Source organism: Kitasatospora sp. NPDC093550 (genome assembly GCF_044764985.1).
Classification (GTDB): domain Bacteria; phylum Actinomycetota; class Actinomycetes; order Streptomycetales; family Streptomycetaceae; genus Kitasatospora.
This window is the reverse complement of sequence record NZ_JBIWJF010000010.1, coordinates 57526-112332: the sequence shown is the minus strand read 5'-3', so window position 1 is coordinate 112332 and position 54807 is coordinate 57526. Positions and strand designations below refer to the sequence as shown.

Below are 54807 nucleotides of genomic sequence, written 5' to 3'. Positions count from 1 at the left end.
ACCTCCTCGCCGAGAGTCCCGGCACGCTCGGCACCGGCGCGCTCTCCCTGATGGAACGCCTGCTGCGCACCCTGCTCGACGCCGGCCTGCCCGGCGACCACCCCGGCATCGCCGCCGACACCCTGCTCAGCCACGTCACCGGCTTCGTGCTCCAGGAGCAGAACCAGCCCGCGGCACCCCCGTCCGTCACCCCCGAGCTCCACGCCGACCTGCGCGAACGCTTCCCCCTGCTGATGGGCCCCGCGATGCCGCGCCTGGGCCAGGACGAGAAGTTCGCGCGCAGCGTCCGGCTGCTGTGCGCGGGCTTCGCCACGCTGCTCACGGACGGTCAGGCGGCGAGTGGCTGAGTGCCGGAGGCCGAGTGCCCGGAGGCCGAGCGCCCGGAGGCCGAGTGGCGGGCGGTTCGGCAGTGGGCGGGGGGCGGCGGCGCGCGGGGACGTGACCCGGATGCCCCGGTCGGCGGGCGGCGCACCGGGGGCGGGCCTACGGTGCGGTGCCAGGGGGTCCTCCGAGCGGAAGGCTGTTACTGGCATGGCGGGTAGGTTCGAGCTGTACGTGGACGAGAGCGGGATGCACCGGTTCCGGCTCAAGGCGAGCAACGGGTCGGTCGTGGTGACCGGGGACCCGGAGGAGAGCAAGGACGACTGCCTGAAGAGCATCGAGTCGATCCGCAAGCTCGCGCCGTACGCGGAGCTCAAGGAGGCCGCCGGGTCGATGTGAGGCCGCAGCGGCGGCAGGCCGCGGTGAACGCGGGTCGGTGGTGCAAATCGCCGACCCGCGTTCGCTTGTACGACAGATCCCTTTGGCCGGGTGCACGCCGGGCACGGACATAACACTGGCATGCGTGTCGTCATCGTCACCGAGTCCTTCCCGCCCGAGGTCAACGGGGTCGCCCACAGCGTGCTGCGGACGGCCGAGCATCTGGTCCGCCGGGGTCACCGGCCCCTCGTCGTCACCCCCGCGCCGGCGCGGGGCGCGCAGTGCCCGCCGGGGACCTTCGGGAGTGCCGCGGCGGAGATCCCCGTGGTGCTCATCCCGTCGATGCCGCTGCCGGGGTACCCGCAGGTGCGGATCGCGCTGCCGAGCCGGCAGCTGGCGGCCGCGGTCGCCGGGCACCGGCCGGACGTCGTGCACCTGGCCAGCCCGTTCGTGCTCGGCGCGCGCGGGATGCAGGTGGCGGCCCGGCTCGGGGTGCCGGCCGTGGCCGTCTACCAGACGGACCTCGCCGGCTACGCGCACGCCTACCGGGCCGGGCGCGGACTCGGGGAGGCCGCCGCGTGGCGGCGGATCCGGGCCGTCCACCGGGCGGCCGCCCGTACCCTGGCACCGTCCACCCCGGCCGCGCAGGACCTGACCGCGCACGGGGTGCCCCGGGTGCAGCTGTGGCCGCGCGGGGTCGACTCCGTGCGGTTCCACCCCGGGCACCGGGACGAGGCGCTGCACCGGGCGCTCGCGCCGGGCGGGGAGGTGCTGGTCGGGTACGTCGGGCGGCTGGCGCCGGAGAAGCGGGTCGACCTGTTGGCGGCGGCCTCGGTGCTGCCCGGGGTGCGGGTGGTGGTCGTCGGGGACGGCCCGTCGGCGCCCGGGCTGAAGGCCGCGATGCCCGGCGCGGTGTTCCTGGGCCGCCGGACGGGTGAGGAACTGGCCCGCTGTTTCGCGACGCTGGACGTTTTCGTGCACACCGGCCCGCTGGAGACCTTCTGTCAGACCGTCCAGGAGGCGATGGCGAGCGGGGTGCCGGTGATCGGCCCGGCGGCGGGCGGCCCGCTGGACCTGGTCGCGCACCACCGCACCGGCCTACTGGTGCCGCCCCGGGACGGCGCGGCGGTGGCCCGGGCGGTGGCCGAGCTGGCCGCCGATCCGGTCCGGCGGGCCGCGTACGGGCAGGCCGGACGGGCGGAGGTGACCGCGCGCACCTGGGAGGCGGTCGGGGACCTTCTGCTTCGGCACTACGCCGAGGTACTGGCGGAGCACCGGGGGGTGCCGGTGGCGTCCCCGGCACCGGTGGTGGGGCCGGTGGCGTCCCCGGTGCCGGTGGTCGGGCCGGTGGTGGAGGGCTCGGCGGCGGGCGCTCCGGCGGACGCGGAGACGATCGCGGAGGAACTGCCCGCATGACCGCCGCGCGGCACGGCGAGGCGCTGACCGTCGTACGGCTCGCCAACTTCGTCACCCCGGTCTCCGGCGGGCTGCGCACCGCGCTGCGACACCTGGGCGCCGGCTACCGGGCGGCCGGGCACCGGCCGGTGCTGATCGTGCCCGGGGAGCGGCGCTCCGAGGAGGAGACCGAGCAGGGCCTGGTGATCACCCTGCCCGGGACGGTGCTGCCGGCCAGCGGCGGCTACCGGCTGCTCACCGACCGCCGGGCGGTGGCCGCCGAACTCACCCGGCTCTCCCCCGACCGGCTGGAGGTGTCCGACCGCACCACGCTGCGCTGGACCGGCGGCTGGGCCCGGCGGCACGGGGTGCGGTCGGTGATGGTCTCGCACGAGAGCGCCACCGGGGTGCTGCGCACCTGGGGCGTCCCCGGGAGAGTGGCGAGCGCGGCCGCCGACCGGCTGAACGCGGCGACCGCCCGTTCGTACGACTCTGTGCTGTGCACCACCGACTGGGCGGCCGCGGAGTTCCGCCGGATCGGCACACCGAACCTGGTCCGGGCACCCCTCGGGGTGGACCTGGACACCATGCACCTCCTGCCGCCGGCCGAACGGGCGGTGGAGCGGGCGCGGTACGCCGCGCCGCAGGAGGTGCTGCTGGTGCTCTGCTCGCGGCTCGCGGCGGAGAAGCGGCCCGAGCGGGCCATCGAGGCGCTCGCCGCCCTGCGGGCGCGGCGGGTGCCCGCCGTCCTGGCGGTCGCCGGGACCGGCCCGCTGCGGGAGCGGCTGGCGGACCGGGCCGCCCGGCTGGGGCTCCCGGTGCGCTTCCTCGGACACCTGAGCGGGCGCGCGGCGCTGGCCCGGCTGCTCGGCTGTGCGGACGTGGTGCTCGCGCCCGGACCGGTGGAGACCTTCGGACTGGCCGCGATGGAGGCCCTGGCCTGCGGGACCCCGGTCGCGGTCAGCCGCTCCTCCGCGCTGCCCGGCCTGGTCGGACACGCCGGGGCGGCGGCGCCGGACACCGGACCAGGGTTCGCCACCGCGGTCCGCCGGTTGCTGGACCGGCCGGAGGACGTGCGGCGGGCTGCCGCCCGCTCGCAGGCGGAACGGTACGGCTGGCCGGCGGCGGTCACGGCGTTCCTGGCGGCGCACGGAGTGCGGAACGGCGGAGTGGTGGGAGGAGGTCGCGACGGTCGAGCGGCGGGAGGAGGCCCGGACGGCGGAGCGGCCGGAGGGGGCCGGGACGGCGGAGCGGTGGAAGGGGGCCGGGACGGCGGAGCGGTCGGAGGGGGCCGGGACGGCGGAGCGCTGGAAGGGGGCCGGGATGAGCGTGCTCGGCACGGGGCCTGAGCGGGCGGCGGAAGAGCGGTCGCCGGCGGGCGGGTTGGCGCGGTTCGTGGCGCTCGGGGACTCGCTGACCGAGGGCATCGGGGACGCGGTCGGCGAAGGGTGGCGCGGGTGGGCGGCCGTTCTCGCGGACTCGCTGGTGCCGGCGGGCCGGAAGGCCGAGTTCACCAACCTCGCGTACAGCGGGGCGTTGACAAGTGACCTGACGACGCGTCAACTGCCCGAAGCGCTGGCGCTGCGACCTCAGCTGGCCGCCGTGCTGGTCGGCGGCAACGACACCCTGCGGGCGGGCTTCGACATCCGGCGCACCACCCTGGAGTTGGACGCCACCATGGGGGAACTGTCCGGCCACGGCGCGGTGTTGCTGACCGCGTGCCTGCCCGACCCCGGCACCCTGCTCGGGCTCCCGGCGCCGCTCGCCCGCCCGCTGGCCCGGCGGATGCGGGCCGTCAACACCGTGGTGCACGCGCTCGGCGCGCGCCACCGGGCGGTGCACCTGCACCTCGCCGAGCTGCCGTGGCTGGAGGAGCGCCGGTTGCTGAGCGTGGACCGGCTGCACCCCAGCGCCGCGGGCCACCACCTGATCGCCCGCCGCTTCCACGAACTGCTCGGCCGGGCCGGGCACCCGCTCGGACCGACGCCCGCCGCCGCCCCGGCCGAACCCCCGCCGGGCCGGGCCGCCGACCTCTGGTGGATGGCCACCCGGGGCACCCGCTGGGTCCTCGCCCGCAGCACCGATCTGCTGCCGGGGCTGCTGGCGCTGGCGGCGGTGGAGACGGCCGCCCGCCTGCGCGGCGCGAGCACGCGGTACGACGAGCGGATGGCCCGCGCGACGGCGCAGGCGCTGGCGTCGCTGGGGTAGTGGGGCAGGGATGCCGTTCACGGCCGGTCTGGACGGCGTCACCTGGTCATGGTGGTCGAGGTCGTGGCCGGCCGGGAACCATGGGGGTGACCCGGGCTGTCGTGACCGGGGGACAACGTGGCGGAGGGAGCCGGGGTGGAGAGCGTGGACGCGGGCGGTCGGGGGATTCTGGCGGCGGCCGGGGTGCTGTTCCCGGACCGGGACGGGCGCCTGCTGGTGGTGCGGCTGCCGTACGACCGGAAGCACCCGGTCGCGATTCCCGGTGGCGGGTGGGAGCCGACGGACCGCTCGCCGCGGGACACCGCGCTGCGCGAGATCGCCGAGGAGCTCGGGCTCACGCCCCGACTGGGTCCGCTGGCCTGCGTCGACTGGGCGCTGCGCGAGGGCCGTCCGCCGATCGTGGCGTACCTGTACTGGGCCGAACCGCTGACCGAGCACCAGGCGGCGGCGATCCGGCCGGACGCGGCGGAGGTCGGCGGGTGGACGTGGCTGACCACCGAGCAGGCGGGCCGGGCCCTGCCGCCGCGACTGTCGCGCCGGGTGACGGCCTGCCTGCGGGCACCGCGCGACGCCGGACCGCTGGAGCTGGAGGACAGCCGGCCGACCGGACACACGCTGCGGGAGCTGCCCGCCGACGGGTCGGCGCCCGAGTACCTCGGACTGGCCGCCGCCCCGGACCTGCACCCGGAGGCCCGGCAGCGGCCGGAGCCGCCCCTGGACGAGGCGACCTTCTACGCCACCCGGCCCCGGATCCGGGCGAAGGCCCGGGCGCTGTTCACCGACTCCGCCGGGCGGGTTCTGCTGGTGCGGCTGCGGCCGTGGGACGGGCCGAAGGGGCAGGACCCGTACTGGACGCTGCCGGGCGGCAGCGTCGAGGCGGCGCGGGAGACGCCCCGGACGGCGGCCCGGCGGGAGATCCGCGAGGAGCTGGGGTGGGAGGTCGAACCCGGGAAGCTGCTGGCGCTGGACTGGCAGCCGGGCGCGGCGGCCGATCCCGCGGCCGACGCGGCGACCGGCCGGGACACCGCCGTCCTGGTGTACGTGTACGACGGCGGCACGGTCACGGACGCGATGCTCGGCTCGATCACGCTGCAGGAGCAGGAGCTGGTGGAGTGGCGGCTCTGCGACTCCACCGAGGCGCGGACCCTGCTGACCGCGCCGTCCTGGGACCGTACGGCCGCCGCGCTCGCCGCCCGGACGGGGTCGGGCGGGCCGGTCGAGCTGGTGGGCGGGTCGGCGGTCGGGTAGCCGGGGGCGCGCCGACTCGCGCCCACGTGGTGGGCTGCGGTGGGTGGCGGGCCGTGGTGTGCGGCGGGTGGCGGGCGGACGAGCGCATGGACCGGGGCCCGGTTGGGACAGACTGGGGGTATGGAGAACGCGATCACGGAGGTGCTGGCCGGCCGACGGGTTGAGGCGGTCAGCGGGGGCGGACGGCTCGACCTGCGGCTGGCCGGCGGGGTGACCGTCCGGGTGGCCCACGAATTCCGCTTCGCGGCGCCGTCGTTCACCGCGCCGGAGGAGGTCGGGCACTTCTTCCCGGCGCTGACCGTCCAGCCGAGCCCCACCCTGCTGGCGCTGGTCGGGCGGAGCGTGGAGACCGCCGACATCACCCTGGCCGGCGGCCTGGAGCTGGCCTTCGCCGGGGGCGGTGCGCTGTCCGTCCCGCCGCACGCGCAGCTGGCGCCGTGGAGCGTCCTGGCCGCCGGGGCTGTGGCCTGCGCGGGACTGCCGGGCGGCGAGGTCCGGTGGACGGAGCCGGGGGCTGCGTGGCGGAGGGAGCCCGGCGGGGCCTGAGCCGCCGCCGGGGACTCCTCCGCTGCTCCGCAGCCCGGCCGGGCGTCAGACCTCCAGGTCGGCCTCGATCCTGGTGAGCTGGTGGCGGGCCATGGCCAGGTTCGCGCGGGCCTTGTCCAGCGCGAGGTAGAGGAACAGGCCCTTGCCGGTGCGACCGGTGAGCGGGCGGATCAGGTGGTACTGGCTGGACAGGGTGATCAGGATGTCCTCGATCCCGTCCCCCAGGCCGAGCATGTCCATGGTGCGCATCTTGGCGCGGACCACATCGGTGTTCCCGGCCGCGGCCACGTTGAGGTCCAGGCCGCCGGGTCCGTCGAGGGTGGCGAGCGCCATGCCGCTGTTGTAGTCCACCAGGGCGGCGCCGAGGGCGCCCTCGATGCTGGTCATGGCCTGCTTGAGGGCGCCGGCTGCGTCGGTCATGTCGGTAACTCCCGTTCGTTGGTGTGGTGGTGAGGTGGTGAAGTGGATCAGTGAGTGGTGAGTGGTGAGTGGTGGATAGCGGGTGGCGAGTGGCAGGTGGTCGGGGCGGGTGGTCGGGGCGGGTGGTCGGGGCGGGTGGTCGGGGCGGGTGGTCGGGCCGGGGTCAGCCCGCGTCGCGCGGGTCCTTGGGCAGGAGGGCGTCGTTGAGCAGCCCGGCGATGCGCTGGGCGCTGCGACGGGCCTCCAGGTGGAGGCGGCCGACGTTGACGTCCGGGTGCGCCAGCAGCGTCAGCACGCAGCTGCCGCCGGCCGCGTACGTGGCGACGTAGCCGTGCTCACCGCGCACCAGGGACTCCCGGAACTCCCCCTGGCCGGTGGTGTCGGCGAGCCGCTGGGCCAGCGAGAGCGACGCCGCCGTCATCGCGGCCAGGCCGGAGGGTTCCGTCCCGTGGGTGTCGTGCGCGACCAGCAGGCCGTCCACGCTGGCCACCAGGCCGCCCGCGAGGTGCGGGACGCGGTGCTTGCAGGCGCGTAGTTCGGCGAGCAGCTCGGTCTCCAAGGCGATCAGTTGTCTCCTTCCGACACGCTGCTTGAGCGCCCGCCTCATGGCCGGAACGGCGGGGTCGCGGGCGGGGAGGGGGTCAAAGTCGGGCCTCCAGAAGGTCTCGGACCCGGGTCAGCAGCGCGATGTCCGGGTCGGGGACGGTCAGCGGGTGGGTCGCTGCCGGGGTGGGCGGGCGTTGGGCGTGTTCGGGGCGTTCTGAACGTTCTGGGCGGGCCGTGGTTCCGGCGTAGGTCGGGGCGAGGGCCACGGCCGGCACACCCCGCAGGCTGGCACCGGGTATCCGGCGGTGCAGGCCACCGGACGGTCTCCCGGGGCCGGCGGCCCGCGCGGCCGGCGACGGCGCGGCCGCCGGGTGGGCGGGGAACGGTGGTGCGGTGGGCGGTGCTGCGGTGGGCGGTGGTGTGGCGGGCGGTGGTGTGGCGGGTCCCGGCGCGTCGAGCAGTCCGGCGGCCGCGAGGCGGCGGACGTCCGCGGTGACGCCGAAGCCGGAGCGGCCCAGCAGACGGGCCAGGTCCGCCGGGGTTCTTCGGCCGTCGGCGTGGTCGAGCAGCTCGCGGCGCCGACGGCCGGTCGGGCGGTGGGAGGGCCGACGGCTGTGCTCGACCGGGCGGACCGGCGCGGTGTCGAGCTGCGCCCAGGGCCAGATCCGGTCGAGGAGCAGGCGGCGCCGCTCGACCTCGCGGCACAGCCGGCCCGGGTCCACCGTCGCCACCGGTCCGAGCCAGTGCCGGGCGTTGGACTCGAACCGCCACAAGCCGCCGCCCGGATCGGCGAGGACGAAGAAGGCGGCGTCGAACAACGTTCCCAAGTGGCCGAGTTCGAGCTCTCCCCGGGTCAGCAGACCCCGTGCGACCAGCGCCTCGCCGACCCCCTCCTGCGGGCCGTACACATGGACCAGCTCCGCCCAGCCCTCGGGGGTGACCCGGCCGCAGCCGGTGAGCAGGTCGGCGAGGCCCGGCGCGCGCGGGGACTCGGCGGCGGCCACCTGGCCGTCGACGAGGTGGAGGGTGCCGAGCGGGCCGTGCAGCGCGCCGGTGAGCCGGCGCTCGGCGAGCAGGGCGAGGGCTTCGGCCGGCGTCCTCGGCGCGGCGTACTCCGCCGGGGGCCGGACGGTGCCGGTGGCGGCGGTCACGCGGGCCACCGCCGGGAGACGGCCGTACGGCGGTCCGGGCAGCCGTACGCGGGGCTGCACTTGCGCCCGTACGTGCGGCTGAACGCGCTGCTGTGCGTACGGTGCGGGCCGGGGTGGGCCGGCGGCCGAAATGCGACGGGCGGCTGGAGCGGATCGGGTGTCACGGACGTCTCGTTCACCCCAGCACCAGTTCCTCGGCCAGCGCCTGCAGGCGGAAGCGGGCGACGGCGAGGTTGCCCTCCGAGCGGTCCAGCCAGAGGTGCAGGACGAGTCGGCTGTCAAAAACGGTGTCGATGAAGCGGATCAGGTGGTAACTGCGGCCGGCGGTGACGATGATGTCCTCCAGCGGGGAACGCCGGTCCTCCGCCAGCGTGAAGGTCTGGCTCTCAACAGCTGCTCGTACCAGGTCCGTTGCCTCGGCGGCGGAGGTCTCGTGCTCGCCCGTCGGGCTTTGGCCGAGGCTGCCCAGGGCGAGCCCGCTGCTCCAGTCGACCAGGCTCGCGGAGCGGGCTCCGGCGATCGCCATCGCTCCGGAGAGGCATTCGTCGATACCCGGCACACCGGCTCCTTCGCGGGGGTCTGGGGCGGCCGGGCGCTGCGCGGCACCGGCCGGGTCGCCACGAGCAGTGGCAGGTTCGACACGGAAGGCTACTGCCGGATTCCGTATGACGAACATTCCAATGGCATATTCACACCAGAAGCAGCTAGTTCCAGCCAAGGTATGACGATGCGTCAAACCTGCCGGACCGGCAAAACTGCTGGCCCGTCGACCGTTCGGGACCGACGTTCATCAGCCACCTGGAACGGGACCTTGGCCGATACCGGGCCGCGCCGAGGGGTTTTGGGCCCCGAAGTGCGATAAGGGGTCCGGCGACGAGGAGCGCACACCCGGAGCCCACCCCATGAGAGGAGCTCATGAGGCGGGGCCATGAGGCGAACTCATGGAAGGGGGTCATGAGAGGAGCTCATGCGCTGCGGGCATGAGGGGAGCTCATGCGCTGCGGACATGACGAAGGGGCCCGTTCCGGTGGACGGAACGGGCCCCTTCGGGTGGAGCGCCAGGCCCGGGTTGCACGGACTCTCCCTACTGAAAGTAGGGCGTGCTCTGGTAGCACCGCTGACGCATGTTCGAGAGATCCTCGTTTCGGAAGATCATTTCCTCTCGACAAGAAGAACAGTAGCAGGTCATCAGGCCTGCTCAGAAATCGTGCCGAGCGGCTTCAGGCCTGGCCGACCGCCTCGGCGAGCAGGCGGTAGGAGTCGAGCAGGGCGGTGCGGTCGTAGGTGCTGGTGGTGACCAGGAACTCGTCCGCGCCGCTGCGCTCCACCAGTGCGACAAGCTCGGCGGCGGCCTGCTCCGGGGTGCCCGCGATGTGGCCCTTGAGCGACTGCTCGTACGCGGCGCGCTCCCGCTCCGTCATCGACCGGCCCCGGATCTCGGCGGCGGGAGCCAGGGGCGGGAACTCGCCGTGGGTGCGGGAGTACGCGCCCGCCCAGGCTTCGGAGACGAGCAGCTCGTCGGCCCGCTCGGCGGTCTCGGCGACCGCGACCGTCCCCGCGACCACCACGTACGGCTCGGCGGCCTGCGCCGAGGGACGGAAGCGGCTGCGGTAGCGGTCGATCGCCGTGAGCATCCGGTCCTCCCCTCGGGCGGCGGCGATCACCAGCGGCAGCCCGGCGTCGGCGGCCAGGTCGGCGCCCGCACCGGTGGCCAGGACGAAGGCGGGCACGTGCAGCCCCTCGGCCGGACGGGCGTGGACACCCCGGTGCGCCTGCTGCGAGCCGTCGAAGTAGCCGAGCAGTTCGGCCAGCTGGGCGCCGAAGTCGTCCGCCGCGTCCTTCTCCCGCCCCAGCGCCCGCCGGACGCCGTCGGTGAACCCCACCGAGCGGCCCAGGCCCATGTCGATGCGCCCGGGGAACAGCGCTGCGAGCACCCCGAACTGCTCGGCCACCACCATGGGCCGGTGGTTGGGCAGCATCACCCCTCCGGTGCCCACCCGGATCCGGGTGGTGGCCGCCGCCACCGCCGCGGCGAGGACGGTGGGCGCCGAACCGGCCACTCCCGGCACCCCGTGGTGCTCGGAGACCCAGAACCGGTGGTACCCGAGCCGCTCGACCTCCTGGGCGAAGGCCACCGTGTCACGCAGCGCCCGGGCCGGCTCCTCGCCCTGTCTGGTGCGGGAGCGGTCGAGGACGGAGAGCCTGACGGCGGGCGTAGCGCTGGTCACGTGGGTGGAGAACGCCCACCTCCCGCGCAGGCATTCCCCCGCGACCCCGGGGCCGGAGCCCGCCGGATGGAGGCCCGCCGCCCTGCTCAGGCACCCGCCCGGGCTTTCGGCCCGGGTATTCGACCCGGGCGCCCGACCGCGCGGCGGCGGCGACCCCAGGGCTTGTACACGGACAGGATGACGTTGAACAGGTAGAGCGACAGGGCGACCGCCGGGACGATCACCGTGGTGTACCGGACGAAGCCGAGGTCCGCCGCGGAGATCGGGCCGGTCGGGTGCGCCTCCGCGGCGCGCACGGCCTCGTGCAGCCGTGCGGTGAGGACGAAGACCGAGGCCGCCATCGCCGCCAGCGTGAGCCAGAACTTGGCACTCACCCAGGTGTACCGGAACAGCCCCCAGCTGGTGCCGAGCCCGAGCGCCACCCCGCTCAGGAACGTGAGCAGGCTCAGCGGCAGGACCAGCGCGTCGCCGAGCATGCCCATCGCCCGGTAGGCGGCGCGCAGCCGGTCGGCGTCCCCGGTCGTCAGCGCCGTCACCGCCAGGGTGAGCAGGCAGAGCATCAGCGCCAGCCAGCTCACCGAGGCGACGAGGTGCAGGACGACCAGGGCTTTGCGCGCCCTCGGTGGCAGTCGGCGGTCCGCCGATCGCCGACTGCCACCGAGGGCCGTTCCGGGCGGCACCGCGGCACCGAGGGCTCCTCCGCCTCCTCCGGTTTCGCCGGTTTCGCCGGTTCCGCCGGTTCCGCCCGCTTCGGTGGACGAGCGCACGGACACCTCCTTCGAGTCGGGACCACCAGGACGGCCCCAGGCTCTCCCGTCCGCGCCTCGTCCGGCATCTGACGGCGGAAGTAACTTCGGCTACTCCCAGGCGAGTACGCTCCCCGCCGAGAACGCGCCGACACGCCTTCGCCAGGAGTACCGCCGGCGCCCTGGGCTCAGCCGAGTTCCGGAACGCCCCGACTCCGGAACGCCCCGGCTCCGGGACTCCCCGGCCCCGAGGAAGCGGGCGGACCGCGCCGCTCAGTCGGTGACCGCGAAGCCCCGTGCCGCGCCCAGCCGGTGGAGCGAGGACTGTCCGGGAATGCCGTCCGCGGCGCCCGCCTCGTAGCCGCAGCGCCGCTGCCAGGACGCGTACGCCGCGAGCGTGCGGCTGCCGAACGAGCCGTCCACCCACCGCTGTTCGAGCAGTCCCTCGTCCGCCAGCGCCTGTTCGACGATGGCCACCTCGGCTCCGTGCGTCCGGTGCCCCTGCTCGGCGCCCGGGTCGGAGCGGGCGGCCGCCACCAGGTGGGAGACCGACACCGTCCGCTGTCCGGGGAGGTAGCCGAGCAGCCTGTTCAGCGAGCCCTCGCCGGGGACGCCGTCCGCCGCCTGCCCGGAGTAGCCGAGGCTCGCCTGGTAGTCCGCGTAGTTCTCGGTGTCCGCGTCCGTCCAGGTCGGGCCGGGGCCGGAGTGGTAGTGGGACCCGAAGCCGCGCGCGACCAGCGCCCGTCCGACGGCCGTCACCTGGTAGCCCTGGGCGCCGTAGCCGTACGGCAGGCCGTTGATGGAGACCTGGTAGCGGGCGGGCGCCTGGTCGGCGGGGGGCGCCGGGTGCTGCCGGGAGGGCGGGGAGTCCGGGGATCCGGAGCCGGGCGCGAGGTCGGGCCAGGATCCGGGGTCGGTGTGGTCGTTGTACGGCACGTGGGCGTGCGCGTACCACCCGCCGCTGGTCTCCCACACGTGCTCGTCGCGGTGGTCGCGGAAGTCGGTCGGCCGGCCCATCGGCCAGACGTCGGGGACGCCCCAGGAGGCGATCCAGCCGTGGATCCGGTCCCAGCCGGCGCAGGGGGTGTCGACCAGCCGCGGGTAGACCCGGCCGCGGTAGCGGCAGTACGGGAAGAACACCGCCTCGATCTGGATCACCACCCGCCCGGCCCGGTTGGTGCGGGTCGGGCTCCGGTCCGGGCTGAGCAGGCTCTTCGAACGGGAGTCGGCCGGGAACAGCTGCGTCGTCCGGCCGCTGAACGGATCCCAGACCAGGTGCGGCGCGTTGCCGGCGCCGCTGCCGGTGAAGTAGCTCACCAGGTCCTCGTAGGTGCACCAGTCCTGCGGGGCGGCGGCGGTCGCGTTGCGGTCCCAGGTGATGTGCGCGATGGCCTTCGGCGGGTACTGCTGGTCGGTCGGCGCGTGATCGCCGAGGTCGTGGATGTCGGCACCGGGCAGCCACGGTTCGGGCATTGCGGTCTCCTCCGAACGGCGTGAGGGCATCCCTCTCGGTATCGGCACGTCGGTGGCCCGGATTGACCCCGACGGCGCAATGCGCCGCACTGAACCGCCCGCGCTCGCCCTGACGTTCGACACCGGGAGGGGAATTCGCCCTCCCGTACGAACGACTGTGTCCGGTTGCCCCGCTGCCCGGTCACCCGGCCGCCCGCCCGACCGACCGGACGCCGATCCGGACGCCGATCCGGACGCGGAGCCGATCGCGGAGCCGATCGCGGAGCCGATCGCGGAGCCGATCGCGCGGAAGGGGCGCATTCCACCCCGCCGGGGCCACGCTGTCAATCGTTGACATCAGAAATGGTCTAGTCCACGGTGGTCCAGCGGGTCGCACGACGCCCCCACCAGGCCTCTTCGGCGCTCAAATCATCACTCTGGCACCGCATCTGACGATACGACGGAGACACCCACGCATGCGCAGAATCTGCCTCGCCCTGCCCACCATGCGGCCCTGCGCCGCCACCATCGCGGACCTCGCGGAGGAGGCGGCCCACGCCGTCGCGGCCTTCGACGTCGAGGTGCACCTGCTCGTCCTCGACACCACCGACGCCGCCGGATTCGCCGAGAACGCGGACGCCGTCGGCGCCTTGGCCCCGACCCCCGGCGTGGTCGTCCACCACCTCGGCGAGGCGCGGCAGCGGGAGTTCCTGCGCCGGGTGGCCGAACGCTCCGGCGCCGCCGACCCTGAGCTGCTGCTCGACCTCATGCTCCCGCGGGCCGTCGCGTACGGCGCGTGCACCAACCGGCTGTTCCTGGCCGCGGCCGCGCTCGGCTGCACGTCGGTGCACCAGCGGAACGACGACGCCGACTTCCAGGTCCTCGACGGCCGCAAGGTCTTCCCGATCCACCACGAGCTGCTCTCGCTCGGCCGGCCCGCGGGCGAGGCGGCCGCCCTGGTCACCCGCTCCGAGCTCGACCCGGCCGACGCCGACAAGCCGGTGGTGCTGGTCGGCGGCTCCTTCATCGGCGAACTGTCGGTGGACGTCGGCGAGATCCGTGAGCTGGACCCGGCCGTCTACCGCGACGTGGTGCGCCTGTGGGCCCCTCCGGTGTGGTCGGAGGAGGAGAAGGACGCGGTGGTGGAGGCCTCCTTCCGGGGCGCCGGCACCGAGCCGTTCACCGCCGACGACTCCGTCCTGGGCGTGCCCGACATCTGGCACGTCGACATGTGCAACGTCGCCCTCGACCACCGGGTCTACGAGAGGCTGCCGCTGCTGCCCTCCACCGAGACCATCGGCAGCGACTACTTCCTGTCACACGTCGTGCTCGACTCCGGCCTGCCCGGGGTCGTCCACAACCGGCACATCGTCAACTACTACACGCCCGAGCGCCGCACCGGCGCCGGTTTCCTCGCCTATCAGCTGCGGTTCGTCAAGTTCCTGCTCTCGATGCTGTACCTGTACCCGGTCTACGGCGGCATGATCGACCTCGGCCGCGGGCTGCTGGACGACCGGCACGCGCCGCGGGTCGAGCCGGTCCTCGACCTGGTGCGGCGCAGTGCCGTCTGGGACCGGGCCGGGAACGAGCACTGCCTGGACGTCCTGGACCGCTCCTACCGCAAGCTGGGCGGCAAGTACGCCGAGCTCGCGGACGTGGTGGCCGGCCGGCGGCAGCGGCTCCTGGACGAGGCGCAGCAGGACACCGAGCGGTGGGCGGTGCTGATCGAGTCCTGGGCGGCCCTGGTGGCCGCCGCCCGCGCGGAGGGGCTGGGCACCCGTGCGGAGGGACGTCGCGCCGGTACGAAGGGGCTCGGCGCCGGTGCGGAGGTCCCGACGGGTGGGCGGTGAGCTCGGGATCCGCCTGCTGGCCGACGGCGACTGGGACGCCGTGGTCGAGCTGGAGCACGCCGCCTACGCCGCCGACGGCCTGTCCGAGGGCCGGGAGGCGCTGCAGTCCCGTGCCCGCAGCTCGCCCGGCACCTGCTACGTGCTGGAGGACCGCGGCATCGTGCGCGGCTACCTGCTGAGCCTGCCGTACCCGCCGCTGACGTGCCCGGACCTCGGGCGGCCGGAGACGCGGGCCTACCGGTCCGACAACCTGCACGTGCACGACCTGGTGATCGCCGAGGAGTTGCGCGGGCGGGAGGTCGCGCTCGGCTTCCTGCGGCACTTCCGGGAGCGGGCGCGCGAGCAGGGGTACCGGCGGATCTCGATGGTCGCGGTGCGCGGGGCGGACATCCTGCTGCGGCTGCTCGGCTACCGGGCTCACCGGGAGGTGGCGGTGCCGGAGTGCTACGGGCGCCGGGCGGTCTACATGTCGATGCCGGTGGACTGAGGGGGCGCGTCGACGACTCGAACCGACCGGCACCGCCGCGGAATTCGGCGGCGGACCCGACCGGACGGCGGGCACAATGCCCGGATGCCGTCGTCGCTGCTGTACGCCGTCGCCGTCAACCCGGCGCTCCCACCCGCCCTCCTCGACCGCCTGATCCACGCCGCCGACACCGACCAGGAGCTGGCCGAGGCGCTCGCGGACCGGCCGGACCTCGGGCCGGAGCAGGTCCGCCGGCTCGCCGAACGCGACGGGCACACCGCCGTGTGGCTCGCTCACCGCGGCCTGCTGGGCGCGGCCGACGTCGACCCGGTGGCCCGGCCCCTCGTCGCGCTCGCCCTGCTGGACGAGGGCCGGGGCGATCCCGCCTGGGCCCGGCGGCTGGCCCGGGATCCGGACCCGTACGTGCGGGAGCGGCTCGCCGCCTGCCCCGGGCTCCCGGCGGAGACCGCCGAGCTCCTCGCCGCCGACGGGTCCGCCGAGGTGGTGGCCGAACTCGGGCTCCACACGGACCGTCCGGAGCTGCTGACCCGGCTCGCCGCCCATCCGCGGGCGGAGGTACGGCGCTGGGTCGCGGCGAACGAGGCCGCGCCGCCCGGTCTGCTGACGGCGCTGCTGACCGACGGGGACGTCCGGGTCCGCCGCCAGGCCGCCGGCAACCCCGGGACCCCGGGCGCGGCTGCCGCCCGGCACGTCGTCGACCACCCGACGGTCCGCCGGCAGCTGTCCGAACACCCCGGACTGCCCGCGGCGACCTACCACCGGCTGGCCGACGACCGCACGTCCTGGGTCCGCGGCAACCTCGCCGAGAACCCCGGGATCGACCTGCCGCTGATGCACCGGCTCGCCTCGGACGAGGAGGAGGGCGTCCGGCGCCGGCTCGCGCACCATCCGGCGGTGCCGCTCGACCTGCTCGAGCGGCTCGCCACCGTCGTCCGGATCGGGCCGGTCCTGCTCCCCCGGATCGCCGCCGCGGAACCGGCCGAACTGGCCCGGCTCGCGGGCTCCTCGGAGCCCCGGGTACGGATGCTCGTGGCCCAGCACCGCGGCCTGCCCGCGACCGTACGGGACCGGCTCGCCGCCGACCCGGACGCCGCGGTCGCCAAGTCCGCCGCCCCGCACCCCGGCCTCGCGTCCGAGCAACTCACCGCCCTGCTCGACCGGTTCGGCGGCAAGATCGCCACCGCCGTCGCCGCCAACCCGGGCGCCCCGACCGCCCTGCTCGACCGCATCGCCACCACCGGGCCCGTGCCCGCCAAGGCGCTGCGCGCCATCGCGGCGCACCCCCACGCCGGCCCCGGGACCCTCGCCCGGTGCCTCGCCTCCCCGGACCGACGCACCGCGAGAGCCGCCGCGAGCAACCCGGCCCTGCCGGTGGAGGCCATCGAAGCCCTCGTCCGAACGGCCTGCCCGGGGAGGGAGGAACGGCCGCCCTTGGAGGACCGATAGACCGCTGCGACCGGAAGCGAAGCGACAGCGACGCGCCCGCGGCCGGTCCTCCCGGCACTCGGCCCGGAGCCACGCACCGAGCACGCCTCGGTGCGGATCGGCGCGGATCGCCGCCGCCGGCCGGGGCGCAGGCCGAACGGCCCGCCGGGCAGGCCGGGTTGCGGCCGATCGGGCCCGGCGGCATGGGGCGGACGGACCGGCGCCCCCGCCGCCCCACCCGTACCACCCGCACCGGCCGGGTCCCGCCGGACGGACCCTACGTCCGGGTGCGGTTGCAGTTGCGTCTCCGTTCCGTTTCGGCGGGCGTACGAAGTGTCGACCGGTCCGGGATCGTGGATGACGACGACTGGTCCGGCAAGGGGAGTTGCCATGGGGGACGGCCGCGGGATGGTTCCCGACGTCGTGGAGGCGCTACTGACCGGCGGGCCGCACCGGGCGGTGGCGGAGGTGGTGCGGGCGCGACTGCGGATGGTGCCGGAGGGGGCGCGGGCGCTGGACAACGCCGAGGCGGCACCCGAGGACCCGCGAGCGGTGGCGCAGCTGACCGCCGCGGTCGCCCACCTGCTGGCCTCCGACGAGGCGTTCGCGCAGTACCTGGCCACCACCGCGTTCGGGCGGCCCGCCGACCCGCCGACCGTCCACCTGCGGACCGAGCCCAGCACCGTCCAGCTGCGGACCGGTCCGGCCACCCCCCCGCCCGCGAAGGGCCCGACGACCGTCCAGCTGCGGACCGGCAAGCCCGCGAAGAACCCCGGCACCGTGCAGCTGCGGCTCGGCCCGGTGGACGCCCGGGCCCAGGCCCTGGCGGCCCGGCGGGGCACCCTCGGCATCGTGGTGGCCCTGGTGCTGGTCCTGATCGCCGCGTTGGTCTCGATCGGCATCCACCTGGGCTCGCGCCCGCTGCTGCAGCCGGGCGGGCCCGGCCTGGCGCACGCGCAGCCGCTGCGCGACCCGGCGCTGGCGCGGGGTGTCCTGCCTGACGCCCGGGCGATGCCGGCCGGCTGGCAGGTGCAGAGCGGCCCGGAGTCGGGGACGGGCACGGGCGGCTCGGTGCCGTGCCTGCTCCCGGACGGCTGCGACCGGCAACTCAGCTACGCCACGACGACGTTCAGCGCCGCAGGGATCCAGACCGTGCGCTTCACGGCGGTCGTCTTCGACTCCCCCGATTCGGCCCGCCAGGCCTTCGACACCACGCTCGACCGCACCGCCGGCGAGGACTCGGGGGCGGTGGCCCTCTCCCCGGTCGGCGAGCAGCGCGCGGTCCGCACCCGCGGCTCCTCGTCGACGGTGGCGCTGGTCCGGGTCGGCGGCGTGGTGCTCCTCGTGCACGGCGACGGGCTCGGCGCCGCCGCCACCGCGCCGGCGCTCACGGCGTTCGCCCGGCTGTTCGCCGAACGCGCCCGGCAGGCCCAGGACGGCCGCTCCCCCAGCGCCACCGCGTCCGGCACGACGGGCTGACGACCGCGCCGACAGGCCGACAGGCCGACAGGCCGACAGGCCGATGGTCAGGCCTTGTCGAGGTAGGCGAGGACCGCCAGCACCCGGCGGTTGCCGTTCTCGTCGTCGGTGAGCCCGAGCTTGCCGAACATCGAGGTGGTGTACTTGCTGATCGCGCTGTCGCTGAGGAAGAGCCGCTGGGCGATGGCCTGGTTGGACAGTCCCTCCGCCATCAGGCCGAGCACCTCCAGCTCCCGCCCGGTGAGCCGGTCGAGGCGGCGGTCGGAGGGGGCGGAGGACACCAGCGCGGCGATGACGGCCGGGTCCATGGCCGTACCGCCCTTGGCCACCCGCTCCAGGGCGTCGACGAACTGCTCGCCGTCGAACACGCTCTCCTTGAGGAAGTAGCCGATGCCGTCGGCGCCGTCGGCCAGCAGCTCGCGGGCGTACAGCTGTTCCACGTGCTGGGAGAGGATCAGCACCGGCAGCCCGGGCACCTCCCGGCGGGCGGCGAGGGCCGCCCGCAGGCCCTCGTCCGACTGGGTCGGCGGCATCCGGACGTCGACGACGGCGGCGTCCGGACGGTGGGCCAGCAGGGCGTCGAGGGTCTCCGGGCCGGTGGCCGCCGTCGCGACCACCTCGTGTCCGTAGGCCTCCAGCAGGTGGACCATGCCGTCCCGGAGCAGGTACAGGTCCTCGGCTACAACGATTCGCATGGCACCATCATCGTCGCCCGGGTCGGCCCCCCGTCGGGGCTGGTGATCTCCAGGGTGCCGTCGAACACCGCGAGGCGGCGGCGCAGGCCCGCGAGCCCGCCGGCCGCAGCGCCCTGACCGCCCGTCACCACCCCGCCGCGGCCGTCGTCCTCGACCTCCACCACGAGGCCCGTCCCGCCGTGGTCGATGACGATCCGCACGCTCGTCGCCCGGGCGTGCTTGGCCGCGTTGGTGAGCAGTTCGGCGACCCCGAAGTAGACGGCGGACTCGACCGGCGGCTCCAGCCGAAGCGGCCGGTCGGCGGTGACGGTCACGTCGAGCGGGCTGTTCAGGGCGAGCGCGCGCACCGCGTCCACCAGGCCGCGCTCGGTGAGCACCGGCGGGTTGATCCCCCGGACCAGGTCGCGCAGTTCGGCCAGCGAGCCGGCGGCGCCGGCCCGTGCCGCCCTCATCAGCGCCCTGGCACGCTCCGGGTCCTTCTCCATCAGCTTCTCGGCGGTCGCGAGCGAGAGGCCGATCGCGACCAGGCCGGCCTGCGCCCCGTCGTGCAGGTCGCGCTCGATCCGGCGGATCTCGGCGGCCTGGGCGATCGTCACGTCCGCCCGCTGGGCGGTCAGTTCGTCCACCCGCTCGGCCAGCCGCATCGCGGCCGAGGGGCCGAGGAAGCGCACCGCGACCGGCTCCACCGGCTGCCAGGCGTACGGGGCGGAGGCGACGGCCACGACCGCGGCGAGCACCCCGAGCAGCCGGGCGACGGGCCCGGAGCCGGCCAGGCCGAGGAGGGCGACCGCCGCGGCCACGCCGGCCGGTGGGACGGCCGCGACCAGGCCCGCCGTGAACGGTGCGAGCGCGGCGAACCGCAGGTCCCGCCAGGTCGCCGGGTCGCCCCACCAGGTCCGCCACCGCTGGTCCATCAGCGCGTCGCGGCGGCTGCGCTCGTAGGAGTGGCCGTTCCACCAGTAGCCGGTGGACATCCGGGTGACCGGCCCGGGCTCCCGGTAACCGGCCGGGGACGACCGTGCCGGTCCACCGCTCGACCAGCAGGCGCACGGCCCGGCAGACCGGGCGGGCGAGGGCCGGCGTGCCGGAGATCACCAGCAGCACCGGCAGCAGCCAGGACCAGGGGGTCGCCGGCCCCCACCAGAACCCCAGCGCGACCGCGGCGGCCCACACCGCCGGGACCGGCAGGGTGACGGCCACCACCGCGCAGGCCCGGAGGAACCCCGTGCCGACCCGTGCCCCCCAGGACGCCGACCGTCTCACCAGCCCTGCCATACCCGCCCTTCCCGCCGTCCCCGTCATCCCGGCTCCCCGACCTGCGAGCGATCTCCGTTCGAGGCCTCCACTCTGCACCAGCCGGCGCCCGCGGACGCCCTGGTCAGCGGAGGAGTGTGGCCAGGCCCACCCCTCCGTGCGCCCAGGCCCCGCGCAGGGCGCGCGCCCGGGCCCCACCCCGGGGGCCGAGCCGTCGCCCGAATGCATGTATCGCTCTCTTGACTGGCGTCACCGACCCGCCATACTGGCCTCACTCCCGCTCGCACGATGAGGTGCCCGCCCATGGAGCTCTCCCCCTCAGCGCACGTGGACACATTCTGTCGAGACCACCTCCCACCCTTCGATCAGTGGCCCGAACTCCTCTTCGACCTACCGGAGTTGGCCTACCCCGACCGCCTGAACTGCGCCGCCGCCCTGCTCGACGACACCATCGACCGCCTCGGACCGGACCGCCGCTGCCTGCTCACCCCCACCGAGCAGTGGTCCTACGGCGAACTGCGCGACCACGCCGACCGGATCGCCCGCCTGCTGACCGAGGACCTCGACCTCGCCACCGGCAACCGGGTGCTGCTGCGCGGCCCCAACACCCCCTGGCTGGCCGCCTGTTGGCTCGGCGTGCTGAAAGCCGGCGGGGTGGTCGTCACCACCATGCCGCTGCTGCGCGCCACCGAACTCAGCGAGCTCCACGGCATCGCGAAGCCCGTCCTCGCCCTCTGCGACCACCGCTACCTGGACGAACTGCGGCAGGCGCGGACCCCCGGCCTGCGGATCCTGGCCTACGGCGGCGACGGCCCCGAGGACCTCACGGTCCGCTGCGCCGCCAAGCCGGCCGGCTTCACCGCCGTCCCGACCGCCGCCGACGACGTCGCACTGATCGCCTTCACCTCCGGCACCACCGGCCGCCCCAAGGCCACCCTGCACTTCCACCGCGACGTCCTCGCCAACGCCGACACCTTCTCCCGGCACCTGCTCCGGCCCACCCCCGACGACCTCTTCGCCGGCACCCCACCGCTCGGTTTCACCTTCGGCCTCGGCGGCCTGCTGGTCTTCCCGCTGCGGGCCGGCGCGGCCGGTCTGCTGCTGGAGCAGGCCACCCCCGAGCAGCTGGCCGAGCAGGTCCGGGAGCGCGGGGTGAGCGTGCTGTTCACCGCACCGACCGCCTACCGGGCGATCCTGGCCGCCGGGCTCGCGGACCGGCTGGCCGGGGTGCGCCGCTGCGTCTCGGCGGGCGAGCCGCTGCCCGCCGCCGTCTGGCGGGCCTTCCACGCGGCCACCGGGCAGCGGCTGATCGACGGCATCGGCGCCACCGAGCTGCTGCACGTGTTCATCTCGGCCGCCGACGAGGACATCCGCCCCGGCTCCACCGGCCGACCGGTGCCCGGCTACCGCGCCGCCGTACTGGACGAGCACGGCCGACCGGTACCGGACGGCGAACCCGGGCTGCTCGCCGTCAAGGGCCCGACCGGCTGCCGCTACCTGGACGACGCCCGCCAGTCCAGCTACGTCCGGGACGGCTGGAACCTCACCGGCGACACCTTCGTCCGCGACCGGGACGGCTACTTCTGGTACCAGGCGCGCAACGACGACATGATCGTCTCGGCCGGCTACAACATCGCCGGACCCGAGGTGGAGCACGCCCTGGCCGCCCACCCCGGGGTGGCCGACTGCGCGGTGGTCGGCGCGCCGGACGAACGGCGCGGCGCCGTGGTCAAGGCGTACGTGGTGCTGCGCCCGGGCGTCCCGGCCGGACCGGAGACGGTCCGCGGGCTCCAGGAGCACGTCAAGCGCACCATCGCGCCGTACAAGTACCCGCGGCTGGTCGAGTTCGTCACCGAGCTGCCGCGCACCGCGACCGGCAAGCTGCACCGCGCCGAGCTGCGGCGACGGGCCTCGCCGCCCCCGGCCGACGCGGCGCCCGCACCGACCCCGGCCAGTGTGGCGATCGAGCGCCGGGTCGAGTGGTCGGACACCGACGCGGCCGGGCACTACCACTTCTCCGCCGTCCAGCGCTGGGCCGAGGCGGCGGAGGCGGCACTGCTGCGCCGGCTCGGGCTGGCGGAGCTGTTCGGGCGGATCCCCCGGGTGCACTTCGAGGCCGACTACCGCGAGCGGCTCTGGTTCGGGGACGTGGTCCGCACCGAGCTGCGGGTGGTCCGGGTCGGCGGTTCCTCGCTGCACTACGCCTTCGAGGTGCACGGCCCGCAGGGCCTGGCCGCGAGCGGGCGGATGTCGGTGGTGCACGCCGCCCCGCACACCAAGGGCGCCGAGCCCTGGCCCGCCCCGGTCCGGCAGGCACTGTCCGAGGCCGGGCCGCAGCAGCCGGAGGTGGTCGCATGAGCAGCACACCGGGCGAAGAGCGGGCCGACCGGACGGCCGGGGCCCACCGGACGTCCGAGGCCGACCGGACGGCCGGGGCGAACCGGACGGCCGAAGCCCCCCGGACGGCCCGCGCAGACCGGATCGCCGTGATCGGCGCCGGCCCCGGCGGCCTCTACTTCGCCGCCCTCGCCCGGCAGTTGGCCCCCGACCGGGAGATCACCGTCTTCGAACGGGACGGCCGGGAGGACGAGTTCGGCTTCGGCGTGGTCTTCTCCGACGAGACGCTGGACGGCATCGCCCAGGCCGACCCGAGCGTCTTCGCCGCGATCGGCGCCGAGTTCGCCCGCTGGAGCGACATCGACATCCGCTACGCCGGCCAGGTCCGCACCAGCGGCGGCCACGGCTTCGCCGCCCTGGACCGCAACCGGCTGCGCGCCATCCTGCAGCGGCGCTGCGCCGAACTGGCGGTCGACGTGCGCTACCGCACGCCCGCCCCGCCCGTCGCGCGACTCGCCGCCGAGTACGACCTGGTGGTGGCTGCCGACGGCATCCGCTCCGGCACCCGGGAGGCCCTGTCGGACGCCTTCCGCCCCGAGTTGGACGAGCGGCACTGCCGCTACATCTGGCTCGCCACCGACAAGGTCTTCGAAGCCTTCACCTTCATCGTCGAGCAGTACGACTTCGGCGTGCTGCAGGTGCACGCGTACCCGTACAGCGCCACCCGCTCCACCTTCATCGTCGAGATCGCCGAGGACGCCTGGCGCCGAGCGGGCTTCGAGGCCCTCGCCGCACGGGAGTTCGCGCGCGGCGAGAGCGACACCGCGAGCGTGCGGCGCTGCGGGGAGCTGCTCGCCGAGCACCTGGACGGGCACCGGCTGATCCCCAACGCCTCCCGCTGGATCCGCTTCACCACGGTGCGGAACGCCAGTTGGCGCCACCGCAACGTGGTGCTGCTCGGTGACGCCGCGCACTCCGCGCACTTCTCGATCGGCTCCGGCACCAAGCTGGCCCTGGAGGACGCCCTCGCGCTGGCCGCCGCACTGAACGAACAGCCCACCCTGGACGAGGCCTTGGCCGCCTACGAGGCCGAGCGGCGCCCGGTCGTGGAGTCCACCCAGCGGGCCGCGCAGGCCAGCCTGGAGTGGTTCGAGACCGTCGGAAGGCGCACCGGGCAGGGCGTCGACCAGTTCGCCTTCAACCTGCTCACCCGCAGCCGCCGGGTCACCTACCGGAACCTCCGGGCCCGCGACGCCGCCTTCGTGGACGCCGTGGACACCGCCTTCGGCGGCTCCCCCGGGGTGCCGCCGATGTTCCGGCCGCTGAAGCTGGGCGCGCTGGAGCTGCGCAACCGCGTGGTGGTGCCGCCGCTGGCGACCTTCACCTCCCCGGACGCGCTGCCCAGCGCCTTCGACCGGGCCCAGCTGACCGGGCACGCGCTCGGCGGCGCCGGGCTGGTGCTCGCCGGGATGACCGCCGTCAGCTCCGAGGGCCGGGCCACCGACCGCTGCCCGGGCCTGTGGACCGACCGCCAGGAGGGCGCCTGGCGCGAACTCGTCCGGGCCGTACGGGCGGTGAGCGACACCCCGCTCGGCATCCAGCTGACCCACGCCGGACGCCGGGGCGCCAGCGCCGTCCCCGGGCCGGACGGCATCGGGCGGCCCCTCGCGGAGGGCTGGCCGCTGCTGGCCGCCTCACCGATCCCGTGGGACGCCGACAGTCCGGTGCCGCACGAGGCGAACGAGATCCACCTGGCCGCCGTCATCGCCGACTTCGCGGCCGCCGCCGAGCGCGCGGCACGGGCCGGGTTCGACGTGCTGGAGCTGCAGTTCGGCCACGGGCACCTGCTCTCCTCCTTCCTCTCCCCGCTCACCAACCGCCGCACCGACCGCTACGGCGGCCCGCTCGCCCACCGGCTGCGGCTGCCGCTGGAGGTGCTGACGGCGGTCCGCGCCGCCTGGCCGGCCGGGCAGCCGCTGCTGGTGCGGATCTCGGCGAGCGACTGGGCACCCGGCGGGACCACCGAGGCCGAGACCGTGGCGATCTGCCGCGCGCTGGGCGAGGCCGGGGCGGACGCGGTGGACGTCTCCACCGGCGAGGTCGTGGCGCACCAGCGACCGCCGTACGGGCGCGGCTACCAGACGCCCTTCGCCGAGCTGGTCCGCGCGGCCACCGGACTGCCGACCATCGCGGTCGGCGCGATCTCCGGGCCCGACGACGCCGACTCCGTCCTGCTGGCCGGGCGGGCCGACCTGGTCGCGGTCGGCCGGGCCCACCTGTACGACCCGCTCTGGACGCTGCACGCCGCCGCCGAACAGGGCTACACCGGGCCGGGCGCCCGCTGGCCCGGGCCCTGGCGGGCGGGCAGCCGCAAGCCGCCCGGCCCGGGCGCCGAGCGGGTCGCCCCGCGCCTCCACCTGCTGCGCGAGCCGCCCGCCCCCGTCCACCGCCGCTGGCGGCCCGCCCCCGCACCGAACGCCCCGGCCCCGCCCTCCCCGGCACCGCACGACCCGGCCCCGCCCGCCTCCGCACCGCACGACCCGGCCCCGCCCCATCCGAGCCCGCCCGACCCGACCCCGCCCGAGAAGTGAGGAGGACCCCGTGCCCCACCTGCCCCGCTTCACCGCCGCCGCCGTCCAGGCCGCCCCCGTCTACCTCGACCCGGCCGCCACGGTCGACAAGGCCGTCGCCCTGATCCAGGAGGCGGCCGGCCACGGCGCCGAACTGGTCGTCTTCCCCGAGGTCTTCGTCGCCGGGTACCCGTACTGGAACTGGACGATGAACCCGGTGCAGGGCTCGCCCTGGTACGAGCGGTTGTACCGCGCCTCGGTGGACGTCCCCGGCCCGCACGTCGACACCCTGCGCGCCGCCGCCCGGCAGGCCGGCGTGGTGCTGGTGATCGGCGTCAACGAGCGCGGCCGGCACAGCCTCGGGGTGCTCCACAACACCCTGCTGATCATCGACTCGGACGGCGAACTGCTTAGCGTTCACCGCAAATTGGTGCCGACCTGGGCCGAGAAGCTGACCTGGACCCAGGGCGACGGCAGCACCCTCAAGGTGCACCCCACCTCGGTCGGTCCGCTCGGCGCGCTCGCCTGCGGCGAGAACACCAACACCCTGGCCCGCTTCACCCTGCTGGCCCAGGGCGAACTCGTGCACGCCGCCGCCTACATCGCCCTGCCGGTGGCCCCCGAGGACTACGACATGGCGGAGGCGATCGCGGTGCGCGCCGCCGCGCACTGCTTCGAGGGCAAGCTGTTCACGGTGGTCTCCTGCTCCACCATCTCGCCCGAGATCGTCGACCTGATCGCCGGCGAGGACCAGCAGCTTCGCAAGCAACTCGCCCGCCCGCGCAGCGCGCTGTCCGGGATCTTCGGCCCGGACGGCCGCGCCGTCACCGAGCCGCTGGTAGACGAGGAGGGCATCGTCTACGCCGAGATCGACCTCGGCCGCTGCATCCAGCCCAAGCAGATGCACGACATCGTCGGCCACTACAACCGGTTCGACGTCTTCCGGCTGCACGTGAACGACCGCCCGCTGCGGCCCCTGGTGTTCCCCGAGGAGGAGTCTTGACCAGGCAGGACGAGCACCACGACGACGACCGGATCGGCCGCGCCCGCGTCACCGACAGTCCCGAACTCATCGCCTACTACGAGGAGTTGGCCAAGCACGAGGCCGGCGCGCTGTGGACGGTGGCGAACGAGATCGAGCCCTGGTACCCGCAGCCCACGTCCGTGCCGATGCTCTGGCGCTACGCGGACCTGCGCCCGTTGGTGCACAAGGCGCTACCCCTGGTGAAGGCCGACGACGCCGGTCGCCGGGTGGTGATGCTGGTGAACCCCGGACGTCGCGAACTGAGCGCCGCCGTCGGCCTGTTGTACACCGGTCTGCAGATCATGGGCCCCGGCGAGGCGATGACCGCGCACCGCCACCAGGCCTCGGCCCTGCGCTTCGTCCACGAGGGCACCGGCGCCTGGACGATCGTGGACGGGCAGAAGCTCAAGGTCGGCCCGCGCGACTTCGCGATCACCCCGAACAACACCTGGCACGAGCACGGCAACGAGTCCGACGACGCCCCGGTGATCTGGCAGGACGGCCTGGACATCCCGTTGGTGAACACCCTCGACGCCAACTTCTACGAGGTCCACCCGGAGCTCTACCAGCGCCCCGGCCCGGTGGTGAACTCCTCGCTGCTCAGCCACGGCGGCAACCTGCTGCCGTACGGCGTCGAGAAGTGGACCCGGCCGTACTCGCCGCTGCTCGGCTGGCCCTGGGAGCCCAGCTACCACGCGCTGTGCCAACTCGCCCGTGCCGCCGAGGGATCGCCGTACGACGGCGTCATCATGGAGTACACCAACCCGGTCACCGGCGGCTCGGTGATGCCGACCATGGCCGCCCACCTCCAGCTGCTGCGCCCGGGACAGGCCACCCGCGCCCACCGGCACACCGGCTCGGTGGTCTACACGGCGGCCAAGGGGCACGGCGTCTCGGTGATCGCCGGCCGGCGCTTCGAGTGGCAGCAGGGGGACGTCTTCGTCGTCCCGTCCTGGGCCTGGCACGAGCACGCGAACCTCGACCAGGGCGAGGACGCCTGCCTGTTCTCCTTCAACGACTTCCCGGTGACGCACTCGCTCGGCCTCTACCGCGAGGAGGCCTACCCGGACCACGACGGGCACCAGCCCACCACCACCGCCGCCTGACCAGGAGACCCACCACCATGCACCTGCTGACCTACCGCGCGGACGGCGACGACACCCCGCGACTCGGCGCTCTGCTCGCCGGGGACCGGGTCGTCGACCTCACCGCCCTCGCCGGCGCCGCCGGGGCGCAACTGCCGGAGAGCCTCCTCGGGTTGATCCGCGAGGGGGAGCCGGCCCTCGCCACCGCACGCCGCCTGCTCGCCGTCGCGCCCGCCGACGGTCCCGCCACCCGGCCGCTCGCCGAGGTGTCCCTGTGCGCGCCGCTGCGCCCCGGGAAGATCGTCGGCGTCGGCCTCAACTACGTGGAGCACGTGGCCGAGTCGCACCGCACCCTCGACACCGAGCGCGAACTGCCGGACCGCCCGGTGCTGTTCAGCAAGCCGTCCACCGCCGTCACCGGGCCCGGCCAGCCGATCCGGCACAACGCCGACCTCACCAAGCAGCTCGACTGGGAGTGCGAACTCGCCGTGGTGATCGGCGAACCGGCCTTCCAGGTCGCCGAACGGGACGCCCTGCGGCACGTGTTCGGCTACAGCATCGTCAACGACATCAGCGCCCGCGACCAACGCCGCTCCGGCCAGTGGTTCTTCTCCAAGGGCCAGGACAGCTACGCACCGTTCGGCCCGGTCGTGGTGACCGCCGACGAGATCCCCGACCCCCAGCGGCTCGACCTCTCGCTGAGGGTCAACGGTGAGCTGCGGCAGGACTCCAACACCCGTCACATGCTCTTCGGCATCGCCCGGCTGATCGCCGACATCTCCTCCGGCATCACCCTGGAACCCGGTGACGTGATCGCCACCGGCTCCCCGTCGGGCGTCGGCGCCGGGATGGTGCCGCCGCAGTTCCTGCAGCCCGGCGACCTGGTCGAGGCCACCATCGAGCGGATCGGCACGCTCGCCAACCCCGTGATCGACGCCCGCTGACCCGCCGACGCCACGGTCGGCATTCGCCCGAACACCCGCCGAGACACCCGCCGAGACACCCGCCGAGACACCCTCCGAGACGCCCGCCGAAGGGAGCGCCCGCTGATGCCGACCTACCGGATCGGCCAGATCGTCCCGAGCTCCAACGTCACCATGGAGACCGAGGTCCCCGCGCTGCTGCGGGCCCGCGAGACGGTCGCCCCCGAACGGTTCACCTTCCACTCCAGCCGGATGCGGATGACCAGGGTCACCCCGGAGCAACTGCGCGCCATGGACGGCGAGTCCGACCGCTGCGCCGCCGAGCTCTCGGACGCCCGGATGGACGTGATCGGCTACGCCTGCCTGGTCGCCGTGATGGCCGCCGGCCCCGGCTACCACCGCGAGGCCGAGCAGCGGCTGCACCGGCGCACCGTCGAGAACGGCGCCCCCGCGCCCGTGGTCACCAGCGCCGGCGCCCTGGTCGCCGGCCTGCGGACGCTCGGCGCCACGAAGGTCGCGATGGTCACTCCGTACCTGCGGCCGCTGGCCCGGACGGTGGTCGAGTACCTCGCCGAGGAGGGCATCGAGGTGCTCGACCACGCCGCCCTGGAGATCGCCGACAACCTCGACGTGGCCGCCCACGACCCGGCCCGGCTGCCCGCGATCGCCCGCGGCCTCTCGCACGCCGACGCCGACGCCGTGGTGCTCTCCGCGTGCGTGCAGATGCCCTCGCTTTCCGCGGTCGAGGAGGCCGAGCAGCAGCTGGGCAAGCCGGTGGTCTCGGCCGCGATCTGCACCGCCCACCAACTGCTGCGCGCGCTGGACCTGCCCGCCTTCGCGCCCGGCGCCGGGCACCTTCTCTCGGGTGCCTACGCAGAGGTCTGAACCTCCCGGAGCACCGCTATGATCACCACCGGTCACCGGGTCGCCACCCGGCGGCCGGGTGACCGGCGGAGGCCGGAAACCACCAACCGCCGGGGAGGAGCGCCCACGCATGTCGGACAGCACGCCCCGGCCGAGTTCCCTGATCCACACCGTCTACGGCGAGTTCGTCCGCCGCCTCGGCGGCTGGATATCCATCGCCGACCTGATCGCGCTGATGGCCGAACTGGACGTCGACGGCCCGGCGGTCCGCTCGGCGATGTCCCGGTTGAAGAAGGCCGGCACCCTGCTCCAGGAGCGCCGCGCGGGCACCGGCTACCGGCTCGCCCCCGCGATGGAGCCGGTGTTCGAGGAGGGCGACCGCCGGATCTTCCACAGCCTGGAGCCCGCCGGACTGGCCGACGGCTGGGTGGTGGCGGTCTTCTCGGTGCCCGAGTCCGAGCGCGCCCACCGCCACCAGCTGCGCTCCCGGCTGAGCTGGCTCGGCTTCGGCAACGCCGCCCCCGGCGTCTGGCTGGCCCCCGCCAGGCTGCTGCCGGACGCCCGTCGCCTGCTGGAGCGCCTCGGGTTGAGCGCCTACGTCCACCTCTTCCTCTCCGCGGAGTACGCCGGCTTCGCCGATCTGCGGACAGCGGTGGCGAGTTGGTGGGACCTCCCGGCGATCGAGGCGCAGTACGCGGCCTTCACCGACGCCTGGCGCCCGGTGGCCGAGGAACTGCGGGGGCCGTCCGGACGAGAGCCCGGCGGGCAACACGAGCCGGGCCGGCAAGGCGAGCCGGAGCAGCGCGAGCCACGCGGGCAAGGCGAGCCGGAGCAGCGCGAGCCACGCGGGCAAGGCGAGCCGGGCGAGCGTCGCGCGTCGGCCGAGCAGCGGCAACCCCGGCGGGTCGACCCGGCCGAGGCCTTCCGCGCCTACGTCCCGATGCTCACCCAGTGGCGCCGCCTGCCCTACCTGGACCCGGGACTGCCCGCCCAGCTGCTGCCGGCCGACTGGAACGCCGTCCCGGCCCGCGCGGTCTTCACCGAGTTGCACGAACTGCTCGCCGAGCCCAGCCTGCGGTACGTCGAGAAGGTCACCGGTCTGTCCCACCCCCAGGAGCCGTCATGACCCCCCAGCCCCCCGCCGACCTGCTGATCCGGGCCGCCGCCGTGCACACCCTGGTACCCGGGGAGCCGCCGCAGCGGGCGATCGCCGTCACCGACGGCCGGGTCACCGCCCTCTCCGCCGCCCCCGACGGGCTGGACGCCCTGATCGGGCCGGCCACCGAGGTCGTGGACGCCCTGGGCTCGACCGTGCTGCCCGCCTTCGACGACACCCACACCCACCTGATCCTGGCCGCGCAGAGCGTCCACGGGGTGCCGGTCCACCGGGCCCGCGACCTCGCCGGGTTCCTCGCGCTGATCCGCGAGCGCGCCGACCGCACCCCCGCCGGGGAGTGGATCCACACCACGGTCAACTGGCAGGAGGTGCTGCTGGCCGAGCAGCGGATGCCCACCACCGAGGAGCTGGACGCGGCCACCGCCGACCACCCGGTGCTGGTGCGCCGTGGCGCGTACAACATGGTGCTCAACTCGGCCGCGCTGCGGCTGGCCGGGATCACCGAGGCCACCGAGGCACCGCCCGGCGGCGTGATCGAGCGCGACGAGCGCGGGCGGCTCACCGGCCGCCTGATCAACCGGGCGATCGAGCCGGTCGAGCGGGTACTGCCGCAGCCCACCCTCGCCGAACGGATCGACGGGCTGCGCGCCGCCTCCGCCGACTACGCCGCCACCGGGATCGGCACCGTCCGGGACTGCCTGGTGCCGGTCGAGGACCTCGACGTGCTGGACGCGGCCCGGGCCGAGGACGCGCTCGCCGTCCGGGTCCGGGCGCTGGTCTCCGGTTTCGCCGCCCGGACGCCCGAGCAGGTGGACACCTTGCTGGACCGGATGGACCGGTGGCGCGCGGACGGCCGCGACGACGGGCGGCTGAGCCTGTGGGGCGTCAAGTTCGGGATCGACGGCGGCTTCGAGGCGGGCGCGCTGGAGGAGCCGTACCAGGGGCAGCCGTGCTACCACGGGCGACTGCTCTGGGAGCCGGCCGAGTTGCTCGCGGCGGTGGACCGGGTGGTCGCGCGCGGCTGGCGGGTCGGTGTGCACGCCTGGGGCGACCGCGGCCTGCGGGTCCTGCTGGACGTCTTCGAGCGGGTGCTCAAGCGCCACCCCGGTCTGCCGCCCGGCACGCTGGTGGTCGAGCACGGCGGCCTGGCCCGCGCCGACCAGCGGGCGCGGGCGATCGCGCTGGGCATCCCGGTGACCGTCCAGCACCCGTTGCTGCACGACGGCGCGCTCACCCAGCAGCGGGCCTGGGGCGAGGAGCGCACGGCCGCGCTCTTCCCGCTGCGCGCGTGGCTGGACGAGGGCGCGCTGCTCACCGGCGGCTCGGACTTCCCGGTCGGCCCCTACGGCGCGATGGTCTCGGTGTGGGGCATGACGACGCGGGGCACCACGGCCGGGGTGGTCGGCCCCGAGCACGCGATCGACCGGTCCGAGGCGGTCGCGCTGCACACCGTGAACGCCGCGCGGCTGACCGGCGAGAGCGCGGTCCGCGGCAGCCTGCGGCCGGGGGCGTTCGCGGACCTCACGGTGTGGCCGGTCGATCCGCTGCACTGCCCGGTGGACGCGCTGCGCGGTCTGCTGCCCGTCCGCACGGTGCTCGCCGGCCGGACGACCCACTCGGCCTGAGCAGCACCGGCCGGAACCGCACCCGGCCTGATCCGCACCTGACGGACCGGACGCGAGGGACCGGACGCGACAGGCCTGGTGCGCCACAACGGATATGACGACCTCTCAGGCCGCGACCAGCTCCCGCAGATCGATGCCGCGGTGCAGTGCGCGCAGGTCCTCGTGCAGCGTGGACGGCGGGACGACGAGCACGCCGCAGCGCGCGTGGTCGAGGCAGTGCCGGGTCACCGAGCGGCGCGTCAGCCCGCGCAGCCGGGCCCGCAGGCCGCCCTGTTCGCCGGTGCTGACCACCAGCAGGTCACCCGGGCGGTCGGCCAGCTCGGTCAGCACCGCCCCGGCCTCGCCACGCACGACCAGCGACCGCACCGGCACCCCGATCGGGACGCCGCCGAAGGCCTGCTCCAGCGCGCGCTCCATCCGCGCGTCGGCGAGGTCCTGCCAGGCGCGGAGCAGCGGCGGACAGGGTCGCGCCCGGTAGTTGCGCTCGCCGCCGACCGGCGTCCAGGCGAGCACCGGGACCAGGACGGCCTGTCGGACCCGGGCCTCCTCCGCCGCCCTGTGCAGGGCGGTCAGGCTGTGCAGCGAGCCGCTGACTCCGACGATGACGCGAGCGCCGTCCGACATGATCCTTCGCTTTCCGATGTCAAGCCTCTACAGTGACTGCGATTATGCTGCCACGATTCGAAGCACACCTGCAAATCGAAGGCATTCACTGAATATCGCCTTGCATCGCTCAGCAATTCCGAGGCCCGCCCCCCGGTCGGACCTCCTGGAGCAACCCCCAGGTGAAGTCCGCCGTCCACGGGCGCACCCGCCCGGAGTCGTCCGGCGCCTCGAAGTCCAACTGGAACCGGGTCGGCGCACTCCCCTCGCGCGGCACCGCGGGCGGGAACGCCGCGCCGACGTCCCCCACCACGCAGCCCCACGGCACCAGGTCGGCGCGCGTGCGCAGCGCGGGCACCGGCACTCCGGCCGCCCGTACCAGCCACTCGTTCAGTACCGGCGAGCCGATCTCCGCCGGCCCCAGCAGGACCTCGAAGCGCAACTCGGGCCAGAGCGGCAGCTCCCACTGCCGCGCGGTGCAGGCGAGGTCCCCGATCCGCCGCGGGACGCTCGCCCCGGCCGGCCCGAGCACCGCGGTGAACCGGGCGGCCCCGCGCGGGAACCGGGGTGCCCGGACCATCGCCTGCCACCGCTTGTTCGCCTCCCGCATCGACGCCCGCGTGGCCCCGAGCCGCCGCACCGCGTCCTCGACCAGCCCGGGCTGGTAGTCCGCCATCCGACGCAGCAGCACCAGCTGGAACTCGGTCACCCCGAAGCCGTTGATCGCCATACCGGCAGGCTAGGGCCCGCCCGGCGGACCGGCCGCGCCGCCGGGCGGGCCCCGCCGCTCATCCGTGCCTACGCCGCGCCGCCGGCCCGGCCGCGCCGCGTCACTTCAGGTGCCGGGCGAAGAACCGGGCCGCGTCCTCCCCCGCGAACCACGGGACGCCGGTGTGCCCGCCCATGTTGGCGTGCAGGGACTTCTCCGCGGAGCCGAAGGCGTCGAACAGCTCCAGCGCCGCCCGCCGGTCGTTCCCTTCGTCGTCCCACTGCAGCAGGACGTGCAGCGGGATGGTGACCCGGCGGGCCTCCTCGACGACGGCGCGGGGCACGAAGCTCCCGGCGAACAGTCCGGCGGCCACGATGCGCGGCTCGACCGCCGCGAGGCGGACGCCGATGGAGATCAGTCCCCCTGAGTACCCGACCGGGCCGCCGATGCCGGGCAGCGACAGGAGGGCGTCCAGGGCGGCCCGCAACTCCGGGACCGCGCGGTCGACGAGCGGGAGGACGAGGGCGTCGACGATCTCGTCGTCGACCGGCTCACCGGCTTCCACGGCCCGGCGCAGGTCGGCGCGGGCCTCCTCGATGGCGGGCCAGCGCGGCCGGTCGCCGCTTCCGGGGAGCTCGACGGCGGCCGCGGCGAAGCCGTCCGCCACGGCCCGCCGGGCCCGGTCCGCCAGCCGGGGGTACATCCTGCGCAGTCCGAGCGGGGGGTGGCCGAGCAGGATCAGCGGCACCGGTCCGGATGCGGATGCGGGTGCGGGCGTCCACAGGATGCCCGGGATCCCGCCGAGGGCGAATTCGCGTTCGAGGACGCCATCGCCGGCGGCGCCGTCGTCGAGGCGCCGCTCGGAAGTGACATGCATGGTCGTGCCTTTCGGGAGTGCTCGTGAACGGCGCTCCCGGACGACCTACCGCCCGACCGTGACCCCGGAGGGGAGCACCCATGTCGAAACTGCGTTCACGGGTACCACCTCCTCGTTCTCTCGCACGGCCCCGGGAAAGGTAGCAGCGACCGCCTCGCTCCGCCACCGGGTTTCCGACGAGTCGATGGTTCGAGCAGATGTTCGAACGAAGGCGTACGCTGGCCCCATGAACGGCACCCTCCACCTCCAGCCCTCGCTGTTCGACGACGCGGAACACGACGGGATCCGCCTCGGCCCGCTCGACGGCCTGCGGCGGCAGGTGCTCGGCCACGGGGCCTGGCTGGACGTCCTCCCCGGGTGGCTGCACGGCGCGGACGAACTGTTCGAACAGCTGGCCGCCGAAGTGCCCTGGCGGGCCGAGCGCCGCGAGATGTACGAGCGGATGGTGGACGTCCCCCGTCTGCTCTCCTTCTACGGGCCGGACGCCGAACCGCCGCACCCCGTGCTCGGGCAGGCCCGCACCGTCCTGAGCCGGCACTACGCGGAGGAACTCGGCGAGCCCTTCCGCACCCTCGGCCTCTGCTACTACCGGGACGGCCGGGACAGCGTGGCCTGGCACGGCGACCGGATCGGGCGGGGCGCCCGCGAGGACACCATGGTGGCGATCCTCTCCGTCGGCGAGCCCCGCACCCTGGCGCTGCGGCCGCGGTCCGGCGGCGGGGCGGTCGTCCGGCGGCCGCTCGGGCACGGGGACCTGGTGGTGATGGGCGGTTCCTGCCAACGCACCTGGGAGCACGCGATCCCCAAGACCGCCCGCCCGGTGGGGCCGCGGATCAGCATCCAGTTCCGGCCCCAGGGCGTGGGCTGACCCCCCTCCCCACCCGCCGGACCCGCCCCCGGTTGCCGCGCACCCGCCCGGCGCGGAGGCTGGCGGGTGGGGCCGGCGGCACCAGGAGGGCTGCGGCATGCCGAAGCCGGGCAGGTACCACGAGGGCGTCCCGTGCTGGGTCGTGCTCACGACCCCGGACGTCCCACGCGCACAGCGCTTCTACGGCACGCTGTTCGACTGGGAGTTCGTCCCGACCGGCCCCGCCGAGGCGGTCGCCACCCGGTACGGCGCCCAGGTCGCGGGGGTCGAGCAGCGGACGGACGCCACCCGGCCGGCCGCCTGGACCACCCACCTCGCCTGCGCCGATCCGCGCCGCACCGGCGCGCTGGTCCGCGCCGCCGACGGCAGGATCGCCCGCGAGCCGTACGAGGTGCCCGACCAGGGCCGGGCCTCGCTCGCCGTCGACCCGCTCGGCGCGAGCTTCGGCCTCTGGCAGCCCGGCACCATCGACGGCGCCGGGCTGGTGAACGAACCCGGCGCCCTGAGCTGGAACGAGCACCTCTCCCCGGACCCGGACACCGCCCGCGCCTTCTACCGTCGGGTCTTCGGCTACACCTACGACCGGCCGCGGGCGGGCCACACCCTGGCCCGGGCCGACGGCCTCCCCGCCTGCAGCATCGGCCCGTCCGGCACGGGCCCGTCGGACACGCACCCCTCACCCGCGGGCCCGCCCGACACCGGCGGCGCGCGCTGGCTGGCCCACTTCGGCACCGCCGACACCGACCTCGCGGCCGAACGGCTGCGCGCCCTCGGCGGTGCCGTCCTCACCGGGCCCGAGCCGACGCCGTACGGCCGCGCGGCGCTCGTCCGGGACGACGCCGGAGCGGAGTTCGTGCTGGTCGCCGTCCCGGCCCAGGAGCTCCCGTCCCGCGAGCGTCCGTCCGGAGAGTCCCCGCCCCGAGAGTCCCCGCCCCGAGAGTTCCCGTCCGACGAGTCCGCGGAGGCGGCCTGAGATGACTCGTACCCACCCTGACCCCGAGCACCGATTCGCCGATCTGGCCGAGGAGTTGGGCAGCCTCCCGGGGGTCACCGAGCCGGCCCCCGGCCGCCGGTTCGGCGCCGCCGCGCTCAAGGCGGACGGCCACATCTTCGCGATGCTGTCCGGCGGCCGCCTGGTCCTCAAGCTGCCGCGGACCCGGGTGGACGAGCTGGTCGCGGCCGGTGCGGGCACCCACTTCGACGCGGGCAAGGGCCGCCCGATGCGCGAGTGGCTCGCCCTGGACCCGGCGTCCCCACTGCCCTGGTCCCCCCTCGCCCGCGAGGCGCACGCGTTCGTCCACCGGAACGGCTGACCGGGCCAGGGCCGGACCGGACTGCGCCGGACCGCGCCGAGCCGCTCGCTCAGTCCTTCACCGCCCCCGCCAGGCCGGAGGTGCTGCGGCTCACCGGGCCGCTGCTGGACGAGCACCTGCTAACTGGGCTCCGACCGCCGGCCCTCCCGAGCCGGCCGCCGCAGCGAAAAGCGAACGGGGCCCGGCACCCGTGAAAGGCACCGGACCCCGTCCGACATCGGAGCGCCAGGCCCGGGTCGCACGGACTCTCCCCACTGAAAGTGGGACGTGCTCTGGTAGCACCACTGACGCCTGACGAGAGATCGTCTCCCTCGCGACGAGAAGTACAGTACCAGCTCGATGATCAGTCACCGAATCGGAGGGAAACCCCGCATGACGAACACGCCGGACGAGGTCGTCCCGTACGCCGACGGACGGTTGCTGGACGTCCACCGGCCGCCCCGTGGCACCGGCGGGGGCGCCGCGGGGCCGGCTCCCGTCGTCCTGCTGTGGCACGGCAGCGGGCCGAACGAGCGGGACGTCCTGCGGCCGTTGGCGCGGGAGGCCGCCGGGCTCGGGCTACTGGTGCTCGTGCCGGACTGGAACGTCGGGCAACCGGACCGCGGCGCAGCCGAGTTGCTCGCTTCCCTGACCCAAGTGCGGCGCCTCGCCGCCGAGTTCGGCGGGGACCCGAACCGCTTCGTGCTGGCCGGCTGGTCGCTGGGCGGACGGGAGGCGGTGGCCGTCGCCACCCACCCGAGCACCCCCGCCGAGCTCCGGCCCACCGCCGCCGTCGGGATCGCCTCGCACTACGCCGACCCGGCCGCCACCACCGGCGAAGCCCCGCTCGACCACCTGTCCACGGGCTCGTCCCCCGTCCCGCTCTGGCTGGTGCACGGTACCAGGGACGAGATCGTGGACGTCGAGCACACCCGCACGTTGAGCGCGGCCGTGCCGACCGCCACGCTGCTGGAACTCCCCACCGACCACGCGGGCGTGGTGATGACCGTCTACAGCCCCGAAGCCCGGCGCTGCCTCCCCGCCACGGACGCCGGCACCCTCCGGGCCGGCCGCCGCACCGCCGCCGTCCTCGCCGAGGCGGCCGGCCCGGCCTGAAGGTCCCTGGGCCGCCGGTCAGTTCCCCGCGACCAGCGCCCGCAGTCCGTACCCACGCTCCAGCGCCTCCAACTCCCGCTGCAGCGGCGGGCGCGGGACCGCCACCACCGGGCAGGCCGCGTGCCGGACGCAGTACGCCGTCACCGAGGGGTGCACCAGTCGGCCGAGCGGGCCGCGGTCGCGCCCGGCACCGAGGACGAGCAGGTCGCCGGGGCGGTCGGCGCACCGGACCAGGCTGTGGCCGGTTTCGCCGCGGACGGCTTGGCAGCGCAGTCGGACGCCCGCGTACCGGCCGGCGAAGGCCTCGTCGAGGGCCTGCCGCAGCCGGGCCACGGCGGCGTCGCGGCCGGCGGTGAGCACCGGCGGGCAGGGGGTGCGGCGGTAGCCCAGTTCCTCGCCCGGCGGGGTCCAGCAGAGCACCGCGAGCACCTCGACGTCCGTGCGCCGGGCTTCGGCGACGGCGTGGTGGAGTGCGGCGAGGCTGCCGAGCGAGCCGCTGACGCCGACCACGATCCGGCCCCGGTCCGGGCCGTTCCCCCTGTCGACCTTCTCGACGAGGCCGTTCTCCACGAGGCCGTTCTCCACGAGGGCCTTCTCCGCGCCGCCGTCCGTCATGCCCGCCCACGCCTCTCCCGCTGTGCCGCCGCGACCGGCGCGCTCCGTCACACCCAGCAAAGCGCCCGGGCGGCGCGCGCCCGCCGACCGTTGACGGGGCTCTGACGCGGCGCCCGGTGTTCCGTACGCGTCCCTGATGCCGGGGAGGCCGACGCTCTCAGGCCCTCGGAGCCTCCGGGAGGTCCGGAGCCCCCGGAGCCTGCGCCTCCCAGAGGTCCGCGAACATCCGGTCGAGGTGTTCCTCGCCGATCGGCGGGACCGGCAGCGGGTGGGCGGCCTGGGCGCGGAAGCCGTCCAGGAGGAGGGCGAGGTAGCGGCGCCAGAGGTCGGGGCGCAGCTCGGTGGCCGCCGGGAGGGCCCGGCAGAGCGGGCCGAGCAGGAACAGCAGGTCCATGGTGACGACGTCGCGTCGCATGGTGCCCTGCTCCTGGGCGCGGACGATCAGGGCGCCGACGGTGGTGGCGTGCTGCCGACTGATCTCGATCATGCCGGGGATGGCCGGGATGGCCTGGGTGACGAGGTCGTTGATGCCCCGGTCGGCGGCGACGAGTTCGAAGATCCGGCCGAAGTACCGTTCGAGTCCGGTCCAGGCGTCCTCGGCGGCGAGCGCTTCCTCGCCCGCCGTGGCGAGGCCGGCTCCGGCGTCCGCGAACACCTCGCCGATCAGCGCCTCGCGGCTCGGGAAGTGCCGGTAGAGGGTGGCGTTGCCGACGCCGGCCTCCTTGGCGATCTGGTCCAGCGGCACGTCGAGGCCGTGCCGGGAGTACATGTCGCGGGCGGCGGCGAGCAGCAGGTCGCGGTTGCGCTGCGCGTCTCGCCGGAGTCGTCCCGGGGGGTTCGCGCTGCTCGGTGCCATGCGTCCGACCCTAGCAAGCACCCTGCCACCCGGTGCCGCGCCGGGACCCACCGCCGGTCGCGGTCCGCCCGGCCTCCGGCCGAACGTGGTCGTGGACGCGGACGTGCCCGACGACGGCCCCGGCGGGGGAAGTGCGCCGGGGCCGTCGTGGTGCCGGGAGGGTCAGCCGAGGGGGTGGGCGGGGCGGGTCAGCAGGACTGGTCGATCAGGTAGAACGTGGCGTAGTGGTCGCCGGTGTAGTAGTCCTCCTGGTCGCCCTGGCCGGTGATGATCCGGCGGGTGCCACGGGTCCGGGAGCCCGGGGTGATGACGGTGTACTCGTGGTAGTACCCGTACGACTCGCCGGGCAGGACACCCTCTCTGTTCTGGAAGACCACGCCGTCCTGGGAGTAGGGGAACGGTCCGTCGGAGGCGATCAGGTCGAGGGTGTCGGAGGCCTGCGACGGCAGGTTGGAGAGGCAGACCGTGCCGCTCACGGCGGCGTGCGCCTCGGTGGCGACGGTGAGCGGGGCGAGGGTCATCACGGCAACGGCGGCGACGGCGGCAGCGCGGGACTTCCACGCGCGTAGAGTGCGAGTCATGGACCCAGTGTGGCGAGACACCGTCAACTCCGGAACCCCTCGCTCCAAATATTAACCAGCGGGTAACTCCCCTTTATCTGGGGATACTTGGCCCGTACTCCGCCTCCCACCCCGACTCCCCCGCACCCCTCCCCGAGGCCGTCCACGAACCGCCTGGGCCACACCGGGATCGACCGCCGTCGAACCAACGCCCGAGCCCTCCGGCCCCACCCGACGAGCGCCCGGCCTCCCTCCCCGAGCCACGGGAGGTCCGCATAGAGTGACGGATCATGGCGGGTCGGAACGAGCTCTGACGGGGTGGACATGGCAGCGGAACCGAGCGCCGAGCGGACGACTCCGAGCCCGCGGACGACCGCGAGCACACCGACGCCACCGAGCCCGCGGACCGCGCCGACGGCACTGACCGCCCACCAGCTGATCGGCCTGCTGGTCGACCCGGGCAGCTTCCGCGGCTGGGACGAGCCGCCGGCCACCGCGCCCGCCGACCCCGCGTACCGCGCCTCGCTCGACCGCGCCCGCGAGCGCACCGGCCTGGACGAGGCCGTCCTCACCGGCCTCGGCCGGATCGACGGGCGGCCGGTCGCCCTGGTCGCCTCCGAGTTCGGCTTCCTCGGCGGCTCGATCGGCGTCGCCACCGCCGAGCGGATCACCCGGGCCGTCGAGCGCGCCACCGCCGAGCGGCTGCCGCTGCTCGCGCTGCCGGTCTCCGGCGGCACCCGCATGCAGGAGGGCTCCGCGGCCTTCCTCTGCATGCTGCGCATCACCGCCGCCGTCCAGGCCCACCGCGCGGCCGGCCTCCCCTACCTCACCTACCTGCGCAACCCCACCATGGGCGGGGTCTTCGCCTCCTGGGGCACGCTCGGCCAACTGGTCCTCGCCGAACCGGGGGCCCGGCTGGGCTTCCTCGGCCCGCGTGTGTACGAGGAGCTGCGCGGCGTCGAGCTGCCGCCGGACGTCCAGCGGGCCGAGACGCTGGCCGCACACGGGCTGGTGGACGCCGTCGTCCCGCCGCAGGAACTGCGCGAGCTGCTCCGCCGTACGCTCGCCGTCCTCGGCACGACACCGCCGCCCCCTGCCCCGGGCGCCCCCGCGACGTCCCCGGCCACCCCTTCTTCCTCCCCGGAGCACGCGGACGCCACCGACTCCACCGACGCCACCGACGCCCACCGCGCCCCCGGCCCCGAACACCCCGACGCCGAACGCCCCGACGCCTGGGACTCCGTCCGCCGCACCCGCCGCCCCGACCGCCCGGGCACCCGGGAGTTCCTGCGGCACACGGCCGAGGAGCTGGTGCTGCTGGACGCCCCGGGCGGCCGGAACGGCGCCCTGGTGCGCGCACTGGCCGTCCTCGGCGGCCGGCCCGTCCTCGTGGTCGGCCAGCAGCGGCAGGCCACGGAGCACGAGCGCCCCTTCACCGCCCCCGATCTGCGGGCCGTCCGACGCACCGCCCGCCTGGCCGAGGAGCTCGGGCTGCCGCTGGTCACCGTGGTGGACACGGCCGGGGCCGAGCTGTCCGCCCGGGCCGAGCAGGAGGGCATCGCGGTGGAGATCGCGCACTGCCTGACCACGCTGCTCGCGCTGCGCACCCCCGTCCTCGCGGTGCTGCTCGGCCAGGGCTCGGGCGGCGGCGCGCTCGCGCTGCTCCCGGCCGACCGGGTGCTCGCCGCCCGTCACGCCTGGCTGGCGCCGCTGCCGCCGGAGGGCGCCTCGGCGATCGTCCACCGGGACGGCGAGCACGCCGCCGAGCTGGCCCGGGCGCAGGGCATCGGGGCGCGGGACCTGGCGGCGGTCGGGCTGGTGGACGAGGTGGTCCCCGAGCTGCCGGACGCCGCAGAGGAGCCGGAGGCCTTCTGCGGCCGGCTCGGACGGGCGGTCGGTACGGCGCTCGGCGCCCTCGCGGCGGCGCCCCACGCGGAACTGCTCGCCGCCCGGGCGGTTCGCCACCGACGACTCGGCGATCTCCGCTAGGGACATGCCGGGCCCCGGTCCGGACGCGACCGCCCGCACATCCGCGCCGGCCCTCGGCGCACACCCGTCCAGCGGTGTGGCGCCGGTCTCAGCGCGGCGCTGATCGTCTGTACCCAAAGTGCTGCCGCCGAGCCCCCGGGTGACGGCCCCGCCGGTTCAAACGGTGAGTGCACTCACACGGAATCGACGGCCACGACGGACCGTAGTAGACCCCGCCACCCCCTTCGCGCCGGCTCGACCTCCCCGGAGTTCGCGCAGGTCAGACCAGGTGGACGGGCTCCCGCGACGGCTCCCCTTCGAATCCACGGCCACCGCCGGCGTACGACCGCCGGTCGTAACGAGGGGGTCTTGGCGACCCCCGATCCGGTCTGGCAACAATGGCTCTCGTCGCCAGCCGCACCGGCTCCTGTCCCGCCGGTGAACGGCTTACTGCCGAGTCACGCCCCGTGACCGTGACGGCCCCTGTCCGGCCGTCCGTGGTCCTGGGCGGGGCGTGACCCGGCCCAACCTGATTGAGGTCCTGTTCTTCATGCCCGCTTTCAAGCTCCGTATGCGTACTTCGGCCGCGATTCTCGCCGGCGCCGCCGGTCTGACCGCCCTGGGCGCCGGCGTGCTGCCCGCCACCGCCAACGCCGCCACCGCCTCCCCGCAGGCGATCGCCGCCCAGATCGTCCCGGCGAACCAGCTGGCCTCGTTCAGCCAGATCATCTCCCACGAGTCCAGCTGGAACGTGACCGCGACCAACGCCAGCTCGGGCGCGTACGGCCTGGCCCAGGCGCTGCCGGGCTCCAAGATGGCCTCGGCCGGTGCCGACTGGAAGACCAACCCGAAGACCCAGATCAAGTGGGCGCTGGACTACATGAACTCCCGCTACGGCAGCCCGAACGCCGCGTGGGCCTTCTGGCAGACCCACCACTGGTACTAAGCCGACCCCGTCGGCTCACGGTCTCCCTCCCGCCCCCTGACCACTCCCCTCACCCCGGGGGTCGGACAGGGACCACCGGGGTGCCCGAGAGGGCCCGGACCCGCGCGATCCGCGTGGCCCGGGCCCTCTCGTGGTTCCTCCGTCCCGGCGGCCTTCGGCCCACCCCGGACGGAGCCGTCCCCGGGTTGCCCCGGGAACCCGGGGTGCCCCCGGCTCTCTCACGGCTCGCTCACGGCTCGCCGGTCAGCCCCAGCAGCTCGCGCATCCGCGCGTACTTCGCGGTCAGCCGCTCGGCGGTGGCCCGGTCCAGCGAGGCCAGCCGGGCCGGGTCGGAGTTGTGGGCCAGGTCGGCCCGCTTGACCAGCAGCGCCCCGGGCGTGGCCAGGATCCGTGCGGCGTACTCCTCCACCGGCTCCTCCGGGCGCCGGGTGAGCGCCTCCACGATCGCCTTGGTCTCCTCGGGCAGCGCGGCCGCCGCCAACCACTCCCGGCTCAACCGGTCGTCCTCGACGGCGTCGTGCAGCCAGCCCGCCGCGATCTGCGCCTCACTGCCGCCACGGGCGGCCGTCCCGTGTGCGACCGCCGCGATGTGCTCGCCGTACGGGTGGCCGTTCTTGTCCACCTGCCCCCGGTGGGCACCGCGCGCGATGACCTCCACCTCGGACAGGGTCAGGTACTGCTGGTCCATCGGCTCACCCCTTGCTCACCGTCGCTCACCCCTGGCTTCCCCCAACGGCTCATCCTAGGCCCGTGATCGGCGCGTCGACGGCCACTGGTTTACTGCCCCGGGGGTTCACGGCTTCGAGGGGTCCACCGGCCCGGGAGTCGGCCCGCCCCCGGCGGGCGATCCCCGTCGCATCCGGCAGACCCGTCCGAGCGATCCGAGGAACCATGCCATCCCTGCATCCGCTGCTGTCCGGCTTCGCTCCGATCTGGGCGCTCACCGGCGTCGGTTACGTCGTCGGCCGCACCGGACTCCTCGGGCCGCACGCCGAGGCGGTGCTCAACCGGTTCGTGTTCCACGTGGCGATGCCGGCGGCACTCTTCCTGATGATCGCCCGCACCCCGCTGGAGCGCTTCGCCAACCCGTCGATGCTCGCCTTCGCCGCCGGCACCGTCGTCGCGACCGGCCTCGGGCTGCTCGCCGGGCGCCTGCTCTTCCGCCGCAAGCCCGGCGAACTCGCCATCGGCGCCATGGCCTCGGGGTACGTCAACTCCGCCAACCTGGGCATCCCGGTGACCGTGCAGGTCGTCGGCGACGCCTCCTTCGTGGCCCCCGTGGTGCTGTTCCAGATCCTCCTGGTCACCCCGGCCGTGCTCGCGGTGCTGGACGGCGGCGCGGCCGGCCGCCGGGCCCTGCTCACCCTCCCGGCGCGCAACCCGATCCTGCTCGCCACCGCGCTCGGCGCCGTCGTCTCCGCGGCCGGGCTGCACCTGCCCGCCGAGCTGAACCGCTCCTGCGAGCTGCTCGGCGGCGCCGGCGTCCCGACCGCCCTGATCACCCTCGGCATCTCGCTGCACAACCGCCCACCGGCGGAAGGCCGTTCGCTCCGCACCGAGGTCGCGCTCACCGTCGCCGTCAAGACCCTGGTCCAGCCGCTGGTCGCCCTCGCCGTGGCCGGCCCGCTGCTCCACCTGTCCGCGCACCAGCTCCTCACCGTCGTCCTGTTCTCCGCGCTGCCCACGGCGCAGAACGTGTACACCTACGCCCGCGAGTACGGGCAGGGCACCCAACTCGCCCGCGACGCGGTGCTCTGGTCGACGCTGGTGTCGATGGCGACGCTCTCGGTGATCAGCTGGACCCTCGGCCCGGCGTAGCCCCGCTCCCGTACGGGCGCGCGGCTACGCCCGCGCGTCCTGCCTGGCCGTGGCCACCACCCTGGTCATGGCCTCCAGGAAGCGCCGGGCCGTGGCCAGTTCGGCGGGGTCGAACCGCCCCATCGCCGCGAGCAGATCGCCGATCAGCCCGCCGAAGAACCCCTGCCCCAGCTCCATCGCCCGGTCCTCCACCAGCAGCCGCACCCTGCGCCGGTCCTGCGGGTCGCGTTCGCGGCGGATCAGCCCGAGCCGCTCCAGCCGGTCCACCAGGCCGGTGGTACCGGCCGAGTTCAGGTGCAGGGCCTCGCCCAGCCGCCCCGGGGTGACCACCTCCCCGGCACGGGCCGCGTCCAGCAGGTGGATCAATGCCCGCAGATCGGTCGGATGCAGACCGTTGCGGGACGCGAACTCGGCCCCGAACAGGTCCAGTTCGACCGTCAGGCCGCGCAGCAGGTGGACCAGCCGCATCGGCTCCTCGACCTCGGACATCCTGTCGTCCTTCCCCGGGCAGACCCGTGTTCACTATTCTCTCGCTCGACGAGATACCCGTTGAGCGATATACCTATGGAACAAGATACTCGCCAGCCGTGACACTCGCCGAGCGAGTGTTTCCGCACGCCATCACACCACACCCGCGGAGGCCCGTCATGTCCGCCGTCACGTCCGCCCGCACCGCCCCCTTCCTCGCCGCCTACGACGCCCTGCTGGCCCGCTGGCCCGTCCCGGTCGACACCCTGACCGTCCGCACCGTGCACGGCACCACCCGGATCAACGCCTGCGGCCCGCACGACGGACGCCCCCTCGTCCTCCTGCACGGCGGCGGCGCCACCTCCACCATGTGGTTCGCCAACGCCGCCGCCTGGGCCGGGGCCGGACACCGCGTCCTCGCCGTCGACCTCATCGGCGACCCTGGGCGCAGCGTCCACGACGGCACCGCCCTCACCGGCCTCCCCGGACTGCTCGGCTGGCTGGACGCCGTCCTCGACGAACTCGGCGTCGCCGAGGCCGACTTCTGCGGCCACTCGTACGGCGGCTGGATCGCCCTGGAGTACGCCCTGCACGCCCCGGCCCGGGCCGGCCGGCTCGCCCTGCTCGACCCGACCCAGTGCTTCGCCGGCTTCCGCCCCGGCTACCTGCTGCGCGCGCTCCCCCTCTTCCTCCCCGGCCGGACCCCGGCCCGCGCCCGCGCCTTCCTCGACTGGGAGACCGGCGGCGGCCCCCACCTCGACCCCGACTGGCGCGAGCTCTACGCCCTCGGCTACGCCGACTTCCCCGCCTCCCGCGTGGTCACCGGCCCCCGGCCCACCCCCGCGCGCCTCCGTACCCTCACCACCCCGGTCCTCACCCTCTTCGCCGCCCGGAGCCGCACCCACGACCCCGCCCGGGTCGCCGCGGCCGCCCGGCGCACCCTCCCGTCGGCCGAGGTCGCCGTCCTCCCGGACGCCACCCACCACAACCTGCCGATGGCCGCCGCCCCCGAGGTCAACCGGCGACTCGTCGACTTCCTGTCCCCCACCCGCGCCTGAACGCCCCGGCCCGGCACGGCCCGACGACGGGTGTCGCCCACCGCGCCCTACAGCAGCAGCGTGTTGAAGGAGGCCAGGTCACGCAGGCAGTCGGTGAGGGCGTTCCAGCTCCACCCGAAGTAGGCCGGCAGCCGGAGCCGGACGCTCAGCTGCTCGTAGAGCCGCTGCTCGTCCCCCATCTCCCCACCGTCCAGCCACGCCACATCCCGTGGGTCCATCACCTGACGCAGGGCGAGGGCGCCGGGAATGCGGCGTTCCTGCTACCGCCCCCGGGCGGACTCCCCCGCGCTGCGCGAACTCGCGGGGCTCTCCCGGAGTGACGGCAACGCGGAGCTGTTCCCGATGGTGCTGGGCGAGCTGGACGTCGGCCTACCCGACGAGAGCACCACCGAGCGCTGTGTGCTCCACCGCCTGGCGGCCCGATTGGCCGCCGGCGCCGTGACGCCGTCGGAGGTGGCGGCCGAGGTCGGGCGGAGCACCCACCCGGGCCGTACGGCGGCCGAGCGGGCCTTCGTGGCGGCCGTGGACCGCGAGTACTGCGTCGAGCACCTCGCGGCCCAGGAGCCCGAAGTCTTCCGGGCCTGGCAGGAGGCGCTCCGCCCGGCGACGGAACGGCTCTGCCGTACGCCGTTCCCGACCTGGTAGGCGAGCCCCGGGTGACCCCGGCACCTCGGGTGCGGCGGTCAGTAGATCAGGTACCCCGGGCGGTGCCCCTCGTCGTCGATCTCCCCGGTGGCCTGGGCCCGCAGCTTGCGGGACAGCTCCTCCAGGGCGCGGGAGGCCGCGACCTCCTCGCCGATCCTGGCGAGCGGACGGTCGTCGGCGCTCTTCACGGCCTCGCCGTGCGCGCTCAGGCCCGGCGCCCGTGCGCCGGTCAGCCTGGCGTCGCACGCCGTGTGCACGCCGTCCTCGTCGAATGTCAGCTCCACGTCCCACTGGTTGTGCATGCCACACCTCCTGGCGCGCGCCCCCGTCGCCGCCTGTTCGGACCGGCACGGACGGTGGCCCGTGCGGCCGCTCACACCAGCGTGCGCCTGCCCCGCCGGTAGCGGCAAGCGCGGCGGACGGCGCCGGGGCACGGCCATGCGGGTGCCCGCGGCCGCACCTCCGTGGCCTGCGGAAGTCCCCGGGTCGGAGCCGTCGTGCGGCACCCCGCGTCGCGCCCGCGCCCGGCGTCCGATCGGCCCGGCCGCCGCCCCGGCGGTACGCTGACGGAAGCGGCCGCGACCGCCGGCCCACCCCGGCCCTTCGGCGCGGCGCGGGCAGCGACAACCTGGTGGTCCCTCCGTGGTGGTCTTCCTCCTCGCCCTGAGCGCGGCCTGCTGTCTGGGACTCGGCTTCGTCCTCCAGCAGCACGCGGCGCAGCGGGCCCCGCGTGCCGACCTCCTGCACTGGCGGCTGCTGCTGGACCTGATGCGGATGCCCCAGTGGCTGCTCGGCACCGGGTTCATGGTCAGTGGGCTGATCCTCTCGGCGTTCGCACTCAACCAGGGCGAAGTGTCCCTGGTCGAGCCGCTGCTGGCCACCAATCTGCTGTTCGCCATGGCCCTCGCCCGGGTGCTGACCCGTCAGACCCTGGGCCGCTCCGGCTGGGCGGGGGTGCTGCTGCTCGGCCTCGGGGTGACCGCCTTCATCGTGGCCGGCCAGCCGACGGGCGGCGGGGCGCCCGCCGGGGAGCTGCGGCACTGGCTGGTGGTCGGCACGGTGGTCGGGCTGGTCCTGCTGCTGGTGTCGATGGCCCGGCGGCTGCCGCTGTTCGAGGAGGCCACCCTGCTGGCGCTGGCCGCCGGGCTGCTCTACGGCCTCCAGGACGCGCTCACCCGGACCACCACCCAGCGCCTCGACCACGAGGGGTTGTCCGCCGTGCTGCGCAGCTGGCAGCCGTACGCGGTGGTGGTGGCAGGCGTGGTCGGACTGCTGCTGGTACAGAGCGCCTTCGAGGCCGCGCCGCTCCGGATGTCACTGCCCGCGCTGACCGCCGCCCAGCCGCTGGCCGGGATCGCCTGCGCGGTCGGCTTCCTCGGCGACCGGCTGCGGGTCACCCCGGCCGCGCTGGCCTGGCAGTCCGCCGGGTTCCTGGCCATCGTGATCGGGGTGATCGTGATCGGCCGCCACCCGGCGATGCCGGGGACCGTCCGCGACACCCTGGAGAGCATCGGGGCGGCGCCGGAGGACGGGTCCGAGGAAGGCGACGGGGACGGCAGCGGGCACGGGAGCAGGGACGGGAGCGGCGAACAGCCCGGTGACCGGTCCGACCGGAGGTCCGGTGGCCGAGCCGAGGACGAGGCCGGCGGTGCCAGGCCCGACGACCGACCCGGGAAGACCCGGAACACCGGGAAGACCGGGAAGCCCGACTAGGGACCGCGATGTGCTGGAGCGCGCAGGCGGACGCCGTGGTCGGCGGGGTGGTGGTGGCGGTCGGGGTGGCGTGCCTGGTCCGCGCCCACCGGGCGGGCCTGCCGGAGCGCTTACCGCTCGCCGCACTCCCCTTGGTGCTGGGCCTGCACCAGCTGATCGAGGCCTTGGTCTGGCTCGGCACGGACGGTGACCTGTCGGCCGGCTTCGCCGGGGCGGCCCGCACCGCCTGGGCGGTGATCGCGCTCCCGCTGCTGCCCGTGCTGGTCCCGGCGGCGGTGTGGTGCGCGACCACCGGGCCGCGTCGGCGCGCTCTCGCCGGGTTCACCCTGTTCGGCGTCGCCGTCGCCGTCCCGCTCGCCGCAGCCGTCGCCTCCCGTCCGGTGACCGCCGCCCCGCACGGCCACACCCTCGGCTATGCCGTCGGCATTCCGCACCCGGCGCTGCTCCTCGCCGGCTACCTCCTCGCCACCGTCGGCTCCCTCCTCGCGAGCGGCGACCGCCTGCTGCGTCGCCTCGGGTTCGTCACCGGCGTCGGCGCCCTCGGTTGTGCCCTGCTCTGGCGCCTCGCCTTCGTGTCCACGTGGTGCGCCCTGGCCGCGCTGGCGAGTCTGCTGCTCCTGCACTGGGCGGGCGGCGCCCCCGTCGGCGAGACCGGGGAACGGGCCGCCCGACCGGCCCGCTGAACGGCTCGGGGAATCCTACGAGGGCACCGGTGCCCACTCCGGCTCGGCATCCGCCGCCTCCCGCCCGACTGCGGTGCCGCCCGTCTCCCCGCCGCCGCCCGTCTCGACGGTGCCGCCCGTCCCACCCTGGCTGCCCGCACCGGCCGCGTGACCGCGAAGGCGGTCCATGTCGCGCCACTCCGGCCGGAGGCCGGCCAGCGTCGTGGTGACGAAGTAGAGCGCACCGGCCGCGATCAGGCTGGGTATCAGGCCGACCACGGCCACCGCCGCACCCGCGAGGAGGCCGCCGAGCGGGATGCCGGCCCAGGCGAGGGAATCGCCGAGGGCGTGGACCCGGCCGAGCAGATGGCGGGGCACCCGCTCGAAGAGCACCGCGCCCAGGATCGGGTTGAGGAAGCCGGAGCCGAAGCCGCCGATCGCGAAGACGGTGAGCACGACCCACATCGGCGCGCCGAGGGCGAGTACCAGGAAGCGGGGCGCGCCGCACAGCACGAAGCCGACGAAGAAGACCGTCCGGCGGGGCAGTCGGGAGGCCACGGCCGCCGCGATCAGGCTGCCCACGACGGCCGTGGCCCCCATGACCCCGGCGCTCAGGCCGATCGCGGCCGGGCCGTTGCCGGACTCGTGCGCCCAGACCGGGACCAGGACGGTCGTGAAGCCGGCGTCGAGCAGATTGGTGATGCCGACCATCACGATCACGGCGAGCAGCAGCGGCTCGGACTTCAGGAAGGCGAAGCCCTCCCGGAACATCCGCCAGTACCCGGCGCCCGGTGCCCCCTCGGCTTCCCCCTCGGCCGGCTTCCCGCCCGCCGGCCCGGCCACCGGGACCGCCGGGCGCCCCATCCCGCGCGGCAGCGCGAGGGCGATGATCAGCGAGCCCAGGGCGAAGGAGACCGCGTTGACCGCCAGACCGGCCAGCGGTCCCATCAGGGCGACCAGCCCGCCGCCGATCGCGGGGCCGAGCGTGGAGGCCAACCGCTCGGTGACGCCCGACAGCCCGGTGGCGCGCTCCATCGGCACCCGGGCGCGGTCGGCCGCCTCCGGGACCATCACCGACTTGGCCAGGTCCCCCGGCCCGCGCATCGCGCCGATCACCGCGACCATCACCAGCAGCGCCCAGAACGGCAGCAGCCCCTGGGCGTGCAGCAGCGGCACCAGCCCGGCCGCGGCGGCACTGACCGCGTCCGTCGTCCAGGACACCACGCGCGGCCCGAGCCGGTCGACCACCGGCCCGGTCAGGGCCTTGACCAGGACGTACGGCGTCATCTCGGCGAAGGCGACCAGGCCCGTCATCGTGGCGCTGCCGGTGGTGGCCAGGACGAACCAGGGCAGGGCGATGGCCGAGACCCGCGTCCCGGTCACGGAGACGGCCGTGGCGGTCAGCACCCCGGCCAGCGGCCGGAGGCTGCGCACGGGCGGTGGTACGGCGGCGGCGGTGCTCATCTGGTCTCCCCCTCGGTGGTGGTGCTCGGATCCGGCAGGACGTGGAGGATCACCGAGACCTGCTCGGAGCCCTCCGGGGCCGGCCCTTCGGCGTCGATCCGGCGGTAGCGCCCGACGACCTCCCACAGTTCGCCGGCCAGCCGCTCGGTCTCTGCGGGCGTGAGCTGCAGGATCAGGTCGCTGAAGTCCGTCACCCGGCGCCACTCCCGCGGCATGGTCTCGAAGGCGTCCAGCGCGCGCTGGCCGGTCAGGGTGTGCGCGGCCAGGACCGACCGCAGGAAGCCGACGGCCGCGTCGGGCTCCTCGTCCGCCATCTCGTCCCCCGTCCAGACCGTGAGCCGCTGGGCCGAACGCCACCAGCGCTCACGGGCGTTGCCGCGCTCACGGTCCTCCTCGACGAAGCCCGCGGCGGCCAGCTGGCGCAGGTGATAGCTGGTGGCTCCGGAGTTGAGCCCCAGCTGCGCGGCGAGCTTCGTCGCCGTGGACGGGCCGTGCTTGCGCAGCAGCCCGACCAGCTGCATCCGCACCGGGTGCGCCATCGCGCGCATGCCCTTGGCGGTGATGACGACGTGCGGGTCGTCGCTGTGCTTCCAGCCGCTGTCTTCGGTCATGGCAGGATCCTAGAACCGCAAAGAGACCTTTGCAAAGGGTTTTTTGCGAAGGGATCCCTGCGGTCCGCCGGAGTCCCGGCCGTGCGCCGCCCCGCCGGTCGGCGGGTGCCCGTCCGCCGCTCGGCGGGGGCCGCGGTCGAGTTCGCGACCGGGAGCGGGATTGTCACCCGGGCGGGCGAGGCGCAGGCTGTCAGAAGGGTCCGCGACGCGGCCCGCCCCGGTCGGCCGCGGAACGGATGACGGCCGCCGGTGAGGTACGAGGGGCAGGGCGATGACACGCGGGAGGCTCTGGGGCTACGTGGCGTCGGGGGCCCGGGCGCTGGCCGCGTTCGGCGGCACCGGCGGCACGGGCCGCGGCACCGGGTCCGGACGCGCGCGCGGACCGGTCACCGGCCGGGTCGAGGAGGGCCCAGGCGCGTTCCAGTCCGGCGTCATGGCCGCGCCCAGGGCGCTCACCCGGACGGAGCTGGAGCGGCTGCGGTGGACCGGCCGGGAGGCGGGCTGCGAGCCGACGGCCCGGCACGTCCAGGTGGCCGACGTGGTCCGCCGGGTGGTGCGCGGCGGCGGCCGGGCCGCGGCCGTCACGGTCCGGACGGCTCCAGGACTGCCGGTGGTGGCCGGGGACGCGCGCCGGCTGGAGGCGGCCCTCGCCGGGCTGGTCGACCACGCGATCCGGCGCAATCCGCCGGGCGGCCGGGTCCTGGTCCGCACCGAGGTGACGAACGGCCCGTCCGCGTGGCGCACCCCCGGCCGGGCGGCCTCCGCGCGGCAGGGCCGACCCGGCCGTGCGCACGGGCGGGGCCGCGGCCGGGTCGAGATCCGGATCTCCGACCGGGGCGCCTACGAGCTCCCCGAGGCGCGCGACCGGCTGCTCGCGGGCGTACGGCCCGACGGCCCGGTGGGGCCGGCCCTGCACAGCCTGGTGCTGGCGGCCGGCGGCCGGCTCGCGGTCGAGGCCACACCCGGCGGCGGACTGACCGTGGTCCTGCTGCTGACCATCGCCCAGGACTGACCGCGGCAGCGGGGCGACCGCGGCAGCGGGCCGACCGGCGGCCAAGGACCGGCGGCGAAGGACCGGCCGAACGCACCCGCCCGCCCGCACGCCCGGGGGCCGCCCACACCGCCCACACGCCGCACACCGCCCCCACCCACCCGGCGAACCCGCCCCGCCGAACCTAGACTTGCCCCATGCCCCGGCTCAACGACCAGGTCAGGGAGCTGCTCCAGGAGTACGCCGACCTGATCAACATCACCGGCGGGGACGCCTTCCGGGCCCGCGCCTACGAGAAGGCGGCCCGCGCGGTCGGCGGCCATCCCGAGGACATCGCCGGTCTGGACGTCAAGGGTCTCCAGCAGATCCCCGGCGTCGGCAAGTCCACCGCCGAGAAGATCGCCGAGTACCTCGCCACCGGCGGCATCACCGCCCTGGAAGCCCTGCGCGCCGAGATCCCGTCCGGCGTACGGGAGATGATGGCCGTCCCCAGCGTCGGCCCGAAGCGCGCCCTCGCCCTCTTCCGCGACCTCGGCATCTCCTCGGTGGACGAGCTGGCCGCGGCCGTCCGGGCCGACAAGCTGGCCGATCTGGCCGGCTTCGGGGAGCGCAGCGGGGAGAAGATCCTGCACGGCATCGAGCTGATGCGGCAGTCCGGCGGCCGGAGCCTGCTGGACACCGCCACCGAGCTGGCCGAGCAGCTGGTCGCCGCGCTCTCCGCCGTCCCCGGCTGCACCCGCTGCGCGTACGCCGGCTCGCTGCGCCGGATGCGCGAGACGGTGGGCGACATCGACGTGCTCGCGACGGCCGAGGACTCCGCCCCGCTGATGGCCGCGCTCACCGAACTCCCGTACGTGGCCGAGGTGATCGGGAGCGGGACGACCAAGACCTCGGTGCGCACCACCCAGGGCGTCCAGGTGGACCTGCGGGTCGTCCCGGAGGAGGACTGGGGGGCCGCGCTGGTCTACTTCACCGGCTCGAAGGCGCACAACATCAAGCTGCGCACGATGGCCGTGCGGGCCGGGCTGAAGCTCTCCGAGTACGGCCTGTTCGAGGTGGACGGCGGCGCCAAGGTGGTGTCGGAGACCGAGGACGAGGTGTACGCGGCGCTCGGCCTGCCGTGGATCGCACCACCGCTGCGCGAGGACCGGGGCGAGATCGAGGCCGCGCTGAACGGTGAACTCCCGGACCTCGTCCAGGAATCGGACCTGCGCGGCGACCTGCACACGCACACCGACCTGACCGACGGGCTGGCCACCCTGGAGGAGATGACCGACACCGCGGCCGCCCGCGGCTACTCCTACTTCGCCGTCACCGACCACGCGCCGAACCTGGTGATGCAGCGGATGACCGACGAGAAGATCCTCGCCCAGCGCGAGCGGCTGCGACAACTAGCCGACCGGCACAAGAAGATGCGGCTGCTCCACGGCACCGAACTCAACATCGACCCGGAGGGCGGCGTGGACTGGCCGCCCGAGTTCCTGGCCGGCTTCGACGTCTGCGTGGCCTCCGTGCACTCGCACTTCGCCCTCGACCGCGCCGCCCAGACCCGCCGGCTGATCCGCGCCTGCGAGAACCCGTACGTGCACGTCATCGGCCACCTCACCACTCGGCGGATCGGCAGCCGCGGCCCGATCGACGTGGACCTGGACGCGGTGTTCCGGGCCGCCGCGCGCACCGGCACCGCGATCGAGATCAACAGCTCCCCGCAACGGCTCGACCTGCGCGACGAGGACGTCCTGCGGGCCAAGCGGCACGGCGTCCGGTTCAGCGTCGACAGCGACGCGCACGCCACCCCGCACCTCGCCTACCCGCGCTTCGGCATCGGCACGGCGCAGCGCGGCTGGCTCACCGCCGAGGACGTGGTCAACACCTGGACGTGGCAACGGCTGAAGCGCTTCCTCCGCAAGGACGCGCTGCGGTAGCGCCCGTCCGGCGCCGACGGACCGCACCCGCGCAACCGGGGCCGCCCGTCGGCGCGTCACCGGAAGCCGTCGGAACCCGTCGGAACCCGCCGGATGCCGCCGGGGGCGTCGAAGGCCGTCGGAAGCCGACGGAGGGTCACCCCTCGTCGTAGGAAGCCCCCGGCGCGGCCAACACCCGGGCGGCACTGCGGTGTCCGAGCCCGGCCGCCCGCCGGAGGTCCCCGGCATCCGAGCCCCCTCCGCCCAGGAAGGCGGCCAGGAACCCCGCCGCGAAGGCGTCACCGGCGCCGGTGAGGTCACGCACCTCGGCGACCGGCGGCACCGGCACCGTGAACGGCGCCTCGCCGGGCACGTCGACGGTGGTCGCCTCCGCGCCGGACTTGGTGACCACCGTGGTGGCCGCCAGCCGGCCGCGCTCCGGCCCGGGCAGGCCGTCCACCAGCAGCCCGAGGAAGGCGGACTCGGAGCGGTTGGCGAACAGGAAGGTGGGCGCCGACCCGGCCAGCAGGGCGAGGAACCGCTCCCGTCCGAACCGCTCCAGCATGCCGGTGGAGGAGGCGTCCACCGAGGTGGTGCCGCCCGCCCGCCGGACCCGGTCGAGGGCGTCCGCGGCGGTGGCACCGACCGGCTCGCCGTCGAAGGAGTAGGCCGGTACGTGCAGGTGGGTCAGCCCGGCCAGCCACGCGTCCGGCACGCGCTCCAGCAGGGTCGCGGCGCCCCGGTCGGGCAGCATGGTCCGCTCGCCGTCCTGGTCGATCAGCACCACGATGCTGCCGGTCCGGCCGCGCCGGGTGACCCGTACGTCCACGCCGTGGCCGGCCAGTTCGGCGACCAGACCGTCCCCGGTCGCGTCCGCCCCGACGCAGCCGAGGAAGCGGGCCGGGTACTGTCCGGCGGCGAAGCAGGCGACGTTGGCCGCGCTGCCGCCGCGCCGCCGGAAGACCCGGGCGTCGGAGTCGGTGCCGTGCCGCAGCGGGCCGTCGACCCAGACCACGACGTCCTCGACGAGGTCGCCGAGCACCCCCAGCACGGCTCAGGCCCCGGTCTCGGCAGCGGCCCCGGAGGCACCGGCGGCAGCGGCCAGGGCGGTGGCGATCTCCCCGCCGAGGCGGACGTTGCCCCGGTAGACCTCGACGTTGACCTCCAGGCTGCGCCCGCCGGTGTCGCGCTGGATGTGGTCCAGCAGGAACGGCGTGGACGCGTTGCCGGTGATGCCCCGGCGCTCCGCCTCGGCCCAGGCGCGGGCGAGGATGCCGTCCAGCTCCTCCGGGGGCAGCTGCTTGGCCGGGTCGACCGGGTTGGCGATCAGGACGGCCTGCGGCAGGTCGAGCCGGTCGCGGGCGTCGATCACCTTCGCGGCCTCCTCCGGCGATTCGACGCTGAAGTTGATCTCGTGGCCGGAGTCGGTGACGTAGAACCCGGGGTACTTGCGGGTGCGGTAGCCGATGACCGGGATGTTGTAGGTCTCGAAGCGCTCCAGGGTGGCCCGGATGTCGAGGATCGACTTCACGCCGGCGCTGATCACGGTGACCGGCGTGGCCGCCAGGGTGGTCATGTCGGCCGACTCGTCGAAGCTCTCCGAGGCGCCGAAGTGGACGCCGCCGAGACCGCCGGTGGAGAAGACCCGGATGCCCGCGCGGTGCGCCAGGAAGGCGGTGGCGGCGACGG

The 54807-nt window shown here is 75.1% G+C and carries 53 protein-coding genes and 3 pseudogenes (2 of these 56 cut by a window edge); 33 read left to right on the top strand and 23 right to left on the bottom strand.

What is annotated here, in order from left to right:
* The 7 genes from ACIRD3_RS18210 to ACIRD3_RS18180 form a co-directional block, all read left to right on the top strand.
* A protein-coding gene (locus ACIRD3_RS18210) for a TetR/AcrR family transcriptional regulator (protein WP_402217306.1) crosses the window boundary here: on the top strand, window positions 1-347 show its 3' portion. It extends 304 nt beyond the left edge of the window; the window shows 347 of its 651 coding nt (coding positions 305-651); its start codon lies beyond the left edge, outside the window; the stop codon is at window positions 345-347.
* 184 nt (window positions 348-531) lie between these two features.
* Window positions 532-720, top strand: a complete 189-nt coding sequence (locus tag ACIRD3_RS18205) for a DUF1508 domain-containing protein (protein ID WP_350630945.1) — start codon at window positions 532-534, stop codon at window positions 718-720.
* Window positions 721-840: 120 nt separating this feature from the next.
* Window positions 841-2115 carry a glycosyltransferase family 4 protein gene (locus ACIRD3_RS18200; protein ID WP_402217303.1) on the top strand — a complete coding sequence of 425 codons (1275 nt, stop codon included), beginning with the start codon at window positions 841-843 and terminating at the stop codon, window positions 2113-2115.
* Window positions 2112-3443 (top strand): glycosyltransferase, encoded by a 1332-nt coding sequence (locus tag ACIRD3_RS18195; RefSeq protein WP_402217300.1) that lies wholly within the window; start codon window positions 2112-2114, stop codon window positions 3441-3443. Before ACIRD3_RS18200 ends, ACIRD3_RS18195 begins: the two co-directional genes overlap by 4 nt.
* Window positions 3418-4302, top strand: a complete 885-nt coding sequence (locus ACIRD3_RS18190) for an SGNH/GDSL hydrolase family protein (protein WP_402217298.1) — start codon at window positions 3418-3420, stop codon at window positions 4300-4302. The genes ACIRD3_RS18195 and ACIRD3_RS18190 overlap by 26 nt, the downstream gene beginning before the upstream one ends.
* A gap of 135 nt (window positions 4303-4437) precedes the next feature.
* A complete protein-coding gene (locus ACIRD3_RS18185) occupies window positions 4438-5550 on the top strand; it encodes an NUDIX domain-containing protein (RefSeq protein ID WP_402217295.1) in 1113 nt (370 codons plus the stop codon).
* A 120-nt stretch (window positions 5551-5670) separates the two neighbouring features.
* Window positions 5671-6096: a DUF6188 family protein gene (locus ACIRD3_RS18180; RefSeq protein ID WP_402217292.1), complete on the top strand. Its 426-nt coding sequence runs from the start codon at window positions 5671-5673 to the stop codon at window positions 6094-6096.
* Window positions 6097-6141: 45 nt separating this feature from the next.
* Here ACIRD3_RS18180 and ACIRD3_RS18175 read toward each other — a convergent pair whose 3' ends face one another.
* The 7 genes from ACIRD3_RS18175 to ACIRD3_RS18145 all read right to left on the bottom strand — a co-directional run bounded on the left by ACIRD3_RS18175 (window position 6142) and on the right by ACIRD3_RS18145 (window position 12660).
* Complete coding sequence (locus ACIRD3_RS18175; protein ID WP_402217289.1) at window positions 6142-6516, bottom strand: hypothetical protein; 375 nt, start codon at window positions 6514-6516, stop codon at window positions 6142-6144.
* Between the two features lie 163 nt (window positions 6517-6679).
* Window positions 6680-7075 (bottom strand): roadblock/LC7 domain-containing protein, encoded by a 396-nt coding sequence (locus ACIRD3_RS18170; protein WP_402217286.1) that lies wholly within the window; start codon window positions 7073-7075, stop codon window positions 6680-6682.
* Window positions 7076-7157: 82 nt separating this feature from the next.
* Entirely contained in the window at window positions 7158-8213 is a 1056-nt protein-coding gene (locus ACIRD3_RS18165; protein WP_402217283.1) for a hypothetical protein, read from the bottom strand.
* A 175-nt stretch (window positions 8214-8388) separates the two neighbouring features.
* Window positions 8389-8772, bottom strand: a complete 384-nt coding sequence (locus tag ACIRD3_RS18160) for a hypothetical protein (RefSeq protein WP_402217280.1) — start codon at window positions 8770-8772, stop codon at window positions 8389-8391.
* Window positions 8773-9433: 661 nt separating this feature from the next.
* Entirely contained in the window at window positions 9434-10441 is a 1008-nt protein-coding gene (locus tag ACIRD3_RS18155; protein ID WP_402217278.1) for an MsnO8 family LLM class oxidoreductase, read from the bottom strand.
* A gap of 86 nt (window positions 10442-10527) precedes the next feature.
* Complete coding sequence (locus tag ACIRD3_RS18150; RefSeq protein WP_402217277.1) at window positions 10528-11121, bottom strand: DUF2269 domain-containing protein; 594 nt, start codon at window positions 11119-11121, stop codon at window positions 10528-10530.
* A 339-nt stretch (window positions 11122-11460) separates the two neighbouring features.
* A complete protein-coding gene (locus tag ACIRD3_RS18145) occupies window positions 11461-12660 on the bottom strand; it encodes a peptidoglycan-binding protein (RefSeq protein ID WP_402217274.1) in 1200 nt (399 codons plus the stop codon).
* A 455-nt stretch (window positions 12661-13115) separates the two neighbouring features.
* Here ACIRD3_RS18145 and ACIRD3_RS18140 point away from each other — a divergent pair, with 455 nt between their 5' ends.
* From ACIRD3_RS18140 to ACIRD3_RS18125, 4 genes are all read left to right on the top strand, one after another.
* Entirely contained in the window at window positions 13116-14489 is a 1374-nt protein-coding gene (locus ACIRD3_RS18140) for a DUF6271 family protein (RefSeq protein WP_402217272.1), read from the top strand.
* The gene (locus ACIRD3_RS18135; protein ID WP_402217270.1) at window positions 14479-14976 is read left to right on the top strand and encodes a GNAT family N-acetyltransferase; all 498 of its coding nucleotides are present in this window, start codon (window positions 14479-14481) and stop codon (window positions 14974-14976) included. Before ACIRD3_RS18140 ends, ACIRD3_RS18135 begins: the two co-directional genes overlap by 11 nt.
* A gap of 84 nt (window positions 14977-15060) precedes the next feature.
* A complete protein-coding gene (locus ACIRD3_RS18130) occupies window positions 15061-16422 on the top strand; it encodes a hypothetical protein (RefSeq protein WP_402217267.1) in 1362 nt (453 codons plus the stop codon).
* A 369-nt stretch (window positions 16423-16791) separates the two neighbouring features.
* A complete protein-coding gene (locus ACIRD3_RS18125) occupies window positions 16792-17880 on the top strand; it encodes a hypothetical protein (protein WP_402217264.1) in 1089 nt (362 codons plus the stop codon).
* A gap of 47 nt (window positions 17881-17927) precedes the next feature.
* Here ACIRD3_RS18125 and ACIRD3_RS18120 read toward each other — a convergent pair whose 3' ends face one another.
* Both ACIRD3_RS18120 and ACIRD3_RS18115 read right to left on the bottom strand, forming a co-directional pair.
* Window positions 17928-18575 (bottom strand): response regulator, encoded by a 648-nt coding sequence (locus tag ACIRD3_RS18120; RefSeq protein ID WP_402217262.1) that lies wholly within the window; start codon window positions 18573-18575, stop codon window positions 17928-17930.
* Window positions 18560-19850 (bottom strand): annotated as a pseudogene (locus ACIRD3_RS18115) (sensor histidine kinase). Before ACIRD3_RS18115 ends, ACIRD3_RS18120 begins: the two are co-directional and overlap by 16 nt.
* Before the next feature lie 282 nt (window positions 19851-20132).
* On the opposite strand from ACIRD3_RS18115, the pseudogene ACIRD3_RS18110 reads away from it, so the two are divergent.
* From ACIRD3_RS18110 to ACIRD3_RS18070, 9 genes and pseudogenes are all read left to right on the top strand, one after another.
* Window positions 20133-21752, top strand: a pseudogene (locus tag ACIRD3_RS18110) (AMP-binding protein); the annotation flags it as partial.
* A gap of 33 nt (window positions 21753-21785) precedes the next feature.
* The gene (locus ACIRD3_RS18105; protein ID WP_402217711.1) at window positions 21786-22187 is read left to right on the top strand and encodes an acyl-CoA thioesterase; all 402 of its coding nucleotides are present in this window, start codon (window positions 21786-21788) and stop codon (window positions 22185-22187) included.
* Complete coding sequence (locus ACIRD3_RS18100; protein WP_402217260.1) at window positions 22184-24757, top strand: FAD-dependent monooxygenase; 2574 nt, start codon at window positions 22184-22186, stop codon at window positions 24755-24757. Before ACIRD3_RS18105 ends, ACIRD3_RS18100 begins: the two co-directional genes overlap by 4 nt.
* Before the next feature lie 10 nt (window positions 24758-24767).
* Entirely contained in the window at window positions 24768-25739 is a 972-nt protein-coding gene (locus tag ACIRD3_RS18095; RefSeq protein ID WP_402217258.1) for a carbon-nitrogen hydrolase family protein, read from the top strand.
* Window positions 25736-26866 (top strand): cupin domain-containing protein, encoded by a 1131-nt coding sequence (locus tag ACIRD3_RS18090; RefSeq protein WP_402217256.1) that lies wholly within the window; start codon window positions 25736-25738, stop codon window positions 26864-26866. Before ACIRD3_RS18095 ends, ACIRD3_RS18090 begins: the two co-directional genes overlap by 4 nt.
* A gap of 17 nt (window positions 26867-26883) precedes the next feature.
* Entirely contained in the window at window positions 26884-27789 is a 906-nt protein-coding gene (locus ACIRD3_RS18085; RefSeq protein WP_402217253.1) for a fumarylacetoacetate hydrolase family protein, read from the top strand.
* A gap of 105 nt (window positions 27790-27894) precedes the next feature.
* The gene (locus ACIRD3_RS18080; protein ID WP_402217252.1) at window positions 27895-28653 is read left to right on the top strand and encodes an Asp/Glu racemase; all 759 of its coding nucleotides are present in this window, start codon (window positions 27895-27897) and stop codon (window positions 28651-28653) included.
* Window positions 28654-28762: 109 nt separating this feature from the next.
* Entirely contained in the window at window positions 28763-29758 is a 996-nt protein-coding gene (locus ACIRD3_RS18075; protein WP_402217250.1) for a PaaX family transcriptional regulator C-terminal domain-containing protein, read from the top strand.
* Complete coding sequence (locus tag ACIRD3_RS18070) at window positions 29755-31374, top strand: amidohydrolase (RefSeq protein ID WP_402217247.1); 1620 nt, start codon at window positions 29755-29757, stop codon at window positions 31372-31374. The genes ACIRD3_RS18075 and ACIRD3_RS18070 overlap by 4 nt, the downstream gene beginning before the upstream one ends.
* A gap of 105 nt (window positions 31375-31479) precedes the next feature.
* Here ACIRD3_RS18070 and ACIRD3_RS18065 read toward each other — a convergent pair whose 3' ends face one another.
* From ACIRD3_RS18065 to ACIRD3_RS18055, 3 genes are all read right to left on the bottom strand, one after another.
* Complete coding sequence (locus ACIRD3_RS18065; RefSeq protein WP_402217246.1) at window positions 31480-31998, bottom strand: universal stress protein; 519 nt, start codon at window positions 31996-31998, stop codon at window positions 31480-31482.
* A 109-nt stretch (window positions 31999-32107) separates the two neighbouring features.
* Complete coding sequence (locus ACIRD3_RS18060; protein WP_402217244.1) at window positions 32108-32707, bottom strand: hypothetical protein; 600 nt, start codon at window positions 32705-32707, stop codon at window positions 32108-32110.
* 100 nt (window positions 32708-32807) lie between these two features.
* Window positions 32808-33563 carry an alpha/beta hydrolase gene (locus tag ACIRD3_RS18055; RefSeq protein WP_402217243.1) on the bottom strand — a complete coding sequence of 252 codons (756 nt, stop codon included), beginning with the start codon at window positions 33561-33563 and terminating at the stop codon, window positions 32808-32810.
* Between the two features lie 226 nt (window positions 33564-33789).
* Here ACIRD3_RS18055 and ACIRD3_RS18050 point away from each other — a divergent pair, with 226 nt between their 5' ends.
* The 4 genes from ACIRD3_RS18050 to ACIRD3_RS18035 all read left to right on the top strand — a co-directional run bounded on the left by ACIRD3_RS18050 (window position 33790) and on the right by ACIRD3_RS18035 (window position 36839).
* Window positions 33790-34431, top strand: a complete 642-nt coding sequence (locus ACIRD3_RS18050) for an alpha-ketoglutarate-dependent dioxygenase AlkB (RefSeq protein WP_402217240.1) — start codon at window positions 33790-33792, stop codon at window positions 34429-34431.
* Window positions 34432-34528: 97 nt separating this feature from the next.
* Window positions 34529-35404: a VOC family protein gene (locus ACIRD3_RS18045; protein ID WP_402217239.1), complete on the top strand. Its 876-nt coding sequence runs from the start codon at window positions 34529-34531 to the stop codon at window positions 35402-35404.
* A 1-nt stretch (window position 35405) separates the two neighbouring features.
* On the top strand, window positions 35406-35744 hold the full coding sequence (locus ACIRD3_RS18040; protein ID WP_402217237.1) for a hypothetical protein: 339 nt from the start codon (window positions 35406-35408) through the stop codon (window positions 35742-35744).
* Window positions 35745-36116: 372 nt separating this feature from the next.
* Window positions 36117-36839, top strand: a complete 723-nt coding sequence (locus ACIRD3_RS18035) for an alpha/beta hydrolase (RefSeq protein ID WP_402217235.1) — start codon at window positions 36117-36119, stop codon at window positions 36837-36839.
* Window positions 36840-36857: 18 nt separating this feature from the next.
* On the opposite strand, the gene ACIRD3_RS18030 is transcribed toward ACIRD3_RS18035, so the two are convergent.
* The 3 genes from ACIRD3_RS18030 to ACIRD3_RS18020 form a co-directional block, all read right to left on the bottom strand.
* Window positions 36858-37454: a universal stress protein gene (locus tag ACIRD3_RS18030; protein WP_402217233.1), complete on the bottom strand. Its 597-nt coding sequence runs from the start codon at window positions 37452-37454 to the stop codon at window positions 36858-36860.
* 157 nt (window positions 37455-37611) lie between these two features.
* Entirely contained in the window at window positions 37612-38310 is a 699-nt protein-coding gene (locus ACIRD3_RS18025) for a TetR/AcrR family transcriptional regulator (RefSeq protein WP_402217230.1), read from the bottom strand.
* Between the two features lie 188 nt (window positions 38311-38498).
* Window positions 38499-38831, bottom strand: a complete 333-nt coding sequence (locus tag ACIRD3_RS18020) for a ribonuclease (RefSeq protein ID WP_402217708.1) — start codon at window positions 38829-38831, stop codon at window positions 38499-38501.
* Window positions 38832-39194: 363 nt separating this feature from the next.
* Here ACIRD3_RS18020 and ACIRD3_RS18015 point away from each other — a divergent pair, with 363 nt between their 5' ends.
* Both ACIRD3_RS18015 and ACIRD3_RS18010 read left to right on the top strand, forming a co-directional pair.
* Complete coding sequence (locus ACIRD3_RS18015) at window positions 39195-40859, top strand: carboxyl transferase domain-containing protein (protein ID WP_402217227.1); 1665 nt, start codon at window positions 39195-39197, stop codon at window positions 40857-40859.
* Between the two features lie 550 nt (window positions 40860-41409).
* Complete coding sequence (locus tag ACIRD3_RS18010; RefSeq protein ID WP_402217224.1) at window positions 41410-41784, top strand: transglycosylase SLT domain-containing protein; 375 nt, start codon at window positions 41410-41412, stop codon at window positions 41782-41784.
* 229 nt (window positions 41785-42013) lie between these two features.
* On the opposite strand, the gene ACIRD3_RS18005 is transcribed toward ACIRD3_RS18010, so the two are convergent.
* Window positions 42014-42472: an HD domain-containing protein gene (locus tag ACIRD3_RS18005; protein WP_402217223.1), complete on the bottom strand. Its 459-nt coding sequence runs from the start codon at window positions 42470-42472 to the stop codon at window positions 42014-42016.
* A 203-nt stretch (window positions 42473-42675) separates the two neighbouring features.
* Here ACIRD3_RS18005 and ACIRD3_RS18000 point away from each other — a divergent pair, with 203 nt between their 5' ends.
* Window positions 42676-43602, top strand: coding sequence for an AEC family transporter (locus ACIRD3_RS18000; protein ID WP_402217220.1), 927 nt, complete (start codon window positions 42676-42678; stop codon window positions 43600-43602).
* A 24-nt stretch (window positions 43603-43626) separates the two neighbouring features.
* On the opposite strand, the gene ACIRD3_RS17995 is transcribed toward ACIRD3_RS18000, so the two are convergent.
* Window positions 43627-44091 carry a MarR family winged helix-turn-helix transcriptional regulator gene (locus ACIRD3_RS17995; RefSeq protein WP_402217217.1) on the bottom strand — a complete coding sequence of 155 codons (465 nt, stop codon included), beginning with the start codon at window positions 44089-44091 and terminating at the stop codon, window positions 43627-43629.
* 158 nt (window positions 44092-44249) lie between these two features.
* Between ACIRD3_RS17995 and ACIRD3_RS17990 the strand changes: the two genes are divergently transcribed.
* Window positions 44250-45128: an alpha/beta fold hydrolase gene (locus ACIRD3_RS17990; protein ID WP_402217215.1), complete on the top strand. Its 879-nt coding sequence runs from the start codon at window positions 44250-44252 to the stop codon at window positions 45126-45128.
* A gap of 47 nt (window positions 45129-45175) precedes the next feature.
* Here the strand turns inward: ACIRD3_RS17990 and ACIRD3_RS17985 are convergent, their stop codons facing one another.
* Window positions 45176-45346, bottom strand: a complete 171-nt coding sequence (locus ACIRD3_RS17985) for a barstar family protein (RefSeq protein WP_402217214.1) — start codon at window positions 45344-45346, stop codon at window positions 45176-45178.
* A gap of 28 nt (window positions 45347-45374) precedes the next feature.
* Between ACIRD3_RS17985 and ACIRD3_RS17980 the strand changes: the two genes are divergently transcribed.
* Entirely contained in the window at window positions 45375-45773 is a 399-nt protein-coding gene (locus tag ACIRD3_RS17980; protein WP_402217212.1) for a hypothetical protein, read from the top strand.
* Window positions 45774-45811: 38 nt separating this feature from the next.
* Here ACIRD3_RS17980 and ACIRD3_RS17975 read toward each other — a convergent pair whose 3' ends face one another.
* On the bottom strand, window positions 45812-46075 hold the full coding sequence (locus tag ACIRD3_RS17975; RefSeq protein WP_350524766.1) for a dsRBD fold-containing protein: 264 nt from the start codon (window positions 46073-46075) through the stop codon (window positions 45812-45814).
* Between the two features lie 340 nt (window positions 46076-46415).
* Between ACIRD3_RS17975 and ACIRD3_RS17970 the strand changes: the two are divergent.
* Window positions 46416-47255, top strand: a pseudogene (locus tag ACIRD3_RS17970) (DMT family transporter); the annotation flags it as partial.
* Between the two features lie 239 nt (window positions 47256-47494).
* Window positions 47495-48169, top strand: coding sequence for a DUF6629 family protein (locus tag ACIRD3_RS17965; protein WP_402217209.1), 675 nt, complete (start codon window positions 47495-47497; stop codon window positions 48167-48169).
* A 15-nt stretch (window positions 48170-48184) separates the two neighbouring features.
* On the opposite strand, the gene ACIRD3_RS17960 is transcribed toward ACIRD3_RS17965, so the two are convergent.
* Window positions 48185-49612, bottom strand: a complete 1428-nt coding sequence (locus ACIRD3_RS17960) for an MFS transporter (protein ID WP_402217206.1) — start codon at window positions 49610-49612, stop codon at window positions 48185-48187.
* Window positions 49609-50223: a helix-turn-helix domain-containing protein gene (locus tag ACIRD3_RS17955; protein WP_402217203.1), complete on the bottom strand. Its 615-nt coding sequence runs from the start codon at window positions 50221-50223 to the stop codon at window positions 49609-49611. Before ACIRD3_RS17955 ends, ACIRD3_RS17960 begins: the two co-directional genes overlap by 4 nt.
* A gap of 271 nt (window positions 50224-50494) precedes the next feature.
* Here ACIRD3_RS17955 and ACIRD3_RS17950 point away from each other — a divergent pair, with 271 nt between their 5' ends.
* Together ACIRD3_RS17950 and polX are read left to right on the top strand one after the other, a co-directional pair.
* On the top strand, window positions 50495-51235 hold the full coding sequence (locus ACIRD3_RS17950) for a hypothetical protein (RefSeq protein ID WP_402217200.1): 741 nt from the start codon (window positions 50495-50497) through the stop codon (window positions 51233-51235).
* A 176-nt stretch (window positions 51236-51411) separates the two neighbouring features.
* Window positions 51412-53139 (top strand): DNA polymerase/3'-5' exonuclease PolX, encoded by a 1728-nt coding sequence (gene polX / locus ACIRD3_RS17945; RefSeq protein WP_402217198.1) that lies wholly within the window; start codon window positions 51412-51414, stop codon window positions 53137-53139.
* A 136-nt stretch (window positions 53140-53275) separates the two neighbouring features.
* Here polX and ACIRD3_RS17940 read toward each other — a convergent pair whose 3' ends face one another.
* Both ACIRD3_RS17940 and ACIRD3_RS17935 read right to left on the bottom strand, forming a co-directional pair.
* Window positions 53276-54169, bottom strand: a complete 894-nt coding sequence (locus tag ACIRD3_RS17940) for a carbohydrate kinase family protein (RefSeq protein WP_402217196.1) — start codon at window positions 54167-54169, stop codon at window positions 53276-53278.
* 3 nt (window positions 54170-54172) lie between these two features.
* On the bottom strand, window positions 54173-54807 hold the 3' portion of the coding sequence (locus tag ACIRD3_RS17935; protein ID WP_402217194.1) for a pseudouridine-5'-phosphate glycosidase. The gene runs 373 nt beyond the window's last position; 635 of the gene's 1008 nt are visible here — the last part of the coding sequence; the start codon falls outside the window, past its right edge; the stop codon is at window positions 54173-54175.

Coding starts and splice junctions, on each gene's coding strand:
- ACIRD3_RS17980 (WP_402217212.1), top strand. CDS start 45,375: ATGCGGCGTTCCTGCTACCGCCCCCGGGCGGACTCCCCCGCGCTGCGC.
- ACIRD3_RS18030 (WP_402217233.1), bottom strand. CDS start 37,454: ATGACGGACGGCGGCGCGGAGAAGGCCCTCGTGGAGAACGGCCTCGTG.
- ACIRD3_RS18070 (WP_402217247.1), top strand. CDS start 29,755: ATGACCCCCCAGCCCCCCGCCGACCTGCTGATCCGGGCCGCCGCCGTG.
- ACIRD3_RS18085 (WP_402217253.1), top strand. CDS start 26,884: ATGCACCTGCTGACCTACCGCGCGGACGGCGACGACACCCCGCGACTC.
- ACIRD3_RS17950 (WP_402217200.1), top strand. CDS start 50,495: ATGACACGCGGGAGGCTCTGGGGCTACGTGGCGTCGGGGGCCCGGGCG.
- ACIRD3_RS18060 (WP_402217244.1), bottom strand. CDS start 32,707: ATGGCGATCAACGGCTTCGGGGTGACCGAGTTCCAGCTGGTGCTGCTG.
- ACIRD3_RS17990 (WP_402217215.1), top strand. CDS start 44,250: ATGTCCGCCGTCACGTCCGCCCGCACCGCCCCCTTCCTCGCCGCCTAC.
- ACIRD3_RS18075 (WP_402217250.1), top strand. CDS start 28,763: ATGTCGGACAGCACGCCCCGGCCGAGTTCCCTGATCCACACCGTCTAC.
- ACIRD3_RS18125 (WP_402217264.1), top strand. CDS start 16,792: ATGGGGGACGGCCGCGGGATGGTTCCCGACGTCGTGGAGGCGCTACTG.
- ACIRD3_RS18205 (WP_350630945.1), top strand. CDS start 532: ATGGCGGGTAGGTTCGAGCTGTACGTGGACGAGAGCGGGATGCACCGG.
- ACIRD3_RS18055 (WP_402217243.1), bottom strand. CDS start 33,563: ATGCATGTCACTTCCGAGCGGCGCCTCGACGACGGCGCCGCCGGCGAT.
- ACIRD3_RS18020 (WP_402217708.1), bottom strand. CDS start 38,831: ATGACCCTCGCCCCGCTCACCGTCGCCACCGAGGCGCACGCCGCCGTG.
- ACIRD3_RS18100 (WP_402217260.1), top strand. CDS start 22,184: ATGAGCAGCACACCGGGCGAAGAGCGGGCCGACCGGACGGCCGGGGCC.
- ACIRD3_RS18035 (WP_402217235.1), top strand. CDS start 36,117: ATGACGAACACGCCGGACGAGGTCGTCCCGTACGCCGACGGACGGTTG.
- ACIRD3_RS17965 (WP_402217209.1), top strand. CDS start 47,495: ATGTGCTGGAGCGCGCAGGCGGACGCCGTGGTCGGCGGGGTGGTGGTG.
- ACIRD3_RS18190 (WP_402217298.1), top strand. CDS start 3,418: ATGAGCGTGCTCGGCACGGGGCCTGAGCGGGCGGCGGAAGAGCGGTCG.
- ACIRD3_RS17995 (WP_402217217.1), bottom strand. CDS start 44,091: ATGTCCGAGGTCGAGGAGCCGATGCGGCTGGTCCACCTGCTGCGCGGC.
- ACIRD3_RS17975 (WP_350524766.1), bottom strand. CDS start 46,075: ATGCACAACCAGTGGGACGTGGAGCTGACATTCGACGAGGACGGCGTG.
- ACIRD3_RS18145 (WP_402217274.1), bottom strand. CDS start 12,660: ATGCCCGAACCGTGGCTGCCCGGTGCCGACATCCACGACCTCGGCGAT.
- ACIRD3_RS18200 (WP_402217303.1), top strand. CDS start 841: ATGCGTGTCGTCATCGTCACCGAGTCCTTCCCGCCCGAGGTCAACGGG.
- ACIRD3_RS18175 (WP_402217289.1), bottom strand. CDS start 6,516: ATGACCGACGCAGCCGGCGCCCTCAAGCAGGCCATGACCAGCATCGAG.
- ACIRD3_RS18180 (WP_402217292.1), top strand. CDS start 5,671: ATGGAGAACGCGATCACGGAGGTGCTGGCCGGCCGACGGGTTGAGGCG.
- ACIRD3_RS17960 (WP_402217206.1), bottom strand. CDS start 49,612: ATGAGCACCGCCGCCGCCGTACCACCGCCCGTGCGCAGCCTCCGGCCG.
- ACIRD3_RS18065 (WP_402217246.1), bottom strand. CDS start 31,998: ATGTCGGACGGCGCTCGCGTCATCGTCGGAGTCAGCGGCTCGCTGCAC.
- ACIRD3_RS18015 (WP_402217227.1), top strand. CDS start 39,195: ATGGCAGCGGAACCGAGCGCCGAGCGGACGACTCCGAGCCCGCGGACG.
- ACIRD3_RS18000 (WP_402217220.1), top strand. CDS start 42,676: ATGCCATCCCTGCATCCGCTGCTGTCCGGCTTCGCTCCGATCTGGGCG.
- ACIRD3_RS18195 (WP_402217300.1), top strand. CDS start 2,112: ATGACCGCCGCGCGGCACGGCGAGGCGCTGACCGTCGTACGGCTCGCC.
- ACIRD3_RS18130 (WP_402217267.1), top strand. CDS start 15,061: ATGCCGTCGTCGCTGCTGTACGCCGTCGCCGTCAACCCGGCGCTCCCA.
- ACIRD3_RS18025 (WP_402217230.1), bottom strand. CDS start 38,310: ATGGCACCGAGCAGCGCGAACCCCCCGGGACGACTCCGGCGAGACGCG.
- ACIRD3_RS17955 (WP_402217203.1), bottom strand. CDS start 50,223: ATGACCGAAGACAGCGGCTGGAAGCACAGCGACGACCCGCACGTCGTC.
- ACIRD3_RS18045 (WP_402217239.1), top strand. CDS start 34,529: ATGCCGAAGCCGGGCAGGTACCACGAGGGCGTCCCGTGCTGGGTCGTG.
- ACIRD3_RS18140 (WP_402217272.1), top strand. CDS start 13,116: ATGCGCAGAATCTGCCTCGCCCTGCCCACCATGCGGCCCTGCGCCGCC.
- ACIRD3_RS18120 (WP_402217262.1), bottom strand. CDS start 18,575: ATGCGAATCGTTGTAGCCGAGGACCTGTACCTGCTCCGGGACGGCATG.
- ACIRD3_RS18010 (WP_402217224.1), top strand. CDS start 41,410: ATGCGTACTTCGGCCGCGATTCTCGCCGGCGCCGCCGGTCTGACCGCC.
- polX (WP_402217198.1), top strand. CDS start 51,412: ATGCCCCGGCTCAACGACCAGGTCAGGGAGCTGCTCCAGGAGTACGCC.
- ACIRD3_RS18080 (WP_402217252.1), top strand. CDS start 27,895: ATGCCGACCTACCGGATCGGCCAGATCGTCCCGAGCTCCAACGTCACC.
- ACIRD3_RS18050 (WP_402217240.1), top strand. CDS start 33,790: ATGAACGGCACCCTCCACCTCCAGCCCTCGCTGTTCGACGACGCGGAA.
- ACIRD3_RS18005 (WP_402217223.1), bottom strand. CDS start 42,472: ATGGACCAGCAGTACCTGACCCTGTCCGAGGTGGAGGTCATCGCGCGC.
- ACIRD3_RS17985 (WP_402217214.1), bottom strand. CDS start 45,346: ATGGACCCACGGGATGTGGCGTGGCTGGACGGTGGGGAGATGGGGGAC.
- ACIRD3_RS18040 (WP_402217237.1), top strand. CDS start 35,406: ATGACTCGTACCCACCCTGACCCCGAGCACCGATTCGCCGATCTGGCC.